Source organism: Delftia sp. ASV31 (assembly GCF_016428765.1).
Lineage (GTDB): Bacteria > Pseudomonadota > Gammaproteobacteria > Burkholderiales > Burkholderiaceae_C > Comamonas > Comamonas acidovorans.
This window is the reverse complement of sequence record NZ_JAELTK010000056.1, coordinates 1-40,559: the sequence shown is the minus strand read 5'-3', so window position 1 is coordinate 40,559 and position 40,559 is coordinate 1. Positions and strand designations below refer to the sequence as shown.

The 40,559-nt window shown below is 68.3% G+C and carries 40 protein-coding genes; 26 read left to right on the top strand and 14 right to left on the bottom strand.

The window, feature by feature from the left end; all coding sequences use genetic code 11:
- Together JHD82_RS19325 and JHD82_RS19320 are read right to left on the bottom strand one after the other, a co-directional pair.
- A partial coding sequence (locus JHD82_RS19325; RefSeq protein ID WP_199138186.1) for a CbiQ family ECF transporter T component occupies positions 1–417 on the bottom strand: 417 nt, incomplete at its 3' end.
- Positions 418–434: 17 nt separating this feature from the next.
- Positions 435–1,175: an energy-coupling factor ABC transporter ATP-binding protein gene (locus JHD82_RS19320; RefSeq protein WP_199138184.1), complete on the bottom strand. Its 741-nt coding sequence runs from the start codon at positions 1,173–1,175 to the stop codon at positions 435–437.
- A gap of 386 nt (positions 1,176–1,561) precedes the next feature.
- Here JHD82_RS19320 and JHD82_RS19315 point away from each other — a divergent pair, with 386 nt between their 5' ends.
- From JHD82_RS19315 to JHD82_RS19300, 4 genes are all read left to right on the top strand, one after another.
- Positions 1,562–2,443, top strand: a complete 882-nt coding sequence (locus tag JHD82_RS19315; protein WP_013801688.1) for a methionine ABC transporter ATP-binding protein — start codon at positions 1,562–1,564, stop codon at positions 2,441–2,443.
- Between the two features lie 51 nt (positions 2,444–2,494).
- Positions 2,495–3,160 (top strand): methionine ABC transporter permease, encoded by a 666-nt coding sequence (locus JHD82_RS19310; RefSeq protein ID WP_012206396.1) that lies wholly within the window; start codon positions 2,495–2,497, stop codon positions 3,158–3,160.
- 62 nt (positions 3,161–3,222) lie between these two features.
- Positions 3,223–4,053 (top strand): MetQ/NlpA family ABC transporter substrate-binding protein, encoded by an 831-nt coding sequence (locus JHD82_RS19305; RefSeq protein WP_013801689.1) that lies wholly within the window; start codon positions 3,223–3,225, stop codon positions 4,051–4,053.
- A 95-nt stretch (positions 4,054–4,148) separates the two neighbouring features.
- Positions 4,149–4,697 (top strand): NADPH-dependent FMN reductase, encoded by a 549-nt coding sequence (locus JHD82_RS19300; RefSeq protein WP_088164249.1) that lies wholly within the window; start codon positions 4,149–4,151, stop codon positions 4,695–4,697.
- 91 nt (positions 4,698–4,788) lie between these two features.
- On the opposite strand, the gene JHD82_RS19295 is transcribed toward JHD82_RS19300, so the two are convergent.
- Together JHD82_RS19295 and JHD82_RS19290 are read right to left on the bottom strand one after the other, a co-directional pair.
- Complete coding sequence (locus tag JHD82_RS19295) at positions 4,789–5,277, bottom strand: hypothetical protein (RefSeq protein ID WP_199138182.1); 489 nt, start codon at positions 5,275–5,277, stop codon at positions 4,789–4,791.
- Between the two features lie 335 nt (positions 5,278–5,612).
- Positions 5,613–6,251 carry an FMN-dependent NADH-azoreductase gene (locus tag JHD82_RS19290; RefSeq protein WP_088164251.1) on the bottom strand — a complete coding sequence of 213 codons (639 nt, stop codon included), beginning with the start codon at positions 6,249–6,251 and terminating at the stop codon, positions 5,613–5,615.
- Between the two features lie 176 nt (positions 6,252–6,427).
- Between JHD82_RS19290 and JHD82_RS19285 the strand changes: the two genes are divergently transcribed.
- From JHD82_RS19285 to JHD82_RS19255, 7 genes are all read left to right on the top strand, one after another.
- On the top strand, positions 6,428–7,357 hold the full coding sequence (locus JHD82_RS19285; RefSeq protein WP_199138180.1) for a LysR family transcriptional regulator: 930 nt from the start codon (positions 6,428–6,430) through the stop codon (positions 7,355–7,357).
- A 115-nt stretch (positions 7,358–7,472) separates the two neighbouring features.
- Positions 7,473–8,132, top strand: coding sequence for an alpha/beta hydrolase (locus JHD82_RS19280; protein ID WP_199138178.1), 660 nt, complete (start codon positions 7,473–7,475; stop codon positions 8,130–8,132).
- A gap of 158 nt (positions 8,133–8,290) precedes the next feature.
- Positions 8,291–9,292, top strand: a complete 1,002-nt coding sequence (locus JHD82_RS19275; protein WP_013801695.1) for a sulfate ABC transporter substrate-binding protein — start codon at positions 8,291–8,293, stop codon at positions 9,290–9,292.
- 74 nt (positions 9,293–9,366) lie between these two features.
- Positions 9,367–10,272 carry a sulfate ABC transporter permease subunit CysT gene (gene cysT / locus JHD82_RS19270; RefSeq protein ID WP_013801696.1) on the top strand — a complete coding sequence of 302 codons (906 nt, stop codon included), beginning with the start codon at positions 9,367–9,369 and terminating at the stop codon, positions 10,270–10,272.
- 1 nt (position 10,273) lies between these two features.
- Positions 10,274–11,281 (top strand): sulfate ABC transporter permease subunit CysW, encoded by a 1,008-nt coding sequence (gene cysW / locus JHD82_RS19265; RefSeq protein ID WP_099733236.1) that lies wholly within the window; start codon positions 10,274–10,276, stop codon positions 11,279–11,281.
- Between the two features lie 37 nt (positions 11,282–11,318).
- Positions 11,319–12,446 (top strand): sulfate/molybdate ABC transporter ATP-binding protein, encoded by a 1,128-nt coding sequence (locus tag JHD82_RS19260; RefSeq protein WP_013801698.1) that lies wholly within the window; start codon positions 11,319–11,321, stop codon positions 12,444–12,446.
- A 98-nt stretch (positions 12,447–12,544) separates the two neighbouring features.
- Positions 12,545–13,051, top strand: coding sequence for a disulfide bond formation protein B (locus tag JHD82_RS19255; RefSeq protein ID WP_012206385.1), 507 nt, complete (start codon positions 12,545–12,547; stop codon positions 13,049–13,051).
- 3 nt (positions 13,052–13,054) lie between these two features.
- Here the strand turns inward: JHD82_RS19255 and dhaL are convergent, their stop codons facing one another.
- The gene (gene dhaL / locus JHD82_RS19250; RefSeq protein WP_199138176.1) at positions 13,055–14,851 is read right to left on the bottom strand and encodes a dihydroxyacetone kinase subunit DhaL; all 1,797 of its coding nucleotides are present in this window, start codon (positions 14,849–14,851) and stop codon (positions 13,055–13,057) included.
- 293 nt (positions 14,852–15,144) lie between these two features.
- Here dhaL and rpiB point away from each other — a divergent pair, with 293 nt between their 5' ends.
- From rpiB to JHD82_RS19215, 7 genes are all read left to right on the top strand, one after another.
- Positions 15,145–15,618 (top strand): ribose 5-phosphate isomerase B, encoded by a 474-nt coding sequence (gene rpiB, locus JHD82_RS19245; RefSeq protein ID WP_199138174.1) that lies wholly within the window; start codon positions 15,145–15,147, stop codon positions 15,616–15,618.
- 2 nt (positions 15,619–15,620) lie between these two features.
- Positions 15,621–17,129: a sugar ABC transporter ATP-binding protein gene (locus JHD82_RS19240; protein ID WP_199138172.1), complete on the top strand. Its 1,509-nt coding sequence runs from the start codon at positions 15,621–15,623 to the stop codon at positions 17,127–17,129.
- Between the two features lie 63 nt (positions 17,130–17,192).
- The gene (locus JHD82_RS19235; protein WP_199138170.1) at positions 17,193–18,248 is read left to right on the top strand and encodes a substrate-binding domain-containing protein; all 1,056 of its coding nucleotides are present in this window, start codon (positions 17,193–17,195) and stop codon (positions 18,246–18,248) included.
- Positions 18,245–19,009, top strand: a complete 765-nt coding sequence (locus JHD82_RS19230) for a GolD/DthD family dehydrogenase (RefSeq protein ID WP_199138168.1) — start codon at positions 18,245–18,247, stop codon at positions 19,007–19,009. Before JHD82_RS19235 ends, JHD82_RS19230 begins: the two co-directional genes overlap by 4 nt.
- A 43-nt stretch (positions 19,010–19,052) precedes the next feature.
- Positions 19,053–20,060: an ABC transporter permease gene (locus JHD82_RS19225; RefSeq protein WP_233174804.1), complete on the top strand. Its 1,008-nt coding sequence runs from the start codon at positions 19,053–19,055 to the stop codon at positions 20,058–20,060.
- Positions 20,061–20,108: 48 nt separating this feature from the next.
- A complete protein-coding gene (locus JHD82_RS19220; RefSeq protein ID WP_199138166.1) occupies positions 20,109–21,230 on the top strand; it encodes an alcohol dehydrogenase catalytic domain-containing protein in 1,122 nt (373 codons plus the stop codon).
- Between the two features lie 45 nt (positions 21,231–21,275).
- On the top strand, positions 21,276–22,232 hold the full coding sequence (locus JHD82_RS19215; RefSeq protein ID WP_043822792.1) for a sugar-binding transcriptional regulator: 957 nt from the start codon (positions 21,276–21,278) through the stop codon (positions 22,230–22,232).
- 35 nt (positions 22,233–22,267) lie between these two features.
- Here the strand turns inward: JHD82_RS19215 and JHD82_RS19210 are convergent, their stop codons facing one another.
- The 3 genes from JHD82_RS19210 to JHD82_RS19200 all read right to left on the bottom strand — a co-directional run bounded on the left by JHD82_RS19210 (position 22,268) and on the right by JHD82_RS19200 (position 24,644).
- The gene (locus JHD82_RS19210) at positions 22,268–22,915 is read right to left on the bottom strand and encodes a LysE family translocator (protein WP_199138164.1); all 648 of its coding nucleotides are present in this window, start codon (positions 22,913–22,915) and stop codon (positions 22,268–22,270) included.
- A 106-nt stretch (positions 22,916–23,021) separates the two neighbouring features.
- Positions 23,022–23,693 carry a glutathione S-transferase gene (locus JHD82_RS19205; protein WP_013801706.1) on the bottom strand — a complete coding sequence of 224 codons (672 nt, stop codon included), beginning with the start codon at positions 23,691–23,693 and terminating at the stop codon, positions 23,022–23,024.
- Between the two features lie 93 nt (positions 23,694–23,786).
- Positions 23,787–24,644: a LysR family transcriptional regulator gene (locus tag JHD82_RS19200; RefSeq protein WP_012206374.1), complete on the bottom strand. Its 858-nt coding sequence runs from the start codon at positions 24,642–24,644 to the stop codon at positions 23,787–23,789.
- A 109-nt stretch (positions 24,645–24,753) separates the two neighbouring features.
- On the opposite strand from JHD82_RS19200, the gene bla reads away from it, so the two are divergent.
- Positions 24,754–25,665: a class A beta-lactamase gene (bla, locus tag JHD82_RS19195; protein ID WP_199138162.1), complete on the top strand. Its 912-nt coding sequence runs from the start codon at positions 24,754–24,756 to the stop codon at positions 25,663–25,665.
- A 171-nt stretch (positions 25,666–25,836) separates the two neighbouring features.
- Here bla and argA read toward each other — a convergent pair whose 3' ends face one another.
- The gene (gene argA, locus JHD82_RS19190) at positions 25,837–27,183 is read right to left on the bottom strand and encodes an amino-acid N-acetyltransferase (RefSeq protein WP_012206372.1); all 1,347 of its coding nucleotides are present in this window, start codon (positions 27,181–27,183) and stop codon (positions 25,837–25,839) included.
- 283 nt (positions 27,184–27,466) lie between these two features.
- On the opposite strand from argA, the gene JHD82_RS19185 reads away from it, so the two are divergent.
- From JHD82_RS19185 to JHD82_RS19170, 4 genes are read left to right on the top strand one after another with little or no spacing between them, the layout of a single operon-like run.
- The gene (locus JHD82_RS19185) at positions 27,467–28,918 is read left to right on the top strand and encodes a TolC family protein (RefSeq protein ID WP_199138160.1); all 1,452 of its coding nucleotides are present in this window, start codon (positions 27,467–27,469) and stop codon (positions 28,916–28,918) included.
- Complete coding sequence (locus JHD82_RS19180) at positions 28,915–29,964, top strand: HlyD family secretion protein (RefSeq protein ID WP_016448246.1); 1,050 nt, start codon at positions 28,915–28,917, stop codon at positions 29,962–29,964. The genes JHD82_RS19185 and JHD82_RS19180 overlap by 4 nt, the downstream gene beginning before the upstream one ends.
- Before the next feature lie 13 nt (positions 29,965–29,977).
- A complete protein-coding gene (locus JHD82_RS19175) occupies positions 29,978–31,192 on the top strand; it encodes an ABC transporter permease (protein ID WP_199138158.1) in 1,215 nt (404 codons plus the stop codon).
- A 1-nt stretch (position 31,193) separates the two neighbouring features.
- Complete coding sequence (locus JHD82_RS19170; RefSeq protein ID WP_199138156.1) at positions 31,194–32,327, top strand: ABC transporter permease; 1,134 nt, start codon at positions 31,194–31,196, stop codon at positions 32,325–32,327.
- Between the two features lie 12 nt (positions 32,328–32,339).
- Here the strand turns inward: JHD82_RS19170 and JHD82_RS19165 are convergent, their stop codons facing one another.
- On the bottom strand, positions 32,340–33,545 hold the full coding sequence (locus tag JHD82_RS19165; protein ID WP_013801714.1) for an MFS transporter: 1,206 nt from the start codon (positions 33,543–33,545) through the stop codon (positions 32,340–32,342).
- Between the two features lie 51 nt (positions 33,546–33,596).
- Complete coding sequence (locus JHD82_RS19160) at positions 33,597–34,595, bottom strand: LysR family transcriptional regulator (protein ID WP_199138154.1); 999 nt, start codon at positions 34,593–34,595, stop codon at positions 33,597–33,599.
- 76 nt (positions 34,596–34,671) lie between these two features.
- Here JHD82_RS19160 and JHD82_RS19155 point away from each other — a divergent pair, with 76 nt between their 5' ends.
- Together JHD82_RS19155 and JHD82_RS19150 are read left to right on the top strand one after the other, a co-directional pair.
- The gene (locus JHD82_RS19155; protein ID WP_233174803.1) at positions 34,672–35,556 is read left to right on the top strand and encodes an amidohydrolase family protein; all 885 of its coding nucleotides are present in this window, start codon (positions 34,672–34,674) and stop codon (positions 35,554–35,556) included.
- 26 nt (positions 35,557–35,582) lie between these two features.
- Complete coding sequence (locus JHD82_RS19150) at positions 35,583–36,578, top strand: tripartite tricarboxylate transporter substrate binding protein (RefSeq protein WP_016448238.1); 996 nt, start codon at positions 35,583–35,585, stop codon at positions 36,576–36,578.
- Positions 36,579–36,603: 25 nt separating this feature from the next.
- Here JHD82_RS19150 and JHD82_RS19145 read toward each other — a convergent pair whose 3' ends face one another.
- Together JHD82_RS19145 and JHD82_RS19140 are read right to left on the bottom strand one after the other, a co-directional pair.
- Positions 36,604–38,235, bottom strand: a complete 1,632-nt coding sequence (locus tag JHD82_RS19145) for a gamma-glutamyltransferase family protein (protein ID WP_088164266.1) — start codon at positions 38,233–38,235, stop codon at positions 36,604–36,606.
- A 13-nt stretch (positions 38,236–38,248) separates the two neighbouring features.
- Positions 38,249–39,238, bottom strand: coding sequence for a tripartite tricarboxylate transporter substrate binding protein (locus tag JHD82_RS19140; RefSeq protein ID WP_013801719.1), 990 nt, complete (start codon positions 39,236–39,238; stop codon positions 38,249–38,251).
- Positions 39,239–39,370: 132 nt separating this feature from the next.
- Here JHD82_RS19140 and JHD82_RS19135 point away from each other — a divergent pair, with 132 nt between their 5' ends.
- Positions 39,371–40,255 carry a LysR family transcriptional regulator gene (locus tag JHD82_RS19135; protein ID WP_088164268.1) on the top strand — a complete coding sequence of 295 codons (885 nt, stop codon included), beginning with the start codon at positions 39,371–39,373 and terminating at the stop codon, positions 40,253–40,255.
- A gap of 36 nt (positions 40,256–40,291) precedes the next feature.
- Here JHD82_RS19135 and JHD82_RS19130 read toward each other — a convergent pair.
- A partial coding sequence (locus JHD82_RS19130) for a tautomerase family protein (RefSeq protein ID WP_199138150.1) occupies positions 40,292–40,559 on the bottom strand: 268 nt, incomplete at its 5' end.

Here is a 40,559-nt window from a genome sequence, read left to right as displayed (position 1 = left end):
CAGCTGCAGGGCCACCTGTTCGGGGGAGATGCCGATGCGCTCCAGCGGCGCCAGCAGCCGCTCCAGCACATCGACCAGATCGCTGGGGCGTGTGCTCACGGTCAGCGCCATGCCCAGCGTGGAGGCGCAGACCAGGCGCAGCGCGCTGGCGGCGGCCAGGGCGTAGTGCTGCATCCACACATGGAAGGCAGCAACCAGCAGGGCGGCCACGGTGACCGACAGCATGAGCCGCCGTGCGCCCTCGGTGGCGCGGCCCAGCGACAGCCACAGCAGGCCGCAGGCGGCGCCGGCCAGGGCCAGCAGCCACGGTGAATCGATGAGGAACAGGCCCGTTCCCAGCAGCGCCATGAGCAGCAGCTTGCGGCCCGCGCTCCAGGCATGGAGCCAGCTGGTGTATTCGCTGTAGAGGCTTCCCATGGCGGCCGGCTCCTGCGTCAGTCCTGCGCTTGCAGCCGACGTGCCACGTCGGCTTCATAGGCCGCGCAGACCTCATGGCCGGGGCCGTCTGCGCGCACTTGGCCGCGCTCCAGCCAGAGCACGCGGCCAAAGCTGCGCACGTGGTCCAGCACATGGGTGGAGACCAGCACCTGCTGCTCGACGGCCGCGATGTCCCGGGCCAGCCGCGCCTGGCCCGGCAGGTCCAGGCTGGCGAAGGGCTCGTCCAGCAGCAGCACGCGCGGCGCGGCAATGAGCAGGGCCAGCCAGCACACCTGCTGGCGCTGGCCCTGGCTGAGCCCGGCCACGGCGCGCGGTGCCCAGTCGGCCAGGCCGCGGCTGGCCAGCAGGGCACGGGCGCGCTCCGTGGCCTCGCGCCGCGAGATGCCCGAAGGGCGCAGACCCAGGGCCAGCTCTTCCTCCACGGTGGGGAAGATGATCTGGTCGTCGGGGTTCTGGAACATCAGCCCGACCTGGCCCGGGCGCTGTGCACGGGCCTCGTGCAGTTCGGTGCCGTCCAGCAGCACGCGCCCGGCCTCGGGCGCATCCAGGCCGCACAGCAGGCGGAACAGGCTGGTCTTGCCGGCGCCGTTGTCGCCGATGAGGCCCACGCGCGGCTCGTCCAGCCGCAGGTCGAGGCCGTCAAAGACTGTTGTGATGCCGCGCCGCAGGCGCACGGCTTCCACGCGCAGGCTGGCGGCGCTGGCAGGACGGTCGGCAGTTCGGGAGGATTCGGGCATGGCAAAGGAAAGCGGGCACTTACCTGTAATGCACGCAACCGCAAGGGATCTTGCCGTTGTACAGGCCTGTCGGGGGCGGATTCTAGCAATGCCGTCCAGGCCGTACATCAAGGCTTGAAAGACGGCAATCGATATAAGCACCGTATTTTTTATTCTTTTGTTTGAACAACGTTTTGCAACACACTCGTTAGAACACTAATGACGGCAGATCCAGGGGATTCGCCTGTGCTTGGCGACGACGCAAGACAACGCATGCCCATCGGCTTGCAACTGCGTCCAACTCCTCAACACAGGGCCCGGAAATTGCGCGCCATTGCCTGGAGATGGCGGTGCAAAGGCTGCCGTTGCCGATCCCAGGACCGTTTTCACTGCCGAACCGAGACTCCATGACCGTCCAGACCGCCCATTTGGCCCCGGAAAACGCGCTGATCCGCCTGCGCGACCTGCAAAAGAAATTTGTAACAGCCGATGGCAAGCACTTCGATGCCGTGCGTTCGGTATCGCTGGACATCGGCCAGGGCACGGTCTTCGGCCTGATCGGCAAGAGCGGCGCGGGCAAGTCCACGCTGCTGCGCCTGATCAACCTTCTGGAGCGTCCCGACAGCGGCGAGGTGGTGGTGGCAGGCCAGCGCCTGACCGACCTGGGCCGCCGCGCGCTGCGCGAGGCGCGCCAGAACATCGGCATGATCTTTCAGCAGTTCAACCTGCTGCAGAACGCCACCGTGTTCGAGAACGTGGCCTTTCCGCTGCGCATCCACGGTGGCCATTCGCGTGCCCATATCGAGCAGCGCGTGCGCGAGTGCCTGGACATCGTCGGCCTGACCGACAAGGCGGCCAGCCATCCTGCCCAGCTGTCGGGCGGCCAGAAGCAGCGCGTGGCGATTGCGCGCGCCCTGGCGCCGCGCCCGCAGGTGCTGCTGTGCGACGAGCCCACCTCGGCGCTGGACAGCGAGACCACGCGCTCCATCCTGGCCACGCTGGCGGACATCAACAGCCGCCTGGGCGTGACCATCGTCATCGTCACGCACGAGCTGGCCGTGGTCGATGCGCTGTGCAGCGAGGTGGCCATCATCGAGCAGGGCCAGGTGGCCGAACGCTTCACGCTGCCCGCCCTGCCGCAGGGCCGTGCCTACGAGGCGCCGCAGCGCGCCACGCTGCTGGGCAGCGAACTCGAGGCCCTGCGCGTGGAGCGCGCCGACAAGGCCCTGCGCGAGCGCGGCGCCACCCGCCCCGTAGTGCTGCGCGCCGTGGGTGGCTCCGAGCACTGATGGGGTCTTCACCCCTTCCCGTTTTCCCCTTCTTTTCGATTCCGCATTCCCATGTCTGAAAACATCGTCGAAATCCTGCCCGAGCTGTGGCTGGCCATGGGCCAGACCCTTTTGATGCTGGGCATCGGCCTGTCGGCCGCCGTGCTGATCGGCGGCCCGCTGGGCGTGCTGCTGTTCCTGCTGGGTCCCGGCCAGTCGCTGGACAACCGCCCGGCCTTCGCCGTGCTGAACTGGACGGTCAACACCGTGCGGTCCTTCCCCTTCATCATCTTGCTGGTCGCGCTGGTGCCCTTCACGCGCTGGCTGGCCGGCACCTCCATCGGCCCGCTGGCTGCGGCCGTGCCGCTGTCCGTGGCGGCCATTCCCTACCTGGCACGCCTGGTGGACCAGTGCCTGCGCGATGTGCCGCGCGGCGTGATCGAGGCCGCGCACGCCATGGGCGCATCGGAGCTGCAGATCGTCTGGCGCGTGCTCATCGTCGAGGCGCGTTCGGGCCTGGTGCTGGCGCTGACCGTGCTGGCCGTAAGCTTTCTGTCGTACTCGGCCATTGCCGGCGTGGTGGGCGGCGGCGGCATTGGCGATCTGGCCATCCGCTACGGCTACTACCGCTTCCAGACCGATGTGATGGTGCTCACCGTGACCATCCTCGTGGCCATGGTCCAGGTCATCCAGTTCGTGGGCAACACGGCGGCCCGCCGCCTGGACAAGCGCGGCTGAGCGCGCTGTCCAGACCCGCTTTCTTCTTTCTTCCCGCTCTCTCCCAAAAAAAGGATTCCGACATGACCGCATCCCTTTCCTTCGTGCGCCGCCACCTGCTGGCCTCGGCCGCCGCCCTTGCCGCTGCCAGCGTGCTGGCGCTGCCCGCCCACGCCCAGGCCGACAAGAAGCAGCTGGTGATCGGCGGCACGGCAGGCTCCAACATCGACCAGCTCAAGCAGGGCATCGTGCCGCTGCTGCAAAAGAAGGGCTACCAGGTCAAGCTGGTGGAGTTCAACGACTACGTGCAGCCCAACCTGGCGCTGGCCCAGGGCTCGCTGGATGCCAACTTCTTCCAGCACCGTGTCTACCTGCAGAAGTTCGCGGCCGACCAGAAGCTGGATCTGGTGGAGCTGGTGCAAGGCCCCATTGCCCCGCTGGGCGTGTATTCCAAGACCCGCAAGACCCTGGCCGAAGCCAAGGAAGGCGACCGCGTGACCCTGCCCAACGACCCGAGCAACCTGGCGCGTGCGCTGGTGCTGCTGGAGCAGGCCGGGCTGATCAAGGCCAAGCCCGGCATCGATCCGCTGCGCGTGTCCGAAAAGGACCTGGCCGAGAATCCGCGCAAGCTCAAGTTCATCCCGCTGGAAGCCGCACAGCTGCCGCGTTCGCTGGGTGACACCGAGTACGCCATCATCAACGGCAACTTCGCCATCTCTTCGGGCCTGAAGCTGACCGAGGCCGTCTCGCTGGAAAAGACCCCCGACCACTACCTGAACGTGGTGGCCATCAAGAAGAAGGACCAGGGCACGGCATGGGCCAAGGACCTGGCCGAGGTCTACCGCTCCGCCGAATTCAAGGCCGTGGTGGACAGCAAGTTCCAGGGCTACGCCAAGCCCTCCTTCCTACAGTGAGCCTGCTGAAGGCGGCCACATAATGGCTGCTTGCGGGAGGTGCCCCTCCCGCCTCTTTCCCGCCCGTTTCCCGCCACTTCCTCCAGGAGCAATGCATGAGCCAGATCAAGGTCGCTGTCATCGTGGGCAGCCTGCGCAAGGATTCCTTCAACCGCAAATTCGCCGACGCCATTGCGCGCCTGGCGCCCGAAGGCCTGGTCTTCGAGCAGGTTGCCATCGACAGCCTGCCCCTGTACAACCAGGACCATGACGGCAATGAGGTGGACGTGGTCAAGCAGTTCCGCGCCCAGATCCAGACGGCCCAGGCCGTGCTGTTCCTGACGCCCGAGTACAACCGCTCGATTCCCGGCGTGCTCAAGAATGCGCTGGACCAGGGCTCGCGCCCCTACGGCAAGAGCGTCTGGGCCGGCAAGCCCGCTGCCGTGGCCGGCGTCTCCGTGGGTGCCATCGGCACGGCGCTGGCGCAGCAGCATCTGCGCAATGTGCTGGCCTACCTGGACATGCCCACGCTGGCCCAGCCCGAAATCTTCATCCAGGCCAAGGATGGCCTGTTTGCCGAAGACGGCTCCATCGGCGCCGGCAGCCGCGACTTCGTGAGCGGCTTTGTGCAGAAGTTCGCTGCCTGGGCGCGCAAGCACCAGTGAGCGGTGCGGCAAAGCCGCTCAAGACACAAAAAAGCCCGGCAATGCTGGGCTTTTGCGTTGCAGCTCCTGTGAGCGCAGAGGTCAGGAAGCGTCAGGAAGCGGGAGAAGGGTTGGCAATCGCCGCAGCAGGGCGTGCGGCGGACGATGCCTTCTCGCGCGCCTGGGCCTGGTCGATGGCGTCGATGATCACCACGCCCGTCGACTTGACGCCGGGCGCCGAAAAGCCGGCACCGGGCGTCACGCCGGGATGGGCCAGCAGCTTGCGCGTCATTTCCTGGTTCAGCTGCTGCTGGCTGGGCTTGGCGGGGGTGGGCGTGGCGGCAGGCTGCTCGGGCTCCTCGGGCGCAGGTGTCTCGTCGGTGTTGCGCACATAGCTGCGGTACACGCGCGAATTGAGCTGCTCCTGGTCCTGCTCGCGCTGGTACTGCATGAACTGGTAGACGCCGATGCCCAGCACGGTAATGGCCAGCAGGGACACGGCAATCACCGTGATCACCAGGTTTTCATCGGACGGCGGGCGGACATGGACATGGACAGGGCCGCGGGGCCGGGCATGGGGACGGTGGCTTGTGGCTGGCATGGATGGAAGGCAGTGAATGCAGTAAGGCTGCCTGGATATCGGCAGGTCCGCCGTCTTTCTGAAATACAGACGGTTCGTGTCGGACAAAGCCGCGAATAGGGCGGTGATGGTTCAGCCTACCAGCTTCATGTGTCTGCGAAAGCCCATCGCGCATTGCTTTTTTCAAAGGAGGTGCAGAGGCGGATACCTCTTTTATTCGCCACAGTCCATTGGGAGCATTCCGGACGGCCCGGCACGGCCGCTGTCTTGCCTCTCCAAAAGCAAAAGCGCCTGGGCCGAAACCCAGGCGCTTGTCCATTCATTGAGCATGCAGCCCCTGCGGGCTGCAATGGCCCTCAGGCGGCGATGGCCGTTTCCTGATTGGCGGCAGCCGCTGCACGCACGATGTCGCTGCGGGCCGATTCCAGGGCCTTGGCCTTGGACTCATCGCCCATGGCCACGCCTTCTGCGCGCACGATGCTCACATCGGTGATGCCCAGGAAGCCGAACACCGTCTTCAGATAGCTTTCCTGGTGCTCCAGGGCCTGGCCCATTTCGCTGGTGGAGTACACACCGCCGCGCGTGGAGGCCACGATGACCTTCTTGCCCTTGGCCAGGCCTTCGGGGCCGGCTGCGGTGTAGCGGAAGGTGCGGCCGCCCTGGGCGATGCGGTCGATCCAGGCCTTGAGCTGGCTGGAGATGGTGAAGTTGTAGAACGGAGCGCCAACCACGACCACATCGGCCGCCAAGAACTGGCTCACCAGGGCTTCGGAGATGGCGTTCTGTGCGCGCTCGGCTTCCGTCGTGGCGGCCTGGCCGGTGCGAAAGCCCATGGACACTGCGTTCAGGTGGTCGGGGGCGTTCACGGCCAGATCCAGGTATTCGACCTTGGCGCCGGGGTTGGCGGCCACCAGGGCAGCCACGGTCTGGGCGGTCAGCTGGCGGGACACCGAAGCGGCGCCGGTGATGGAAGAGTCGATGTGCAGCACTTGCATGGAAAAGCTCCTGGGATGTCGGTTGGGATCGCGGTTGGGATCGGCCACTCGGGAAAGCTTGTAGGGCCGACGATGGGATCAATTGTGAATTTGGACAGAGTCTTTGATAAGCCGCCGAAATTGCGATAGATTGTCCTGAATTTGCAGTCAATGAGCACAGGGGAGGGACGCGCGACATGATGGATCTCAACGACATGCTTTACTTCGCCGAGGTGGTGGAGCGCGGCGGCTTCGCCTCTGCCGGGCGGGCGCTGGGCATACCCAAGTCGCGGCTGTCGCGGCGCGTGGCGGAGCTGGAGGCCCGGCTGGGCGTGCGCCTGCTGCAGCGCACCACGCGCAAGCTCTCGCTGACCCAGGTGGGCGAGGCCTATCTGCGCCATTGCCAGGCCATGCGCGATGCGGCCCTGGCCGCCGCCGACACCGTGGCCGAGGTGCAGACCGAGCCGCGCGGCACCATCCGCGTGAGCTGTCCCGTGACCCTGGCCCAGACCGTGCTGGGCGAGCTCATGCCCCAGTTCCTGCAGCGCTGCCCGCTGGTGCATGTGGAGATGCAGGTGACCAACCGGCCCGTGAACCTGGTGGAGGAGGGCATCGACGTGGCGCTGCGCGTGCGCCCCAGCCTGGAGGACAGCGGCTCCATGGTCGTCAAGCGGCTGGATGTGGCGCGCCAGATCCTCGTGGCCAGCCCGGAGCTGCTGGAGCGCCAGGGCACGCCACGCGCCCTGGCCGACCTGCAGCACCTGGACAGCATGTCCATGTCGGCGGTGGATGGCCAGTCCAGCCTGCTGCTGGTCGGCCCCGAAGGCCGCGAGCAACGCCTGCAACTGCAGCCGCGCTACGTGGTGGATGACCTGCTCACGCTGAAATTCGCGGCGCTGGCCGGCAGCGGCATGTGCTGGCTGCCCGACTACATGTGCCACGAGGAACTGGCCGAGGGCCGGCTCGTGCACCTGCTGCCGGGCTGGGAGCCGCCCCAGGGCATCGTGCACGCAGTCTTCCCCTCGCGGCGCGGCCTGGCGCCGGCCGTGCGGCATTTCCTGGATTTTCTCGGCGAGACCGTGCCGGGGCGCAACAGCCATGCCACGCGCGATCCGGCCGGACGCTAGGGTTGGGTTGCACCTCGCCACGCCATAAGAAAACAACAAAACGTTCGTTGGGATAGTTGGCGGTGTTCTCCACAATCGGGGCCCATGTCCAGCAATGGACAGTCCAGGAGAACCCATGAATCCCCACCGCATCATCATCGTGCCCGGCTGGCGCAACTCCGGTCCTGACCACTGGCAAAGCCTGTGGGCGCAGCAGCTGCCGCATGCCGAGCGCGTGGAGCAGGACGACTGGCTGGTGCCCCACCGCGATCCCTGGGTGGCCGCGCTGGAGCAACTGGTGCTGTCCCGGCCCGAGCCAGTGGTGCTGGCCGCCCACAGCCTGGGCTGCATCACGGCCGCGCACCTGGGCCCCGAGGCCAGTGCGCGCGTGCGCGGTGCGCTGCTGGTGGCGCCGGCCGATCCCGAGCGCCGTGCCCAGCTGGCCGACTTTGCGCCCGTGCCCTATGCGCCGCTGCCGTACCGCAGCGTGCTGGTGGCCAGCAGCAACGACCCCTACTGTCCGATCCGCCGGGCCGGCGCCTATGCGAGGGCCTGGGGAAGCGAGTTCGTGCGGCTGCAGAACGCGGGGCACATCAATGTCGAATCGGGCTTTGGCGACTGGCCCCTGGGCCTGGCGCTGCTGCAGTCGCTGATGCAGGGCGACAGCTGGCAGCCGGCCCAGCCCCGGCCTGCCGTGCGTTCGCCGCGCTCGCCGCGTTCGCCACGTGTGGCGGCTGCGCATGCCTCCGTCTCTGCGGGCACTGGCGCTGGCGCGCCATGGGCTGCCGGCCTGTGATGGGCCGGCGGGGGACCGCGGGCAGGGCAGGTCCTTTATATGGTGACAGGCCATTAACAAACAAAAATATATTCTTTTGAGTTTTAAGTCAGCGTTCGCACAATGTGACTGTCTGTGAATACACCGCAGAGATGTCCACTAATAAAAGGCAGCGAACCATGCATTCTTTGAAGCTCAAGACTTTGTTGGCCACCCTGGCGCTGGCCGCCGCGGGAACGGTATCGGCGCAGAACCAGCTGCTCAACGTTTCCTACGACGTGGCACGCGAGTTCTACAAGGACTACAACGCCGCCTTCGTCGCCCACTACAAGAAGACCAAGGGCGTGGACATCAAGGTGGACCAGTCGCACGGTGGCTCCAGCGCCCAGGCGCGCGCCGTCAACGACGGCCTGGCCGCCGACGTGGTGACCTTCAACACCACCACCGACGTGCAGTTCCTGGCCGACAGCGGCGTGGTCGCCAAGGACTGGGCCAAGAAATTCCCCAATGACGCCTCGCCCACCACATCGACCATGCTGTTCCTGGTGCGCAACGGCAATCCCAAGAACATCAAGGACTGGAGCGACCTGATCCGCCCCGACGTGAAGGTCGTGGTGGTCAATCCCAAGACCGGCGGCAATGGCCGCTACGCCTACCTGGCGGCCTGGGGTTCGGTGCGCGAGAAGGGCGGCACCGACGCGCAGGCGGCCGAGTTCGTGCAGCAGCTCTACAAGAACGTGCCCGTGCTGGGCAAGGGCGGCCGCGACGCGACCAGCATCTTCCTGCAGCGCAATATCGGCGACGTGCTGATCACCTTCGAATCCGAAGTGGTCTCCGTGGACCGCGAATTCGGCAAGGGCAAGGTCGATGCCGTCCATCCCTCGGTGTCCATCGTGGCCGAGAACCCCGTGGCCGTGGTCGAGCGCACCGTGGCCAAGAAGGGCACGGGCCAGCTGGCGCACGACTACCTGGCCTGGCTGTACTCCGACGAAGCCCAGGAAATCGCCGCACAGCACGCGCTGCGCCCCCGCTCCGAGGCCGTGCTCAAGAAGCATGCCGATGTGTTCAAGCCCATCAAGCAGTTCACCGTGGCCAAGTATTTCGGCTCGCTGTCCGAAGCCCAGAAGGTGCACTTCAACGACGGCGGACAGTTCGACAAGATCTACGTCCCCGGCAAGTAAGCACGCAAGCAGGCATGAAGGCGGCGCAGTCCGCCTGAGGCCCCCTCCCCACATTGGCTGATTTGGAATCCAACATGGTGTCTGCCGTTCCGACCAGCCCAAGGCCTGGCGCCGACGCTCCTGTGCCCGCACCGTCCGGTGCGGCGCGCAAAGGGCGCGGCGCCAAGCGCGTTTTGCCCGGCTTCGGGCTGACCTTGGGCTATACGCTGTTTTATCTGAGCCTGATCGTGCTGATCCCGTTGTCGGCACTGCTGTTCAAGACCTTCTCGCTCACCTGGCCCCAGTTCTGGGAGGCCGTGGCCTCGCCGCGCGTGCTGGCCTCGTACCGGCTGACGTTTGGCGCCTCGTTTGCGGCGGCCTGCGTGAACCTGGTGTTCGGCCTGCTGATCGCCTGGGTGCTGGTGCGCTACAAGTTCCCGGGCAAGAAGATCGTCGATGCCCTGGTGGACCTGCCCTTTGCTCTGCCCACGGCCGTGGCCGGCATTTCGCTGACCGCCTTGCTGGCCGGCAACGGCTGGGTGGGCCAGTACCTGGAGCCCTACGGCATCCAGCTGGCCTTCAACCCGAACGGCGTGGTCATTGCGCTGATCTTCATCGGCCTGCCCTTTGTCGTGCGCACGGTGCAGCCGGTGCTGGAAGACTCCGAAAAGGAGCTGGAAGAGGCTGCCACCAGCCTGGGCGCCTCGCGCTGGCAGATCTTCTACAAGGTGATCCTGCCGGCCATCACGCCCGCGCTGCTCACGGGCTTTGCCATGGCGTTTGCACGCGCCATCGGCGAGTACGGATCGGTCATCTTCATCGCGGGCAACATGCCCATGATTTCTGAAATCACACCGCTGATCATCATTGGCAAGCTGGAGCAATACGACTACGCAGGCGCCACGGCCGTGGCCGTGGTGATGCTGCTGTTCTCCTTCGTGATGCTGCTGGTCATCAACGCGCTGCAGGCATGGCAGCGCAAGCATTCGGGAGGGGCTTGAGATGGCGTTGTCTCCACAGGAAGCATTGCTTCTCAAGATCATTGGCGCGGTGCTGGTCGCCGTGCTGGTGCTGTACAGGCTCACCGCGCCCCCGAAGGGCCGGCGCGAAAAGCTCACCACCACCGAGCCGCGCGCCGTGCGCTGGATTCTCACGGGCATTGCGCTGATCTTCATCGGCCTGTTCCTCGTGCTGCCACTGGCGGCCGTGTTCACCGAGGCGCTGCGCAAGGGCTGGGACGCCTATGTCGCCGGCCTGCAGGAGCCCGATGCCTGGTCGGCCATCAAGCTGACCCTGATCACGGCGCTGATCGCCGTGCCGGTGAACCTGGTGTTCGGCGTGGCGGCGGCCTGGTGCATCGCCAAGTTCGAGTTCCGGGGCAAGGCCTTTCTGATCACCCTGATCGACCTGCCGTTCTCGATCTCGCCTGTGGTGGCGGGCCTGATGTACGTGCTGGTGTTCGGTGCCCATGGCTGGTTCGGCCCCTGGCTGGCCGAGCATGACATCAAGATCATCTTCGCCGTGCCCGGCATCGTGCTGGCCACCATCTTCGTGACCTTCCCCTTCATCGCCCGCGAGCTGATCCCGCTGATGCAGGCGCAGGGAAGCGACGAGGAGCAGGCCGCCATCGTGCTGGGTGCCACGGGCTGGCAGACCTTCTGGAAGGTCACCGTGCCCAACATCAAGTGGGGCCTGCTGTACGGCGTGATCCTGTGCAATGCGCGTGCCATGGGCGAGTTCGGCGCGGTGTCGGTGGTCTCGGGCCACATCCGCGGCCAGACCAACACCATTCCGCTGCATGTGGAGATCCTCTACAACGAGTACCAGTCCGTTGCCGCCTTCGCTGCCGCCTCGCTGCTGGCCCTGCTGGCCCTGGTGACCCTGGTCATCAAGTCGGTGGCCGAGTGGCGTGCCGAGCAGCAGGCCAAGGCCGCTGCCGACCTGCCTCCCGAGCGCCCCACGGCGGCATCCCAGGCTTCCCAGGCATCCCAGGTGCCGCAGGTGTCCTGAACCTCGGCCCCGACCAGACAAAAGCAAGAGCAAGACCATGAGCATTGAAATACGCAACGTCAGCAAGCAGTTCGGCGATTTCCAGGCCCTGCGCGATGTGAGCCTGGACATCCAGTCCGGCGAACTCATCGCACTGCTCGGCCCCTCGGGCTGCGGCAAGACCACGCTGCTGCGCATCATCGCGGGCCTGGAGACGCCCGACGTGGGCAGCATCCACTTCAGCGGCGAAGACACCACCGATGTCCATGTGCGCGAGCGCAACGTGGGCTTCGTGTTCCAGCACTACGCGCTGTTCCGCCACATGACCGTGTTCGAGAACGTGGCCTTCGGCCTGCGCGTGAAGCCGCGCAGCCAGCGCCCCAGCGAGGCCCAGATCCGCGAGAAGGTGATGAGCCTGCTCAAGCTGGTGCAGCTGGACTGGATTGCCGAACGCTTTCCGTCCCAGCTGTCGGGCGGCCAGCGCCAGCGCATTGCCTTGGCCCGCGCCCTGGCGGTGGAGCCCAAGGTGCTGCTGCTCGACGAGCCCTTCGGCGCGCTGGATGCCAAGGTGCGCAAGGAGCTGCGCCGCTGGCTGCGCCGCCTGCATGACGAGCTGCATGTGACCTCCATCTTCGTGACCCACGACCAGGAGGAGGCACTGGAGGTGGCCGACCGCGTGGTCGTCATCAACCAGGGCCGCATCGAGCAGGAGGGCACGCCCCAGCAGGTCTGGGACAACCCGGCCACGCCCTTCGTCTACGGCTTTCTGGGCGATGTCAACCTGTTCAAGGGCCGCGCCAGCGATGGCCGCGTCTACCTGGACGACGGCACCCAGCTGGACAGCCACGATGCCAAGGGCGCCAGCGACAGCAAGGCCTTCGCCTATGTGCGCCCGCACGATCTGGAGGTGGAGCGCTACTCGCCCGGCCAGAACCTGGACGTCCAGGGACGGCCCACGGGCATCGTCGTGCAGCTGGCCCGCGCCATCGTCGTGGGGCCCATTGCGCGCCTGGAACTTATTCCATCGGAGAGCACCGAAAGCACGGACAATGCCGAAGAGGGTGGCCTGATCGAGGCGCAGATTCCTGCGCAGCAGTTCAGGGACATGGCCCTGCGCGAGGGGGAAACCCTGGTGGTGACACCGCGCCGTGCCAAGGTGTTTCTGGACGAGGCGGCTGGCATCTGACGGCGCGGCAACGGCTTCCTGCACCCGCTGAACAGGGCTGCAGCGCCGGGCCGGCGCCGCAGCCCTGATTTCATTCAACCGGGTGACGAAAGACAAGAATGCTTCAATGGTTTGACAACGCTCCGCGCCGCATCCTGGCGCTCATCAGCCTGGCCTGCGTGGCCATGCTGGCCTTCGGCATGTATCTGCAGCATGTGGTCGGGCTGGAGCCCTGCCCGATGTGCATCGTGCAGCGCTATGCATTGATCGGCGTGGCCCTCTTCACGGGCCTGGGCAGTGTGCGCGGCGGTCGCGGCTGGCTGATCAGCTGGGGCGTGCTGGCGCTGGTGGCTGCAGGCTTTGGCGCCTTCGTCGCCGCGCGCCAGAGCTGGCTGCAGTGGTATCCGCCCGAGTTCGCCACCTGCGGTCGCGACTTCTACGGAATGATCGAGAACTACTCCATCAGCCGTGCCGTGCCCATGATCTTCCGTGGCTCGGGCGACTGCGCTGCCGTGGACTGGAGCTTTCTGGGCGGCTCCATCGCCAACTGGTCCTTCATCTGCTTCGCCATCATGAGCGTGGCCGTCTTGGTGCTGCTGGTGCGCGGCGCTGCCCGCAGGCGCTGAGGCCTAGGCTGAGGCTTGCGCCAGTCGCCGCTGCAGCGACTGGGACATGGTGCTCAGGATGAGCCAGCAGGACGTGGCGCCCGCGTCCAGCACGCCGATGGAGCGCGGCCCCAGCCGGGCCGAGCGCCCGATGCGCGCCTGCAGGTGGCGCGTGGATTCCTTGCCCGCCTCGGCCGCGGCCTCCATGGCCTGCAGCGCCTCGCGGAAACCGGCGCCGGCCTGCAGCGATTGCCGGTAGGCCTGCAGGGCCGGGGCCAGCGTGTCGATGAGGGTCTTGTCGCCCACCTGGGCCTTGCCCATCCCCTGCACATCGGCGACGGCCCGCACCAGCGCCTGGCCGAACAGGGCGGCATCCATCTCCTGCTCCGGCCCAAGAACATCGGCGAAGCCTTGGAAGAAGCTGCCGTACAGCGGGCCCATGGAGCCGCCGATATCGTCCATCAAGGCCTGGGACAGCTGCTGAAGCGCCGCAGGCAGTTGCGCCGCCTGGCTGGCGTCCATGGCATCGAGCCGTGCGCCGCAGCCGGAAAAGCCCTTGGCCATGTTGATGCCGTGATCGCCATCGCCGATCAGGCCGTCGATCTCGCTCAGGAACTCGCGGTGGCTGACGATGGCCGTGATCAGTTCACGCACGATGCTGCCCGCGCCATCGAGCGCGATGGCCGGCCCTTGGCTGGTGCGCCTTGCGGCTTGGGGGCGGGCGGTTTGTGCCTGTTCCTGGGCCTGTGCCTGCGTTCGTGCCGGAGCAGAGGGCAGCGTTGGAATGGCCTCCTGCGGCTGGGGCGGCAGCCCGCCGGCCAGGGTCAGCGCGACTGACTGGCAGGGTGCCTTGAGGCAGGCCAGCAGCTCGTCGTCCAGCTGCATCAGCGTGAGTGTGATGCCCATCATCTCCAGCGACGTGAAGAGATTGCCCACCAGCCGGAAGGCCACCTGAATGCCGCGTTCTTGCAGGCGCCGGGCGACTTCGCCATAGAGGATGTACTGCTCCATCAGCGGCGTGGCGCCCAGCCCGGACAGCAGCACGGCCACGCGGTCGCCCGGGGCGAAGGGCAGGTCGGGCAGCAGGGTGTCCAGCATGCGCTCGGCCATATCGGCCGCCGTGGCCGTGGGGTGCACGGACATGCCGGGCTCGCCATGGTGGCCTATGCCCACCTCCATGCTGCCGCGCTCGATATGGAAGTTGGCCTTGCCCACGGCGGGAATGGTGCATGCCGACAGGCCGATGCCGATGCTGCGCGTGCGGGCCATGGCATGCCGGGCGAGGGCGATCACTTCGTCGAGGCTGGCGCCCATGGCTGCCCGGGCGCCCGCCACCTTCCACATCAGGATCTCGCCGGCCACGCCGCGGCGGATGGCCTCGTCGCCCCGCGCGGCGGAAGGCACGTCGTCGTTGGCCACCACGGTCCTGACCACCATGCCTTCGGCCGCGGCCATCTGCACGGCCATGGCCACGTTCATGTTGTCGCCCGCGTAGTTGCCATACAGGCAGGCCACGCCGGCGCCGCCATCGGCCGCGCGCATGGCGTCGTAGAAGCTTCTGGCCGTGGGGGACGAGAAGACCTCGCCCACGGCGGCGGCGTCGCACAGGCCTGCGCCCACATAGCCCAGAAAGGCCGGTTCGTGGCCCGACCCGCCGCCCGTCACGATGCCCACCTTGCCCCTGCGTGGCGCGCCATGCAGGCGCACGACGCGGGCATTGCCGGCGTCGATGCGCAGGGTGTCGCCATGGGCGGCGATCCATCCCTGGAGCATGTCCTCCACCACCCGGTCGGGGTCGTTGATCACGCGGTTGGTCGTCATGCGTTTGTCTCCTCCAGGTGCGGTCCCGGCGGGTGTGCCGAAGACTGTTCATATGATCATTGAATGGTCATTTTTGATTTGTTGAAATTGGCATGTCAATGCCTTTTGGCTATTCAATAGCCAAGGGAAAACGATAGGATTTGATGGATTTTGTAGAAAATTCAACAGGTTACGTATTTATCTTGCCGGTTCACATAGCTATCGTTGTTTGACAACTGCTCTCCGATTGAGAAGACTCTCAAAAAACATTGATCAAATGATCATGTGATGGTCTTTTGTAATGAAGGGATGCCATGAAGCTGGCCATCGGCTGCGACGAAGCCGCCTGCGACCTCAAGAACGCCGTGAAGCAGCATCTGCTGGCCCAGGGCCACGATGTGGCCGACTTCGGCACGCACGACGGCGAGCCGGTGCTCTATCCCGACATCGGCATCGCGGTGGCGCAGGCCATCGTCCAGGGCCGCCATGAGCGCGGCATTCTCCTGTGCGGCACGGGCATAGGCATGGCCATTGCGGCCAACAAGGTGGCAGGCATCCGCGCCGCGCAGGCCCATGACACCTATTCGGCCGAGCGCGCCAGCCGCAGCAACGACGCGCAGATCATCACGCTGGGCTCGCGCGTGATCGGGGTGGAACTGGCCAAGGCCATCGTGGACCGCTTCCTCGCATCGCGCTTCGATGGCGGCAGCTCGGCCCTGAAGGTGGATGCCATCACCGGCTTCGAGCGCTCGCAGGCCGCCGCGGCCGGGCGCGGGCAGGGCGCGTGACCATGGGCACCGGCACCCGTACCGATACCGGCACCGCACTGCTGCAGGCGCGCGGCGTGGCCAAGTGCTTCGGCGGCGTGCCTGCGCTGCGCAACGGCTGCCTTGAGCTGCAGGCGGGCAGCGTGCACGCGCTGTGCGGCGGCAATGGCGCAGGCAAATCCACCTTCCTGAACATCGTGATGGGCCTGTTGCGGCGCGATGCCGGCGAGATACTGCTCAAGGGCCGGCCGGTGGATTTCGCCACGCCGCACGAGGCGCTGGCGCACCGCCTGTCCATCATCACGCAGGAGCTGTCGCCCATCCCGGGCATGAGCGTGGCCGAGAACATCTTCCTGGGCCGCGAGCCCCGGCGCGCCGGCGTGGTGGTCCGCCATGCCGCGCTGCTGGAGCAGGCGGATGCGCTGCTCAGGCAGCTGGGCTTCGATATCGATCCGCGTGCGCAGATGGGCCGCCTGAGCCTGGCGCAGACCCAACTGGTGGAGATTGCCAAGGCCCTGAGCCGGCAAAGCGAGCTGATCATCATGGACGAGCCCACCTCGGCCATTGGCGAAAGCGAGACCGCCATCCTCTTCGACGCGATACGCCGCGTGACCGCGCAGGGCGCCGGCATCCTCTATGTGTCGCACCGCCTGACGGAGATCTTCACCATTGCCGACAGCTACACGGTGTTCCGCGATGGCGGCTTCGTGCAGACCGGCGCGCTGGCCGATATCGACCGGCGGCAGCTCGTGAAGCTCATCGTGGGCCGGGAAGTCCGCGCTGCCGCCAGCGAGCGCAGGGCTGCGGCGCCGGGCGAGCCGCTGCTGTCGGTGCAGGGGCTCACGCGCCGGGGCGAGTTCGAGGACATCAGCCTGGACGTTGCCCCCGGCGAGGTGCTGGGCATCTACGGACTGATGGGATCGGGCCGCAGCGAATTCCTCAACTGCCTGTACGGCCTCACGCGCGCCGACCAGGGGCAGGCGAGCCTGGGCGGGCTGCCCCTGCCGCGCGGCAATCCGGCGGCGTCGATCAAGGCGGGCCTGGCCCTGGTGACCGAGGACCGCAAGGCCACGGGGCTGGTGATGAGCTCCTCGGTGCGCTTCAACACCAGCTTGCCCGCACTGCCGGGCCTGCAGCGCGCCGGGGTGGTGGATGGCGCGGCAGAGCGCGTGCTGGTGGGCGGCCTGCTGCAGCGCCTGCGCGTGAAGCTGGCCAGCCCGGCCATGCCGGTCTCGGGCCTGAGCGGCGGCAACCAGCAGAAGGTGGTGCTGGCCCGCTGCATGGCCACCAACCCCGTCTGCCTGCTGTGCGACGAGCCCACGCGCGGCATCGACGAAGGCGCCAAGCGTGAGGTGTACGCCTTCCTGGCCTCGCTGGCCGCGCAGGGCCATGCCGTGGTGGTGGTGTCCTCCGAGGCGCCGGAACTGCTGGAGCTGAGCGACCGCATTGCCATCTTCCGCAAAGGCCGGCTTGACCGCGTGGTGGCCGGCCACGGCATCACGCAGGAGGCGCTGATGCACCTCGCTTCCTGAGCCCGGGCGCCGCCCGTGCTGCGTTTTTCCCCTTGCCTTTCACAACACACAGGAGACATGACCATGCCGTTTTTCCGCTTCACCACCGTGCTTGCCGCCGCGCTTGCCGGTGGGCTGTTCCTGGCCGCAGCGCAGGTCCGGGCCCAGGCTCCGGCCCCGCTGCCGGCACCAGCACCAGTACCCGCACCGGCCAAGCCCTACCGCATAGGCGCGGCCGTCTATGGGCTCAAGGGCGAGTTCATGCAGATGTGGACCAAGGAGCTGAAGGCGCATCCGGCCGTGAAGGACGGCACGGTGCAGATCACCGTGTTCGACGGCAACTACGACGCGCTGACGCAGAGCAACCAGTTCGACACCATGATCACGCAGAAGTACGACGGCATCCTCTTCGTGCCCATTGACCTGAAGGCGGGTGCGGCGCCCGTGCAGAAGGCGGTGAAGGCCGGCATTCCCGTGGTGGGCTCCAACACGCGCGTGCAGGGCGATGTGCTGACCTCCTACGTGGGCAATGACGATGTGGTGGCCGGCCGCATGCAGGCCGAGGCATTGATGAAGGCCATCGGCGGCAAGGGCAATATCGTCGTCATCGAGGGGCCCATAGGCCAGTCGGCACAGATCGAGCGGGCGCGCGGCAATGACGAGGTGCTGGCCCGCCACAAGGATGTGAAGGTGCTGGCGCGCAAGACCGCCAATTGGTCGCGTGCCGAATCCATGGGACTGATGGAGAACTGGCTGACCGCATTCCCGGGCCAGATCCAGGGCGTGATCGCCCAGAACGACGACGAGGCCCTGGGCGCGGTGCAGGCCATCAAGACCAAGGGCATCGATATCAAGACCATCCCGGTGGTGGGCGTGGACGGCGTGGCCGCCGCCATCACGGCCGTCAAGCGCGGCGAGATGACCACCAATTTCCAGGATGCCCAGGCCCAGGCGCAGGGCGCGCTGGATGTGCTGCTGCGCCAGCTTGTCGGCCCGTCCTACCGGCCGCGCTCGGTGGTATGGAGCGAGTATGCCCAGGCCATGCCCTGGGGCGACGGCACGGCCAAATCCTACGAGGTGCCCTGGACAGCCATCGTGCCCGCCAATGCCGACGCCTTCTTGCAGAAGGTGCGCAAATGAGCGCCGCCGGCCTGGAGCGGGACTTCGACGGTCGCACGGCCCTGGTCACCGGCGGCGCGGGCGGCATCGGCCTGGCGATTGCCCGGCAGCTCGCCGAAGGCGGTGCGCGTGTCGTCCTGGTGGATCTGGAGCGGCAGGCACTGGACGTGGCCGCTGCCAGCCTGGCGGAGCCCCGGCACCACCTGGCGCTGGCGGTGGATGTGACCAGGCCCGAGGGCGTGGAGCAGGCGGTGGCCACCGTGCTGGAGGCCACGGGCCGCATCGACATTCTGGTCAACAGCGCCGGCGTGGCGCTGCTGGAGCCGGCCGGCGAAATCAGCGAGGCCGCGTGGGAGCGCACGCTGGCCGTCAACCTCACGGCGCCGCTGCTGCTGGCCCAGGCGGTGGCCCCGGCCATGCGCCGCCAGCGCCACGGACGCATCATCAACCTGGCTTCGCAGGCCAGCGTGGTCGCGCTCCGGCGCCATGCCGCCTATTGCGCCAGCAAGGCGGGCCTGGTGGGACTGACGCGCGTGCTGGCGCTGGAGTGGGCGTCCGACGGCATCACCGTCAACGCCATCTCGCCGACGGTGGTGGACACGCCGCTGGGCCGCAAGGCCTGGGCCGGGCAGGTGGGGGAGGCCATGCGGGCGCTCATCCCCACGGGCCGCTTTGCGCAGCCCGAGGAGGTGGCGCGGCTGGCCGTGTTCCTGGCCGGTACGCACGCCGGCATGCTGACGGGCGAGAACATCGTCATCGACGGGGGCTACTCCATCCAGTGAGCGGCCTGCCGGCCCCACGCTTGCATCAACGCGGGAATCGACCATGACGAATCTTCAAGCCGCCTCTTCACATTCTTCGCACCCTTCGCACTCCCCGCAGCCGCCCTTGGGCCGACGCGCGCTGGACCTGCGCAGCCTGCGCGAGCGCTACGGCGTGGTCATCGCGCTGATTGCACTGTGCGCGGCGCTGGCGCTGGCCAACCCCCATTTCATGACCTGGGGCAACTGGGCCGACATCCTGCGCCAGACCTCCATCAACGGCATCCTGGCCATCGGCATGACGTGCGTGGTGCTGACGGCGGGCATCGACCTGTCGGTGGGCGCCATCCTGGCGCTGGCCGGCATGGTGGGCGCCTGGCTGGCGGCCGATGGCCAGGGGCTGGCGGTGAGCGTGGGCGCCGGGCTGGGCGTGGGCATGCTGCTGGGCGGCGTCAACGGCCTGCTGGTGGCCTGGTTCGCGGTGCCGCCCTTCGTGGCCACGCTGGGCATGCTCAGTGCGGCGCGTGGCCTGACCTACATCTACAACGACGGCATGCCGGTGTCCGAGCTGCCCGACGGCTTTCTTGCCATCGGCGCCGGCCAGCTGGGACCCGTGCCCATGCCCATCGTGATCTTTGCCGTTGCCGTCGCGGTGTTCGCCTTCGTGCTGCGCTACACCGTGTATGGCCGCTACATCTACGCCGTGGGCGGCAACCTGCGCAGCGCCAAGACCAGCGGCATCAACACCCGCGCCATCGTGCTGCTGGTCTATGTGGTCAGCGGCCTGCTCGCGGGGCTGGCCGGCATTTTGCTGGCGTCGCGCACCACGGCGGCGCTGCCGCAGGCCGGCGTGTCCTACGAGCTGGACGCCATCGCGGCCGTGGTGATCGGCGGCACCAGCCTGTCGGGCGGCACGGGCAGCCTGGGCGGCACGGTCGTCGGCGCCCTGCTCATCGGCGTGATCAACAACGGGCTGAACCTGCTGGGCGTGTCCTCGTACTACCAGCAGCTGATCAAGGGCGTGATCATCGTCGGCGCCGTGCTGCTCGACAGTTCGCGCCGCAGGGCATGAAGCGCTGTGCCCACGTCCTGTCCACCATCTGCAACCCGGGAGAGTTCCATGCAAAACACCCTGCCTGACGCCGCCGATACGAACATGCTGGCCGTGGTCTGCCACGGCCCCAGGGATTACCGGCTCGAACGCGTCGCGCGTCCGCAGGCCGGGCCGCGCGAGCTGGTCATCCGCGTGGCTTCCTGCGGCATTTGCGCGGGCGACTGCAAATGCTGGGCTGGCGCGCCGCGCTTCTGGGGAGATCCGGAAAAAGGCCGCCCCGCCTATGTGCGCCCTCCGGTGATCGCGGGCCACGAGTTCTGGGGCCATGTGGTGCAGGTGGGCGAGGGCGCCCAGGAGCACCACGGCGTGCAGCTGGGTGACCGGGTGATCGCCGAGCAGATCGTGCCCTGCCATGCCTGCCGCTATTGCAGGACCGGCTTTCGTTGGATGTGCGAGGTGCACGATGTCTACGGCTTCCAGGGCCAGGTGGCCGATGGCGGCATGGCCGAGTACATGCGCCTGTCCGCCCGCGCCGTGGTGCACCGGATTCCCGAGAGCGTGGCCTTCGAGGATGCGGCCATCACCGAGCCACTGTCCTGCGCCATCCATGCCGTCAACCGCGGCGACATCCAGCTCGATGATGTGGTGGTCATCGCCGGCGCGGGCACGCTGGGCCTGCTCATGGCCCAGGTCGCGCGCCTGAAGACGCCGCGCCGGCTGGTGGTCATGGACCTGTCGGACCAGCGCCTGGCGCTGGCGCGCCGCTGCGGCGCCGACGTGACCATCAACCCCGCGCGCGAGGATGCCCGCGCCATCGTGCACGCACTGACCGACGGCTATGGCTGCGATGTGTACATAGAGACCACGGGCGCGCCCTCGGGCGTGACGCAGGGGCTGGACCTGGTGCGCAAGCTCGGCCGCTTCGTGGAGTTCAGCGTCTTCGGGCGCGAGACCACGGTGGACTGGTCCATCATCGGCGAGGAAAAGGAGCTGGACCTGCGCGGCGCCCACCTGAGCGCCCATTGCTACCCCATTGCCATCGACCTGCTGGCGCGCGGGCTGGTCACCTCCGAGGGCATCGTCACCCACCGCTATGCGCTGTCGGAGTGGGAGAGCGCCATCGGGGTGGCCGATTCCATGGACTCGGTCAAGGTCCTGCTGCTGCCCCACGCTGGCGAGGCCCGGTGAGCGGCGCTACACTGCGCGCCTTTCCCGGCACCCTTGGAGGCACCCTTGACTGAAAGCGACCTGACGCGACTGGCGACCCTGTACTACGTCGATGGATGCACGCAGGACCAACTGTCCAAGGAGTTCGGCATCTCGCGCGCCACCGTCGGGCGGCTGCTGCGCCGCGCGCAGGAAGAGGGCATCGTCGAGATCCGCGTGCGGCCGCATTCGCTGGTGTCCGCCGACCTGGAGCGACAGCTGACCGAGCGCTTTCACATCAAGCGCGCGCTGATCGCGGTGGACCACAAGGATGCCGACCGGCAGCGCGAACTGCTGGCAGGCCTGGTGGCCAGCGAGCTGGAGCGCATCCTGGTCGATGGCTCCATCGTGGCCGTGGGCATGGGGCGCAACGTGTCCTCGGTCTCCGAGCACGCCCTGTCCGCCACACGGCGGGAGTGCCATTTCGTCAGCGCCATCGGCGGCTCCTACCGTGGCGGGGAGGCGATGAACGCCGACCACATCGCGCGCCGCCTGGCAGCGCGCTTTGGCGGCAAGTCCGAATCGCTCTATGCGCCGGCCCTGGTGGGCGATCCGCAACTGCGCAAGGCGCTGCTGGACAACGACACCGTCAGGCACACCCTGGACAAAGCGCGCCGCGCCGACATCGCCCTCATCGGCGTGGGCGATGTCAGCGTGGACAGCAACATGGCCCGCATGGGCTGGTTTTCCGCGCAGGAGATCTCGGACGCCCGCCGCGCGGGCACGGTGGGCGACATGATGGGCTACGACTTCATCGACATCCACGGCCAGCCGGCCGCAACCCCCATGCAGGACCGCGTCATCGGCCTGAGCCGCGAGGACCTGCTGCGCATACCCAACGTCATCGCCGTGGCGGCCGAATCCAGCAAGGTCACGGCCATCCTGGGAGCCCTGCGCACCGGCGCCATCGACACGCTGGCCACCACCACGGCCAACGCGGCGGCCGTGCTGCAGCTGGACGATGTCATGGGGGCGACGCGCTGACGCAGTGGGGGAGGCGCGGCTCTTGGGCGGCGCGCCTAGTTCGACGCGCGGCGGTAGAAGGCCAGCGAGCCTGCCAGAGCCAGCAGCATGCCGCCGCACAGGCGGTCCAGCCACATCACGGCCCGCCCGCGCAGCAGCCGCGCGGCGCGTGATCCGGCGAAGGCATAGGCCAGCATCACCAGGAAATCGATGAGCGCGAACACCAGCGCAATGGCGATGTACTGCGGCGCCTGGGCGGCCGCCGGGTCGATGAACTGCGGCAGCAGGGCCGAGCAGAACAGGTAGCCCTTGGGATTGGTCACGGCGACCAGGAACGATTTGAACAGCACGGTGCGGGCGCTGTAGCCGTCGGCGCCGGCCTCTGCCTTGCCGTCGCCCTGGGGTGCCGACAGCGATCCGCCCTGGCTGCGCAGCATGCGCAGGCCCAGCCAGGCCAGGTAGGCCGCTCCCACCCACTTGACTACCGAGAACCAGAACTCCGAGGCCGCCAGCAGCGCGCCCAGGCCCAGCGCGACCGCGCCGACCAGCACGAAGTCCGACAGCACGGCGCCCAGCATGCCCGGCAGGGCGCGGCGCACGCCGTGGCGCGAGCCATTGGCCAGGGCCAGCAGCACGGTGGGACCGGGGGTGATGATCGCGATCAGCGCGACCAGGGAGAAGACGAGCAGGGTGGCGAGGGTCATGTCGGCGAAGGCTCATGCGGTTGGCAACAGCCTGCCACTGTGCCAGCTTTGCCTGCCTTGCGCAGCCCCTGCCGACCCGGGGCAGGGCAAACGGGGCGGGCAGGCGTCAGTCGCTGCCCACGCCGCCGGCGGCAAAGACCGGGCCGCGCGTGCCGGGCACCCAGCCCGGGTAGGTTTCCATCACCTCGGCGAACAGGGCCGAGTCGATCCAGCGCTGCAGCCAGGCCTGCAGGTGCGGCCAGGGCTGCTCGTTCCATTGCGACTCGTCGATGCGCGCGTACTGGCGCACGAAGGGGCGCAGCGCCATGTCGGCCAGGCTGGGGTTCTGGCCGAACAGGTAGCCGGTGGCCTCCAGCTGGTCGTCCAGCTCGGCCAGCCAGGTCAGGGCATCGGCCTGGGCGTGGTTGACCTCTTCGGCCGTGTAGCGCTCGGGGTACTTGCAGCGGTCCAGGGCGTGCTTGAAAAAGCCGTCGTTGCGCTCGATCAGCGCCAGCATGTCCGGCAGCGAGCCGCTGGTCGGTGCCAGCCAGCCGTCCGGGTCATTGGCGCGCAGCGCGTGCAGCATGACATCCAGGCTCTGCTCGATCACGCGGCCGTCCTCCAGCACCAGCACGGGCACCGTGCCCTTGGGCGAGGCGTCGAGCAGCGCCTGCGGCTTGTTGCGCAGGTTGATTTCGCGCAGCTCGCAGGCCAGGCCGGCATGGGCCAGCGCCAGGCGGGCGCGGATGGCGTAGGGGCAGCGGCGAAACGAGTAGAGAACCGGCAGGGTCTGGGTCATGGAGCGGGGACGGGGCTAGGGGCCAAAAGCGGCAGATGATAGCGCCGGGGCCAAAGTCAGGCGGCCTGCGGGTCTTGCCGCGGGCGTCCGTGGCTATTGCAGCTGCGCCAGCAGCCATTGCCTGAAGGTCTTGAGCGCCGCGCTGGGTGCGCGCGAGCGCAGGTGGGTCAGCCAGTAGGCGCCCGTGTCCACCTCCTGCTCGAAGGGGCGCACCAGCCGGCCCTGCTGCAGCAGGTGCTGGAACATGCGCGCCGGCAGCAGGGCCACGCCCGCGCCCTGGGCCGCCGCCTCGGCCAGCGTCAGCGAGGAGTCGAACATGGCCCCGCGCGCCAGCGGCGCGCTCTGGTCCAGCGTGGCAAACCAGCTCTCCCACTCCTGCAGGCGGTACGAGCGCAGCAGCGTCTGCCCTGCCAAGTCGGCCGGCTGGCGCAGGCGCTGGGCCAGGGCCGGGGTGCACATGGGCGTCAGCGGCGCGCGCAGCAGCAGTTCGGCGCGCGTGCCCTGCCAGGCGCCGTCGCCAAAGCGCACGGCCGCATCCAGCCCTTCGCCGGCCAGATCCACGCGGTTGTTGTGCGTGAGCAGTCGCAGGTCGATGTAGGGGTGCTGCTGCTGGAACTGGCCCAGCCTGGGAATCAGCCAGCCGATGGCGAAGGTGCCGACCACGCCCACGGTGAGGACCTCGCGCGGGCGCGGCTCGGCCACCTGCTGCAGCGAATGCTCTATGCGCGCAAAGCTCTCGGCCACGGCAGGCCACAGCGCATGGCCTTCGTCGGTCAGCGCCAGGCCGCGCGGCAGGCGCCGGAACAGCGGCTTGCCCAGGCGCTCCTCCAGGTTGCGGATGTGCTGGCTGACGGCGGCCTGGGTCACGCACAGCTCGTCGGCCGCCCGCGTCAGGTTGAGATGGCGCGCGGCCGCATCGAACATGCGCAGGGCATTGAGGGGCAGTTGCATGGTGAGCCAAAAGTTTTTCTAAGGGATGCTGCCAATTATTCACGCTGGTCGCAGCTTGGGCGCGGCGCTATCGTTGCGTTTGTCGATCTGCAACTGAAAAGGAAAAACAATGCAAAGACGCGATTTTCTGATGACGGGCGGCGCGGCCGCCTGGATGGCGGCCGGGCTGGCGGGCTGCGCCCTGCCATCAAAAAAACAGGGGGCTGCCGACCAGGCCTTCAGGACCGAGCTGGCGCGCATCGAGAAAAGTGTGGGCGGCCGGCTCGGCGTGGCCGTGCTGGAGGCGGAGTCGGGCGCCAGCGTGGACCACCGCGGCGACGAGCGCTTTGTCATGTGCAGCACCTTCAAGCTGCTGCTGGCCGCCCAGGTGCTGGACCGCGTGCAGCAGGGCGATGAGCGTCTGTCGCGCCGCGTGCACTACGCCAGCTCCCGGCTGGTTCCCTACTCGCCGGCCAGCGGCCCGCGTGCCGGCGATGGCGGCGGCATGACCATCTCCGAGCTGTGCGAGGCCGCCGTGGTGCTCAGCGACAACACGGCCGCCAACCTGCTGCTGGACGCCAGCGGCGGCCCGCAGGCGCTGACGCAGTGGCTGCGCGCCAGCGGCGACGAGACCACGCGCCTGGACCGCATGGAGCCCGAGCTCAACGAAGGCCTGCCCGGCGACGAGCGCGACACCACCACGCCCCTGGCCATGGTGCAAAGCATGCAGCGCCTGCTGCTGGGATCGGTGCTGGACGGCCATGGCCGCGCGCTGCTGCAGCAGTGGCTGGTGGCCAGCCGCACGGGCGACAAGCGCCTGCGCGCGGGCATGCCGGCCGGCTGGCGCGTGGGTGGCAAGACGGGCACCGGCGATCGCGGCACGGCCAACGATGCCGTCATCGCCTGGCCCACGCCGCAAAGCGCACCGCTGCTGGTGAGCGGCTACCTCACCGAATGCCCGGCCGACGCGCCGCAGCGCGATGCGGCGCTGGCAGCGGCCGGCAAGGCGGCCGCACGCTGGCAGGCAGCAGTGCAAGGCTAAGTTGCGCCACCATGTCGCTTGATTTGGGCGATTTCAGAAAATTGGCGCGGCCTGAAGACGAGAGACACCGAGGAAGGGCCTGGGCCGGCCGCGCCGCCCCCGCACCGAGGGTGTCGCCGGCCGCCCGTATGCCCCCCTCGTGAGGGGGAAGGCGCACAGCGCCTCAGGGGGTTACAACTTCTTGACCAGGACCTGACTTTTGCGGTCCCAGTTGTACTTGGCCTTGCGCGCCTCGGGCAGCCAGTCGGGGTCCACGGGCTGGAAGCCGCGCTTGATGAACCAGTGCATGGTGCGCGTGGTCAGCACGAACAGGCTGTCCAGGCCCTGGGCCTTGGCGCGCTGCTCTATGCGCTTGAGCAGTTTCTCGCCATCGCCCGTGCCCTGGCTCTTGGGCGAGACGGTGACGGCCGCCATCTCGGCGGTCCTGGCGCTGGGGTAGGGGTAGAGCGCGGCGCAGCCGAAGATCACGCCATCGTGTTCGATGATGGTGTAGTGGGCGATGTCGCGCTCGATCTCGGTGCGGCTGCGCTTGACCAGGGTGCCGTCCTTCTCGAAGGGCTCGATCAGCTGGATGATGCCGGCCACGTCGTCAGGCGTGGCCTCGCGCAGCTCTTCCAGCTTCTCGTCGATGATCATGGTGCCGATCCCGTCGTGCACGTAGATCTCCAGCAGCAGCGCGCCGTCGATGGCAAAGGGCAGGATATGGCTGCGCTCCACGCCGTGCTCGCAGGCATGCACGCAGTGCTGCAGGTAAAAGCCCGTGTCCGTGGGCTGCTCGGGCGTGGGCAGCTCGGCCAGCATGCGGCGGGCCGTGGCCAGCGGCAGCTCGGTGTCGATGGGGTTGGTCTCATCGGCCGGGCCCGTGGGGTCCATGCGGATGCCCGGCACCTCGGTCATGAAGATCAGCTTGTCGGCCTTCAGCTCGATGGCCACGCGCGTGGCCACCTCTTCCATGCTCAGGTTGAAGGCCTCGCCGGTGGGCGAGAAGCCGAAGGGCGACATCAGCACCATGGCATCCATGTCCAGGGCGCTGCGGATGCCGCTGACATCGACCTTGCGCACCAGGCCCGAATGCTTGAAATCCACGCCGTCCACGATGCCCACGGGCCGCGCCGTGAGGAAGTTGCCCGAGATCACCCGCACCCGCGCGCCGGCCATGGGCGTATTGGGCAGGCCCTGGCTGAAGGCGGCCTCGATCTCATAGCGCAGCTGGCCAGCGGCTTCCTGGGCGCAGTCCAGCGCCACGGAGTCGGTGATGCGCACGCCGCGCGAGTACTGGGCCTCATGGCCCTTGGCGGCAAGCTGCTCGTTGACCTGGGGACGGAAGCCATGGACCAGCACGATCTTCACGCCCATGGCCTGGATCATGGCCAGGTCCTGGACGATGGAGCTGAGCTTGCCCGATGCGATGGCCTCGCCCGTCAGTCCCACCACAAAGGTCTGGTGTCGGAACTTGTGGATATAGGGAGCCACGGACCGGAACCAGGGGACGAAGGTGAAGTTGAAGACGGTGGACATGGTGGTCAGTCGGGGCATCGGGCCGATGCCGGGCAGAAAAAAAAGGCCTGCGGACAGGTCCGCCAGGACATGCTCGCGCAGGCAGGCGCCAGTGTAGCGGCATGGCGCGGCACCTGCGCACAGAAATGGGATGGAACGCCACGCAAATCGGCCCTGCTGCACAGTGCCGGGGGCACAAGGCACAGGACCTTGTCCGACGGGGGCCCGCCTGCAAGCCCGTGTAAGCTTCGCCACCATCGGTGAACCACGCAAGGCGCCCCCATTCATGCCATTGAGCGCTTCCATGTTTTTTCCGTTGCTTGCGCGGCCCGCGCGCCTTGTGCCGTGGCTGGCGGCGCTGGGCATGGTCGCAGGGGCAGCCCAGGCTGCAGGGGAGGCTCCGGCCTCCCAGGCCGCCGCCGCGATGAGCTTCGTGCAGGCCCGCCAGGCGCTGCTGCAGGGCTCCGACCAACTGGCCGCCTCGGCCAAGGCCGTGGAAAGCGCGCGGCTCAGACGCCAGGGTACGCAGGGGCTGGGCGGGCCTTCCGTGGCCATCACGGGCCTGGGCTACCGCTACTCGGCCAATGCCGACATCGATCTCGATCCTGCGCGGCGCACCCTGGACGGCGTCCTCGGCCAGCTGCCGCCCTCGGTGGGGCCGGCCATTCCCTCGCTGCCGCAACTGCCCACTTCCTATGCCTTGCAGCGCAAGAGCACGAATGCCTCGGCCAGCCTGTCCCTGGTCTGGCCGTTGTACCTGGGCGGCCTGTCCGATGCGGTGCGCAGTGGCCTGGACGCTGCCACCGACGAAGCCCTGGCCGATGCCGCCAGCAGCAGCCACGCCCTGCATTCGCTGCTGGTGCAGCGCTACTTCGGCGCCCAGCTGGCCGAGCGGGCCGCACGGCTGCGCGAGCGTGCGCTTGAAGGCGTGCGCGTGCATGACACGGCCGCGCAAAGCATGCTCAAGGCGGGCGTGATCTCCCGGCTGGAGCGCCTGCAGGCCCGTGCCGCGCTGGCCGACGCCGAGCAGCAGGCGCGCAAATCGCGCGACGACGCAGACCTGGCCGCAGCGGCGCTGGCGCGCACGGTCAAGGCGCAGCGGCAGGTGCTGCCCAGCACACCGCTGTTCGTCAGCAGCCGGCCTTTGCCGCCGCTGGACGGCTTCGTCACCGCGGCCCAGTCGCACCATCCGGGTCTGGACAAGGTGCAGGCCAAGAAGCGCCAGGCCGAGTCCCTGCACGATGCCCAGGAGGCGCTGCGCCGGCCGCAGCTGCTGGCCTTCGGTTCGCGCGAGGTCAACACCAGCGGCAAGCCCAACTGGGTGGCTGGCGTGGCCGTGCGCTGGACGCTGTGGGACAGCATCGACCGCGATGCGCTGGCCGCCTCCTCGCAGCGCAAGATCGAGCAGGCCGAGCTGACCCAAGCCCAGGCGCTCAGCGACATCGCGCTGCTGGTCGAAAAGAACTGGCTGGGCGTGGAGCAGGCACGCCGCCAGTACCAGGCCCAGCAGGCCCAGGAGGATCTTGCGCGCGAGCTGCTGCGGCTGCGCGAGGCCGGCCTGCGGGAAGGCACCAGCACCACGCTGGACCTGATCGATGCCAGCCTCAATCTCGCCAAGGTCCAGACCCAGCGTGCCGAACTGGCCAACCAGTATGTGCAGGCCCTGGCCGCACTGCTGGAGAGCACGGGCCAGAGCGAGGAATTCGACCGATTCATGGCCCAGGCCGACATACAGATCCCACCCGACGCACCATGAGCACAGCCACGCCCGACCATCCCCGCAGCGCCACCGAAGCACCCGGCCCCGCGCCCGTGCCACCGGGGCGCAGGCGCCCCTGGCTGGCCCTGGCCATCGTGCTGGCCGTGCTGCTGCTCGTGGCCTGGGGCTTTTGGCGTGCGGCGCAGCCCGCCCCCCTGTATTTCCAGGGCCAGATGGAGGCACGCGAGACCGACATCGCGCCCAAGGTTACGGCGCGCATCGCCAAGGTGCGGGTCACCGAAGGCCAGAAGATCCAGCCCGGAGATCTGCTGGTGGAGATGGACAGCCCCGAGGTGCGCGCCAAGCTGGCCCAGGCCGAGGCCGCGCGCGATGCCGCCCAGGCCCAGGCCGACAAGGCGCAGGCCGGCGCCCGCCCGCAGGAAGTGCAGATGGCGCGCCTGAACTGGCAGCGCGCCCAGACAGCCGCCGACCTGGCCCAGACCTCGCTGCGCCGCGTGCAAAGCCTGTTCGACCAGGGACTGGTTGCGGCCCAGAAACGTGATGAAGCCGATGCCAACTGGCGCGCCTCGCGCGACCAGGCGCTGGCTGCGCGTGCGCAGTATGAAATGGCGGCTTCGGGCGCGCGCCAGGAGGATCGCAGCGCTGCCCAGGCCCAGGCCCGCCAGGTGCAGGGCGTGGTCGCCGAGGTGGAGGCCGCGCGTGCCGAGACCGAGCTGCGCAGCCCCGTGGGCGGCGAGGTGGTCCAGGTGCTGGCCCGCCAGGGCGAGCTGTCCCCTCAGGGCGTGGCCGTGGTCACCGTGGTGGATCTGGCCGACCAGTGGGTGGTGCTCAATGTGCGCGAGGACCAGCTTGCACGCTTTGCCCAGGGCAGCCGCTTCACCGGCCGTCTGCCGGGCCTGGACAACCGCGAGGCCGGCTTCGAGGTCTACTACCTGGGTGTGCTGCCCGACTTCGCCACCTGGCGCGCCACGCGTGCGGGCCAGGGCTTCGATGCGCGCACCTTCGAGGTCCGCGCGCGGCCGCAGCAGCCCATTGCAGGCGCGCGGCCCGGCATGAGTGTGGTCGTGGAAGGCGGCCGTTGAGCGGCCGGCGGCAGTGAGCGCGAACCCGACCACGGCCTTTGCCGCCAGCCTGAGGCGCGAATGGCGTCTGCTGCGCGGACGGCCCTGGGACCTAGCCATGGTCAGCTGGGTGCCGCTGCTGGCGCTGCTGCTCATGGTCTGGATCTTCTCGGCAGGCCTGGTCCAGCGCCTGCCCGTCGCCGTCTGGGACCAGGACCACAGCGCCCTGTCGCGCCAGCTGGTGCGCATGCTGGATGCCACGCCGGGCCTGGCCGTGCAGTCGCAGGTGCTCAATGCCTCGGAGGCGCAATGGGCGCTGCAGTCCATGAATGCCTACGCCGTGGTGCAGATCCCGCCCGGCTTTGCGCGCGACATCAAGCGGGGCCAGGGGGCCGACGTGGTGCTCATGCACAACGCCCAGCTGGCCACGCATTCCAGCCTGATCCAGCGCGACCTGCGCCAGGTGGTGGGAACGCTGTCGGCCGGCGTGGAAATGCAGGCCCGTGCCAAGCGCGGCGACCCGGCCCAGGCGCTGCGCGTGCGCATGGAGCCCATACGCACCAACCTGGTGTCGCTGTTCAACATCTCCACCAATTACGAGCAGTTCCTGGCGGCGGCGCTGATTCCCGCGCTGCTGCACATCCTGGGCATGACGGCCGGCGCCTGGTCCGTGGGGCGCGAGCTGCGCGACCGCACGCTGGGCCAGTGGATGGCCGAGGCTGCGGGCCCGGGAAAGCCCGGCTGGAGCGCCATCGCGGGCGCCTTGGCGGGCAAGCTGGCGCTGTCCTGGGCCAGCCTGGGCCTGGGCGGTACGCTGGCCATGCTGTGGCTCACGGCCGGACGGGGCTGGCATCCGGGGCAGGGCGCTGCCAGCCTGGCCTGGGTGGCGCTGGCCCTGCTGCTGCTGATCGCCGTGAGCCTGGCGGCCGGGGCGCTGCTGGCGGCGCTCACGCTGTCGCTGCGCACGGCGCTGTCGGGCGCGGGCCTGCTGTCGGCGCCGGCCTTTGCGTTCAGCGGCGTGGGCTTTCCGCTGCTGGCCATGCCGGATTCGGCGCGTGCCTGGGCCCTGTCCATGCCCTATACCCACTATGCGCGGCTGCAGATAGAGCAGCTGCAGATGGGCGCGCCCATCGTGCAGAGCCTGCCCGTGGTGGCCGGGCTATTGCTGGCCGCGCTGGTGTTGCTGCTGCTGGCCACGGCAGGCCTGGCGCGCGGCCTTTCCCGCCCCGACAAATGGGGAGGGCGCTGAGATGGCCAGGGGCTTTGCGCATGACTTCGTCAGCGCCCTGCGTGCCGTGTTCGGCGACGTGGGCGTGCTCATGCTGCTGGTGGGCGCACCCGTGCTCTACGGCTTCTTCTATCCCTGGTTCTACGGGCAGGAGGTCGTGCAGCGCGTGCCCGTGGCCGTGGTGCAGCACGACGGCAGCGGCCTGGCACGCCAGATGCTGCGCTTTGCCCAGGCCAGCCCGCGCATCGAGGTGGCTCTGGTCACGGGCGACGAGGCCCAGGCACAGCAGGCCCTGCTGGATGGCCGCGTCATGGGCTACGCGCTGCTGCCGCGCGACCTCAAGCGCCGCGTGGTGCGCAGCGAAGAGGCCGTGGTCCCCGTCTATGCCAACGGTGCCTACCCGCTGGCCGCCAAGCAGGTGCAGTACGGCTTTGCCGAAGCCTTCGGCACGGTCTCGGCAGGCGTGGAGCTGCGGCGGCTGACGGCCGGCGGACAGAGCGCATTGCAGGCCCAGGCCAGCCGCTCGCCCGTCAACCTGCAGATGCAGGCTTTGTTCAATCCGACGGAAGGCTACGGCAGCTTCGTCGTCGCCGCCGTGGCCATCATCATCCTGCAGCAGACACTGCTCATGGGCGGCGCGCTGCTGGTGGGAACCTGGCGCGAGCAGGGATTGGACAGGGCGCCGGCACGCACCTGGCTGGCGCGGCTGCTGGCGCTGTGCACGCTGGGCTGGCTCTCGGGCCTGTACTACTTCGGCTGGATCTTCGTCTGGCACGACTATCCGCGCGGCGGCAATCCCTGGGGTGCGCTGGCGCTGCTGGCCGTCTTCGTCCCGGCTGTGGCGGGAGCGGCGGCGCTGCTGGGCTGGTGGCTGGCCAACCGCGAGCGTGCCATGCAGGTGGTGCTGTTCACCTCCATCCCGCTGGCCTTCGTCGGCGGCTTCAGCTGGCCGGCCGAAGCCCTGCCGCAACTGCTGCAGGCGCTGCGCTGGCTGTCGCCCAGCACGGCGGCCATCCAGGCCTCGCTGCGACTGAACCAGGTCGGCGCGCCGCTGGAGGCGGCGCTATGGCATCTGTCCGTGCTGCTGGCCCTGGCGCTGCTGGGCTGGGTGGCCGTGCTCTGGCTGGGCAGCCGCCGTGCGGACCCTGGCGATTGACCGGTCGGGGCTTCAGGCCGGCGCGCCCGCGCCGCGACCCCGTCCCTGCACGGCCAGCATCAGCAGCACCACGCCCACGATGGGCAGCAGCCAGGTGTTGATGCCGTCCCAGCCGGCCGTGTGCAGCAGCTGGCCCGAGCCGAACGAGGCCACGGCCACGGTGCCGAAGACCAGGAAGTCATTGAGGGCCTGCACCTTGGCGCGCTCGGCAGGGCGGTAGCACTCGGTCACCATGGCCGTGGCGCCGATGAAGCCGAAGTTCCAGCCCACGCCCAGCAGCACCAGGGAGCCCCAGAAGTGCAGCAGCTCAAGCCCCATCAACGCCATCAGTGCCGAGGCGGCGATCATCACCAGCCCCAGCGCCGTGATGCGGCGCTTGCCAAAGCGCGCGATCAGCCGGCCCGTGAAGAAGCTGGGCGCGAACATGGCCAGCACATGCCACTGGATGCCCAGTGCCGCCTCGCCCACCGTGTGGCCGCAGCCCACCATGGCCATGGGCGCGGCCGTCATCAGAAAGGCCATGAGGCCGTAGCTGACCACGCCGGCCGAAGCCGCGACGATGAACTGGGGCGTGCGCGCAATCTCGGCCAGCGGCCGGGCCTCGCCCGCCACGGCGCGGGCCTGGGGCGGCGGCAGCTTCAGGCCCAGCAGCAGCGGCAGGGCCAGCAGGGCGAGCACGGCCTGGCTGTAGAAGCTGCCGGCGAACGGTGTCATGGGCAGGGCGTCGCGCGTCCAGATCACCACCTGCGGGCCGATGATGGCTGCGATCAGCCCGCCGATCATCACGCGCGAGATGGCGCGCGCCTGCTCGGCGGGGTCGGTCATGGCGTCGGTGGCCGCAAAGCGGTAGCTCTGCACGCAGGCCGCGTAAAAGCCCGCCAGCGCCGTGCCGATGCAGAAGGTCACGAAATCGGAGTGCGCAATGCCCTGGGCCGCGATCACGCCCGAGACCACGCCCAGGATGGCACCCAGCACATAGGCCGTGCGCCGCCCCATGCGCTGCATCAGCCAGGCCGCAGGCAGCGTGGACAGCGCCAGGCCCAGCTGGTAGATGCTGACCGGCAGCGTGGTGGCCGTGGGATTGGTGGACAGCTGCTGGCCGACCAGGCCGCCCAGCGAAATGATGATGGGCGGCGACGCGCCCCCCAGCGATTGCGCGGCCACGAGCAGGCCAAGGTTGCGGCGCTGCAGCGCTGGAGTATGTTGTTCTGGTGTCATGGCTTGTGCGGCGGAAAGACCGCATCTTCACCGAAAAGCATGAGGGCTGGGTTAAGCGTTGTTCCGTGTGCCAGCCCTGTCCAGGCGCTGCTGGAGCAGGGATTTGCTGTACGCCTCCTGGAAGATCTGGTGGATCAGCTCCCTGAACCATTTGTGCCCCGCGTCATGGTCGTTGCGCGGATGCCAGACGGCGTCGATGGACAGGGCCAGCTCGGGCAGGGGCATGGGGCGCGCCACGCAGTTGGAGCCGGACAGCACGCTGTGCATCCAGTGCGCGGGCATGGCCGCCACCAGGTCGGTGGATTCGATGACGGGCACCATGCCCAGCCAGGTGGGCACCTGGAACATCACGCGCCGCGCCAGCCCGCGCTCGGCCAGGAGTTCGTCCACGATGCTGCTGCCCACGCCCGTGACCTTCAGGTGGCCCTGCTCCAGGTATTTCTCCAGCGTGAGCGGAGAGGCGGCGGCCGGATGGTCCTTGCGCATCAGCACCATCCACTGGTCGTCCAGCAGGCGCCGGGAGGCCGACAGCACCGAGCGACCGCGCGAGACGGAAAGGCGGATTTCCACGCCTTCGTACTCGACGCGGTCCGAGGGCTGGCGGCCGTCGAAGGACTGCACCGACAGGCTGATGCCCGGCGCCACCGCACGCAGATGGATGCACAGCTGCGGGAGCAGCAGCACGCCCACGTAGTCGGACAGGCGCAGGTGGAAATTGCGCCGCGCCGTGGCCGGATCGAAGCCCTTGCTGACCTCGATGGCGCTTTCGATCTCGCTGAAGGCCTTGCGGAAGCTGCGCGCCAGGCGCACGGCCTCGGGCGTGGGCGACATGCCTTCTGCCGTGCGCAGCAGCAGCGGGTCGTTGAACTGGGTGCGCAGCCGGCGCAGCGCATGGCTGACGGCCGAGGAGGTGATGCCCAGCCGCGCGGCGGCCTTGCCCACGCTGCGTTCTTCCACCAGGGCCTCGAAGATCACCAGCAGGTTGAGGTCGATGCTGCGCAGGTTGACCGGAGCCCGGGGCACGCCGTCTGCATGTTGAATGCTGTTCATTTTGATGATGACAAAGATGAGCTTGACTGAATTTTACGTGCGTCACGACAATGCACCAGCTTTGAAATGAATGCCCATGAATTCACCCAGTTTCAACCGCTGTGCCGGTGATTCCGACGCAGTCGAAAATCCAGCGGAACAATATCTGTTTCCAGAAAATTCCTGCGATACCCATTTCCATGTATTTGGTCGTTCCGATGATTTTCCGTTGATTGCGGAGCGCGCCTATACACCGGCTGTCGCGTCCATGGACGGTTATTGGAAAGCCTTTCGCCCATTGGGCGTGGACCGTTGCGTTCTGGTCCAGCCCAGCGTGTATGGCCGCGATCACGGCCTTCTCAAGCAGACGCTGCGCCATGCCGAAGCAGGCCGCATGCGTGGCGTGGCCGTGATCTATGAGGACACGCCGGAGGCGGAGATCGAAGCGCTGCACGCCCTGGGCGTGCGGGGCGCACGGTGCAATGCGCTGTTTTCGGGCGGGGTCTCCGTCTCCAGCCTGCAGGCCGTGGCCGACCGCATCCGGGGCCTGGGCTGGCATGTGCAATTGCTGGTGAACGTGGATGAAGACCCTGGCCTGGCGCAGCGCGTGGCCGACATGGGCGTGGCCGTGGTGGTGGATCACTTCGGCCACCCGTCGCGCCAGCTGGGCGCCGGCGGGCCGGGCAGCCGCAATCTGCAGGCGCTGATGAAGGAAGGCCGGGCCTGGGTGAAGTTCTCGGGCGCCTACCGGATATCGGCAACGGCATCGGCCGTGGACCCGGCCGTGGTTCCCATTGCACATGCCCTGGTGCAGGCCAATCCGCACCGGATCGTATGGGGGTCGGACTGGCCGCATCCCGGAATAAAGGCCCGTTCGAATTCCGCTGGCGAATTGGCGCGGGCATTGGTGGATTGGGTTCCAGAAGAATACAGGCACACGGTATTGGTCGATAACCCCGCGCGCCTGTATTGGGGTCATTGATTTTCAAATAGCAGGAGACAGAGAAAATGAATCGAATCACATCGGGCCGCAGAGGATTTATCCGCACGGCGGTATCTTTCGCGGCGCTGGCTGCGGCATCGGCTGCATCTGCAGTGCAGGCGCGCGCATTTCCGGCCAAGCCGCTCACGCTGGTCGTGCCCTTTGCGCCGGGCGGCAACGTGGACATCGTGGCCCGCACGCTGGGCATTCCGCTGGCCCGGCATGCGGGGCAGTCCGTGATCGTGGACAACCGTGCGGGTGGCGGTGGTGCCGTGGGCTCGGGCTGGGTGGCGCGCGCCGAGCCGGACGGGCATACGCTGCTGGTGGCCACGCCGGGCCAGTTGGGCACCTTGCCCGAGATGATCAAGCTGCCCTACCGCGCCGACAGCTTTGCGCCCATTGCCGTGGTCAGCCGCACGCCCGTGGTCGTGGTGGTGCGCGCCAACGACGCGCGCTTCAAGACCGCTGCCGATTTCATCAAGGCGATGAAGGCCAGGGATGGCAGCGTGACCGTGGGCCATGCCGGGCCGGGCTCGCCCAATCACCTGGCCGTGCTGCAGCTGGAAGATGCCGTGAAGGTGCGCGTCAATCCCGTGCCCTACAAGGGATCGGGGCCGGCCCTGGTCGATTTGATCGGCGGGCAGATCGACGCCGTGGTGGACCAGATCACCAGCTCCACGCCGCATATCAAGAGCGGCGCCCTGCGCGCGCTGTTCGTGCTGGGGCCGCGCGCCGGGGGCGGGCTGGCCGATGTGCCCGACCTGGCCCAGCTGGGCCTGCCGGTGTTCGATGCCACCACCTTCGTGGGCGTGTTCGCGCCCAAGGGTGCGCCCACGGCCAGCGTGGACAGCCTGTATGGCTGGATCTCCCAGTCCGTGGCCGACCCGGAGTTCAGCCGCCTGATCCGCGAACTGGGCAGCGAGCCCTTCCCGGCCAGCGCGGCCGTGCTCCAGCGCCTGGTCAGCGAAGAAGCCGCGCTGGCGGCGCGGCTGACCCGGCAGGGGCGTCTGCGCGCGGAGTAGCCTCCGCGCGCACTTTCCCGATCCTCTAGTACCCGGCCGCCAGCCCGTCGCGGCGCGGGTCGCTGGCGATCTGGTAGCCCTCCACGGCGGGATCGCCCATGCGCCAGATGAACTGGCCGGCGCCGAAGTCCTGGTAGGGGTCGTGGATGACCTCCACCTGGTGGCCCAGCGCCTGCAGGCCGGCAATGGTGGCCGGGTCCATGCCGCCTTCCACGTTGATGGCCAGGCCTTCGTTGACGCGCCAGCGCGGCGCATCGCAGGCCGCCTGGGGCGACTGGCGGTAGTCCAGCATGCGCACCACAGTCTGCATGTGGCCCTGGGGCTGCATGTTGCCGCCCATGACGCCGAAGCTCATCACGGGCTGGCCGTCGCGGGTCAGGAAGGCCGGAATGATGGTGTGGAAGGGGCGCTTGCCCGGGCCCACCAGGTTGGCGCGGTTGGGATGCTGGGGGTCGGTGCCGAAGCCGTGGCCGCGGTTTTGCAGGCTGATGCCGAAGGTCGGCTCCACCACGCCCGAGCCAAAGCCCGAGAAGTTGCTCTGGATGAAGCTGACCATCATGCCGTTCTCGTCGGCTGCCGTCAGGTAGATGGTGCCGCCGCGCACGGGGTTGCCGGCCTTGAAGTCCTGCGCACGGCGCGGATCGATGAGCCTGGCGCGCGAGGCCAGGTAGGCGTCGTCGAGCATCTGTGCGGGCGTCACCTCCATGTCCGCGTCGGCCACGTAGCGGTAGATGTCGGCAAAGGCCAGCTTCATGGCCTCGATCTGCAGATGCTGGGAGGCCACGCCATCCACGGGCAGGCTGGCCAGGTCGAAGTTGGACAGAATGCCCAGCGCGATCTGCGCGGCAATGCCTTGCCCGCCCGGCGGGATCTCGTGCAGCGTGTGGCCGCGGTAGTCCTTGGCCAGCGGCTGCACCCATTGCACCTCGTGCGCGGCCATGTCGGCCATGCCCAGGCAGCCGCCGTGCTGCTGCACGAACGAGGTCACGGCCCGGGCAATCTCGCCCTCATAAAAGGCCTTGCCGCGCGTGGCACCAATGGCGCGCAGGGCGCGCGCTGCGGCGGGAAAGCGGAACAGCTCGCCCACTTCCGGCGCGCGGCCCCGGGGCAGGAAGCTTTCCCTGAACCCCGGCTGCGATTGCAGCTCGGGCGCGCCTGCGGCCCATTTCTGCTGGACCACGGGCGGCACCAGATAGCCGCGCTCGGCGATCTCGGCGGCCGGCTCCATCAGCGCGTCAAAGGGCAGCTTGCCGAAGCGCTCGTGCAGGGCCACCCAGGCGCTGACGGCGCCCGGCACGGTGATGGAGTCCACTCCCCGGCGCGGCGGCTTGTCCTGGCGGCCGTAGCGCTGGTGAAAGTACTCGGGCGCCCAGCCCTGCGGTGCGCGGCCGCTGGCGTTGAGCCCGTGCAGCTCCTTGCCATCCCAGAGGATGCAGAAGGCGTCCGAGCCCAGGCCGTTGCTCACCGGCTCGACGATGGTCATGGCCGCCGCCGCCGCAATGGCCGCGTCCACCGCATTGCCGCCTGCCCACAGCATGCGCAGGCCGGCCTGCGCCGCCAGCGGGTGGGAGGTGGACACGGCATTGCGCGCGAACACGGGCACCCGCCTGGAGTCGTAGGGGTTGCCGGGAGTGAAGGGAGAGGAAGAGGCGTGCATGAAAGAACCTGCCTCAGTCGGCGGTGATGCCCATGGTCTTCACGTCGCGGCTCCAGCGCGTCAGCTCGCGGTCGATCTGCTGCTTGAAGGACTTGGGGTCGCTGGTCTCGGGGTCCAGGCCCTGGGCCTCGAACTGGGCCTGCACTTCGGGGCGCTCCATGATCTTGCGCACTTCCTGGGCCAGCCGCTCGACGATGGCCGGGTCCGTGCCGCCCGTGGTGAACAGGCCGTACCAGGACGTGAAGGCATAGCCGGGCAGGCCGGCCTCGGCGACGGTGGGCACGTTGGGCAGGTTCTTGACGCGCTGCTTCGTGGTCACGGCCAGGATGCGGGTCTGGCCGGTCTTGGCCGAGGTGATGGCGGGCGGAATGCCCGAGAAAATGGCCTGCACCTGGCCGCCCGACACATCGGTGATGGCCGGGCCGTTGCCGCGGTAGGGCACGTGCACCAGGTTCACGCCGGCCTGCTGCGCGAACAGCGCGCCGGCCAGGTGCAGCGTGGAGCCGTTGCCCGACGATGCGTAGTTGATGCTGCCCGGCGCCTTGCGCGCGGCCTCGATCATTTCCTGCACCGTCTTGTAGGGCAGGGCGGCGTTCACCAGCAGCGCGTTGCCGGACTCGGCCACCAGGGTGATGGGCTCCAGGTCCTTGCGCGGGTCGAACGACAGCTTCTTGGCCAGCACGGGCGCCACGGTGTTGCTGCCGATGGAGCCCAGCAGCAGCGTGTAGCCGTTCTTGGGCGCCTTGGCCACCACTTCGCTGGCGATCAGGCCGCCCGCGCCGCCGCGGTTCTCCACCACCACGCTTTGGCCCAGGCGCTGCTGCAGCTCCTTGGCCAGGATGCGGGCCACGATGTCGTTGGCGCCGCCGGCGGCAAAGCCCACCATGATCTTCAGCGGCTGCGAGGGCCAGGCATCGGCGGCGGGCGCGGCCCAGCCGGGCGTGGCGCAGGTCAACAGGGCGGCGCAGCAGACAAGCAGGCGGCGGGACACGGGTGCAGGCATGGAGATCTCCAGAAATCCGGGAAGTGGGAGGGTGCGATCAGGACGATCGGCTATCGGTTGCCAGCGATTTTGATGATAGAAACTGTTTGGTGAAAGCTGGAATTTCTTACGAATCTTGAAAGCAAAACTTTTATGCCAAGCCTGCGCATTCTTCGCACTTTTCTGGCCGTGGCGGCGGAGGGCTCCTTCACCGCCGCCGGACAGCGCGTGGCGCTGACCCAGGTGGCCGTGGGGCTGCAGATGCGCACGCTGGAAAACGACCTCAAGCGCAAGCTCTTCGCGCGCCAGGGCAAGCTGGTCACGCTCAACGAGCAGGGCCGGGCGCTGGTGCCCATTGCCACCCAGCTGGTGGCGCTGTACGAGCAGGCCAAGCACGGCACGCGGGCCGATGCACCGCTGGCCGGCACCGTGCAGTTCGGCTCCATCGTCTCGGCGCTGAGCCAGCTGGTGCGCGCCACGCTGGAGCTCAAGCGCCACCATCCGGCGGTGGACCTGCATGTGGTCTCGGGCAAGTCCAACCGGCTGATCGCCCAGGTGGAGAACCATGAGCTGGACGCGGCCGTGGTGGTCTACAACCCGGCCATCAAGCGCCCCTCGCTGGTCTGGACACCGCTGTATGCCGAGCCCATGGTGCTGCTGGCGCCGCGCGCCGCCCGGCCCGCGGCGCCCGCCGACATGGTGGAGCGCTATCCCTTCATCCGCTTCGACCGCACCGAGCACACGGGCGAGCTGGTGGAGCGCACGCTGCGCCGCCTGCGCGCCAAGCCCCAGGAGTTCCTGGAGCTCAACTCCATCGAGACCATCGTGGAGCTGGTGCGCGACGGCATGGGCGTGGCCATGCTGCCCAATCTGGCGCGGCATGGCTGGGAGGGCGACCCGCGCCTGCGCGTGCTGCCCCTTGCCCAGACCGCCGAGAGCCGGCAGATCGCCCTTGTGCAGCTGCGCACGGCGGCGCGCGCCGAGATCATCACCGCCGTGGGCCAGCAATTCGTGGCGGCGCTGGCGGTGCCGGCCTGAGCACGGCGCTGTGGGTGTTGCGCCGATCCGCGTGTCTTAGGTTGCGTATTGCGCGAGCCCGTGGCCCATGGACCAGTTCTCCTTGTCCACCTCGACCAGGTTGACGAACACGTCCTCGGGCCGCAGGCCAGGGCTTTCGACCAGCAGCTCGGCGATGCGGCTGAACAGCGCCTTTTTCTGCTCCAGGCTGCGGGTGTTGCTGACCGTGAGCTGCACCAGCACCAGATCGTCGCTGCGCGCCACGCCCAGGTAGGAGGCGCTGTAGCGGAAGTTGTCGCCGTCATGCTCGGTGATGGTCATGAAC

Bases quoted from the DNA above. Each gene is read 5' to 3' on its own strand.
- JHD82_RS19305 (WP_013801689.1), top strand. From the start codon at position 3,223: ATGACCGCATCCCTTTCCTTCGTGCGCCGCCACCTGCTGGCCTCGGCC.
- JHD82_RS19280 (WP_199138178.1), top strand. From the start codon at position 7,473: ATGAATCCCCACCGCATCATCATCGTGCCCGGCTGGCGCAACTCCGGT.
- JHD82_RS19220 (WP_199138166.1), top strand. From the start codon at position 20,109: ATGCAAAACACCCTGCCTGACGCCGCCGATACGAACATGCTGGCCGTG.
- rpiB (WP_199138174.1), top strand. From the start codon at position 15,145: ATGAAGCTGGCCATCGGCTGCGACGAAGCCGCCTGCGACCTCAAGAAC.
- JHD82_RS19240 (WP_199138172.1), top strand. From the start codon at position 15,621: ATGGGCACCGGCACCCGTACCGATACCGGCACCGCACTGCTGCAGGCG.
- JHD82_RS19160 (WP_199138154.1), bottom strand. From the start codon at position 34,595: ATGAACAGCATTCAACATGCAGACGGCGTGCCCCGGGCTCCGGTCAAC.
- JHD82_RS19185 (WP_199138160.1), top strand. From the start codon at position 27,467: ATGTTTTTTCCGTTGCTTGCGCGGCCCGCGCGCCTTGTGCCGTGGCTG.
- JHD82_RS19275 (WP_013801695.1), top strand. From the start codon at position 8,291: ATGCATTCTTTGAAGCTCAAGACTTTGTTGGCCACCCTGGCGCTGGCC.
- JHD82_RS19170 (WP_199138156.1), top strand. From the start codon at position 31,194: ATGGCCAGGGGCTTTGCGCATGACTTCGTCAGCGCCCTGCGTGCCGTG.
- JHD82_RS19200 (WP_012206374.1), bottom strand. From the start codon at position 24,644: ATGCAACTGCCCCTCAATGCCCTGCGCATGTTCGATGCGGCCGCGCGC.
- JHD82_RS19165 (WP_013801714.1), bottom strand. From the start codon at position 33,545: ATGACACCAGAACAACATACTCCAGCGCTGCAGCGCCGCAACCTTGGC.
- JHD82_RS19225 (WP_233174804.1), top strand. From the start codon at position 19,053: ATGACGAATCTTCAAGCCGCCTCTTCACATTCTTCGCACCCTTCGCAC.
- JHD82_RS19150 (WP_016448238.1), top strand. From the start codon at position 35,583: ATGAATCGAATCACATCGGGCCGCAGAGGATTTATCCGCACGGCGGTA.
- JHD82_RS19255 (WP_012206385.1), top strand. From the start codon at position 12,545: ATGCTTCAATGGTTTGACAACGCTCCGCGCCGCATCCTGGCGCTCATC.
- JHD82_RS19315 (WP_013801688.1), top strand. From the start codon at position 1,562: ATGACCGTCCAGACCGCCCATTTGGCCCCGGAAAACGCGCTGATCCGC.
- JHD82_RS19210 (WP_199138164.1), bottom strand. From the start codon at position 22,915: ATGACCCTCGCCACCCTGCTCGTCTTCTCCCTGGTCGCGCTGATCGCG.
- cysT (WP_013801696.1), top strand. From the start codon at position 9,367: ATGGTGTCTGCCGTTCCGACCAGCCCAAGGCCTGGCGCCGACGCTCCT.
- JHD82_RS19180 (WP_016448246.1), top strand. From the start codon at position 28,915: ATGAGCACAGCCACGCCCGACCATCCCCGCAGCGCCACCGAAGCACCC.
- JHD82_RS19320 (WP_199138184.1), bottom strand. From the start codon at position 1,175: ATGCCCGAATCCTCCCGAACTGCCGACCGTCCTGCCAGCGCCGCCAGC.
- bla (WP_199138162.1), top strand. From the start codon at position 24,754: ATGCAAAGACGCGATTTTCTGATGACGGGCGGCGCGGCCGCCTGGATG.
- JHD82_RS19230 (WP_199138168.1), top strand. From the start codon at position 18,245: ATGAGCGCCGCCGGCCTGGAGCGGGACTTCGACGGTCGCACGGCCCTG.
- JHD82_RS19260 (WP_013801698.1), top strand. From the start codon at position 11,319: ATGAGCATTGAAATACGCAACGTCAGCAAGCAGTTCGGCGATTTCCAG.
- JHD82_RS19285 (WP_199138180.1), top strand. From the start codon at position 6,428: ATGATGGATCTCAACGACATGCTTTACTTCGCCGAGGTGGTGGAGCGC.
- JHD82_RS19155 (WP_233174803.1), top strand. From the start codon at position 34,672: ATGAATTCACCCAGTTTCAACCGCTGTGCCGGTGATTCCGACGCAGTC.
- cysW (WP_099733236.1), top strand. From the start codon at position 10,274: ATGGCGTTGTCTCCACAGGAAGCATTGCTTCTCAAGATCATTGGCGCG.
- argA (WP_012206372.1), bottom strand. From the start codon at position 27,183: ATGTCCACCGTCTTCAACTTCACCTTCGTCCCCTGGTTCCGGTCCGTG.
- JHD82_RS19310 (WP_012206396.1), top strand. From the start codon at position 2,495: ATGTCTGAAAACATCGTCGAAATCCTGCCCGAGCTGTGGCTGGCCATG.
- JHD82_RS19140 (WP_013801719.1), bottom strand. From the start codon at position 39,238: ATGCCTGCACCCGTGTCCCGCCGCCTGCTTGTCTGCTGCGCCGCCCTG.
- JHD82_RS19290 (WP_088164251.1), bottom strand. From the start codon at position 6,251: ATGCAAGTGCTGCACATCGACTCTTCCATCACCGGCGCCGCTTCGGTG.
- JHD82_RS19145 (WP_088164266.1), bottom strand. From the start codon at position 38,235: ATGCACGCCTCTTCCTCTCCCTTCACTCCCGGCAACCCCTACGACTCC.
- JHD82_RS19235 (WP_199138170.1), top strand. From the start codon at position 17,193: ATGCCGTTTTTCCGCTTCACCACCGTGCTTGCCGCCGCGCTTGCCGGT.
- dhaL (WP_199138176.1), bottom strand. From the start codon at position 14,851: ATGACGACCAACCGCGTGATCAACGACCCCGACCGGGTGGTGGAGGAC.
- JHD82_RS19300 (WP_088164249.1), top strand. From the start codon at position 4,149: ATGAGCCAGATCAAGGTCGCTGTCATCGTGGGCAGCCTGCGCAAGGAT.
- JHD82_RS19295 (WP_199138182.1), bottom strand. From the start codon at position 5,277: ATGCCAGCCACAAGCCACCGTCCCCATGCCCGGCCCCGCGGCCCTGTC.
- JHD82_RS19205 (WP_013801706.1), bottom strand. From the start codon at position 23,693: ATGACCCAGACCCTGCCGGTTCTCTACTCGTTTCGCCGCTGCCCCTAC.
- JHD82_RS19135 (WP_088164268.1), top strand. From the start codon at position 39,371: ATGCCAAGCCTGCGCATTCTTCGCACTTTTCTGGCCGTGGCGGCGGAG.